The organism is Streptomyces sp. NPDC007929, from assembly GCF_042959065.1.
Lineage (GTDB): Bacteria > Actinomycetota > Actinomycetes > Streptomycetales > Streptomycetaceae > Streptomyces.
In genome coordinates, this window is the sequence record NZ_JBIBKD010000006.1 from 276303 (window position 1) to 332099 (window position 55797).

A 55797-nucleotide genomic window follows, 5' to 3' on the forward strand; every position below is an offset into this window, starting at 1 on the left:
TGCCGGCCAAGTACCGCGAGCGCGGCCCCAGGGCGCTGACCGCCGGGATCGGAGAACTCGCCTACACCGGCGGCAAGTACCGCATCACCATGGACCCCGACGGCCAGCCCACCGACTGGTGGATCTACGAGGACCTGAAGTTCCCGTACAAGCGCAACATCGCCGCCGTCGGCTTCGACCGCGACCAGATGACCCTTGAGGGCATCACCCGCGAGGAGATGCGGCCCGGCTGCTGGGACCCCAAGGAACGCCTGAAGGACATGGACCTCAACCACGTCGAGGCCTCCCTGTGCTTCCCGTCCTTCCCCCGCTTCTGCGGCCAGACCTTCGCCGAGGCGCACGACAAGGAGGTCGCCCTCGCCTGCGTACGCGCCTACAACGACTGGATGGTCGAGGAGTGGTGCGGCGACAGCGGGGGGCGGCTCATCCCGCTGTGCCTGATCCCGCTCTGGGACGTCGGCCTGGCCGTCGAGGAGATCCGCCGCAACGCCGCGCGCGGGGTGAAGGCCGTGACCTTCTCCGAGATCCCCACCCACCTCGGGCTGCCGTCCATCCACTCCGGCTACTGGGACCCGTTCTTCGCGGTCTGCCAGGAGACCGGCACCGTCGTCAACATGCACATCGGCAGCAGCTCCCAGATGCCCGCCGCCTCCCCGGACGCCCCGCCCGCCGTGCAGGCCTCCCTCAGCTTCAACAACGCCATGGCCTCGATGATGGACTTCCTCTTCAGCGGCGTCCTGGTGCGCTTCCCGCGTCTCAAACTCGCCTACTCCGAGGGCCAGATGGGCTGGGTCCCGTACGCCCTGGAGCGCGCCGACGACGTGTGGGAGGAGCACCGCGCCTGGGGCGGGGTGCGCGGGACGATCCCCGAGCCGCCGTCGACGTACTACTACCGGCAGATGTACTGCTGCTTCTTCCGCGACAAGCACGGCGTGGCGTCGCTGGACGTGGTCGGCCGGGACAACGCCACCTTCGAGACCGACTACCCGCACGTCGACTCGACCTTCCCGCACACCAAGGAGGTCGCCCTCGACCACGTCCGGGGCCTCGACGACGAGACGGTGTACAAGCTGATGCGGGGCAACGCCATCCGGATGCTCGACCTCGACCTGGACCGCTGAGGCGCGCCGATGGACCTGTCGTACACGCCCGAGGAGGAGGACTTCCGGGCCCGTCTGCGCGACTGGCTCTCCTCGGTCCTCCCCGCCCTCCCGCCCAAGCCGTCCCCCGACGACTGGCCGGGACGGCGGGCCTACGACCTCGGCTGGCAGCGCCGGTTGCACGACGCCGGATACGCCGACGTCCACTGGGACGCCTCCCCGACCCTGCGGCTGATCTTCCTGGAAGAGACCGAGCGGGCGGGCGCGCCCTACGTGGGGGCCAACTTCGTGGGCCTGCTGCACGCTGGGCCGACCATCGCCGCCGAGGGCACGGCGGAGCAGCGGGCGCGCTGGCTGCCGCCGATCCTGCGCGGGGAGGAGGTCTGGTGCCAGGGCTTCAGCGAACCCGGCGCCGGATCCGACCTCGCGGCGCTGCGCACGCGCGCGTGGCGCGACGGCGACACCTACGTGGTGACCGGCTCCAAGATCTGGACCTCCCACGCGGAAGTCGCCGACTGGTGCGAACTGCTGGTCCGCACCGACCCCGGGGCGCCCAAACACCAGGGCATCACCTGGCTCGCCCTGCCCATGGACGCGCCCGGCATCACCGTACGGCCGCTGCGCACGCTCGCCGGGTCGGCCGAGTTCGCCGAGGTCTTCCTCGACGAGGTGCGGGTGCCGGTGGCGAACCGGGTCGGGGACGAGAACGACGGCTGGCGCGTCACCATGGTGACGCTGTCCTTCGAGCGCGGTACGGCCTTCGCCGGTGAGGTCGTCGCCTGCCGACGGGTGCTGGGCGAACTGGCCGTCGAGGCCCGTGAGAACGGCCGGTGGGACGACCCGGCCCTCCGGCGCCGGCTGGGCAGACTCGACGCCGAGTTCCGGGCGCTGTGGCGGCTCACGCAGTGGAACGTCAGCGCGGCGGAGGCGTCGGGCGGGGTACCGGGCACCGGCGGTTCGGTCTTCAAGCTCCGCTACTCACACGCCCGCCAGGAGCTCTACGACGCCGCCGCGCAGGTCCTGGGCCCCGACTGCCTCGACCTGGACCGGCCCTGGGCCCTCGAACGCCTGAGCTCCCTGTCGTACACCATCGCGGCCGGCACCTCGCAGATCCAGCACAGCATCATCGCCGAGCGCGCCCTCGGGCTGCCGAAGGGACGGTGAGCCACCATGCGGTTCCGCCTGACGGACGACCAACGCGCGCTGCGGGACGGGCTGCGCGAGGCCCTGACCCGCCGCTTCGACACGGCCGCCCTGCGTACGGTGCTGGAGGGCGCGGTCACGGAGCGTGTGGGCGGGGGCTCCGCCGCGGGGGACGAGGGTGCAGCGGGGGGCCGTTGCGCGGTCCGGGCGCCTCGGCTCGACCGGGAGTTGTGGCGGTTCCTCGGAGACCTCGGGTTCTTCTCGCTGCGGGTGCCGGAGGCGGACGGCGGGGTCGGACTCGGGTTGCCGGAGGCGGTGTTGCTGTTCGAGGAGGCGGGGCGGGCGCTGCTGCCCGGGCCGCTGGTCGCCACCCACCTCGCGGCCGGTGCCGTGCCGGGCGCGGCCACCGGGGAGACCGTGGTGGCGGCCGTGGACGGCGGGCTCGTGGAGTGGCTGGACGAGGCGGACGTCGTACGCGGCGACACCACCGGGGCCGTGCCGCTGCGTTCGGCCGACCCGCTGACGCCCCTGCACCGGGTGCCCGCCGGGCAGGCCGCCCCCGATCCTGCCCCCGACCCCGTCGCCGTCCTGCTCACCGCCGCCGAGCAACTCGGCACGGCCGGGCGCGTCTGCGCGCTCGCGGCGCAACACGCCCGGGCACGCGAACAGTTCGGACGCCCCGTCGGGGCCTTCCAGGCGGTGGCGCACCTGTGCGCGGGGATCCTGGTCCGGGCGGAGACGGCCCGCGCGGCGGTCTACGCGGCCGCCGTCACCGCCGACCCGGCCGACATCGCGGCGGCCCGGACCCTCGCCGACGAGGCCGCCGTGCGTGGCGCCCGCGACTGTCTCCAGGTGCACGGCGGCATGGGCTTCACCTGGGAGTCCGAGGTCCATCTGCATCTGAAACGCGCATGGGTTCGAACCCAGCGTGCGGGTGGAGTCACGGAGAGTGAGGAGACTCTCGCGGCGGCACTCGCGCCCGAAACGGCCTGACCGGCCGTCTGGCTGCGCTATCGCCGTACGTGCTCCGGGAGATGTCGCGGATCGTGGCATACCGGAATCACGGAGCGTTGATATCGGCTTGTGTCCTCAGTGTGACTCGTTACGGCCTGGAGTCGATTGCCCGCTCCGGTACCTTGTGTCGAATGCGAGTGGCTCCGAGCGCAGTGCGACCCCGTGGCGCCGCCTGTTCGACTGCCCGCGGCGAGCGTCGCACAGTATGCCGCACGGGTACTCCTTCGCGCTGGAATATGCCCGAAGCGCTTGTTGACGTGACTGTACGTCAACCATGCTGTCCCACAAGGGATTCACGTTCCGTGATCCTTGTCCCGGCCGTTGTTCTGGCCATGCAGAAAATGGCTACGATCGTGGCCCTCGTGAGGCGCGAGCCTAAGTGTCCGCCGGTTCGGATGGTGTGAGCGGTGCAGGTGCTTCAAGTGCAGCTGGAGATCCGGCCCGACCCCGCAGAAGTGGGGCGTGCCCGGCGGTGGGCCCGCTCCCGCCTGGCCGGGTCCGGCATACAGGCCGACGAGCCCCTCGCCGAGACGCTGGTCCTGCTCGTCTCCGAGCTGGTCACCAACGCCGTGGTCCACACCGGCCGTCCCGCAATCCTGCGGCTGTCGCTGCCGCACGTGGTGACGGAGGAGGCCACGGTCCGTCTCGAGGTCGCGGACCGCAGCGGCCGGGCCCCCGTGCCCCGGTGCGCCGGTGACGAGGCGACCGGCGGCCGGGGGCTGGCACTCGTCGACGGGCTCGCCGACCGCTGGGGCTGGAGCGTCGAGGCCACCGGCAAGCGCATCTGGTGCGAGCTGGACCGGTGCGCGAAGTCCCGCGACCTCACGGCGTCGTGCGGGGGCACCGCGGCGGCCTATGGCGGCGGGGCGGCCTACGAGGGGCTGGCGTACGAGGCGGTGTAGCGCCGCCGCACGGATGCACGGCGGGTCGGCGGCTTCCCTCGGGGGATGCGGCGATGCGCCGGGACGTGCTTCCGTGCGCGCCTACGGCAAAAGCCGCATGAGGGGCATATCGCCGATCGGCAGTTGACCCGTCGTGACCGGTTGCTCACGCTTGGGGTCAGCGATTCGCCGTGAGGGGACGGCGAGGGCTTCGGTGGACGGCAGCCCTCGGCGAGTGTGAGTCGTGATTCGGCGTCGGCTCCCTGCATGGGCCAGGGAGTCGGGGCGGGAGCGCCGAAGTCGGGTGGCGGCGCGCGCCGGTGTGCTCGGGGCGAGCGGCGCGGCGCCGCCATCCAGCTTCAGCGGGTGGCCGCCCGGCCCGGTCTACAGGACGGCGACGGGCGCCACCGGAGAGCCGGTCGCCCCGGTGAACGGCTCGGGGGTCGCGGTCAGCAGGAACGCGTACCGGCCGGATTCTCCACAGGCTGTGGACAACTTCTCGAGATTCCAGTTCTGCCCCTGTGGCATGCCCATCTCCACGAGGTGGAGGGCGTGCACGGGCAGCCAGAGGTCCTCCACTTCCGGCGGGAACACCTCGAAGGTCAGGGTGTCGTTGGCGACCGCCGCCACATCGCGGGCGTGGAACCACTCCGGCGTGCGGATGGACAGGCCCGGCGACGGATAGGCGTAGCCGTGCCGGTCCCCGGCCAGACAGGCCTGGATCTGCCCGGTCCGTACGAGCACGATGTCACCGGCCCGCACCCGGGTGCCGGCCAGTTCCTCGGCGGCGTCCAGGTCCTCGGGCGTGACGGCGTACTCACCGTCGAGCCGGTCCGTGCCGCGGGCCCGGGGGACGTCCAGCAGCACTCCGCGCGAGACGAGGTGACGGACCGTGTCGATACCGCTGAACGCGGCGCCGCCGTGTGCGGTCACGGTGTGTGAGGGGCGGCCGTTGTAGAGCCGGCCCGAGTGCGAGACATGGGGCAGGGCGTCCCAGTGGGTGGCCGCCTGGAGTCCCATGGTCACGATGTCGTCGCTGCACGCGATCGTGCCCGGGCCGAAGAGTTCCTGGTTGATCTGCACCATGGCGTGCAGGGGGTTCACGCGGCCGGGGATCAAGCCGGTCTGCACGCCGTCCTGCTGGAGCGGCAGGGCCAGGGGGACGCGGCGGCCGGTGCGGACGGTGGCCGCGGCCTGCCGGACGACCTCGTCGGTGATCAGGTTCAGGGTGCCGATCTCGTCGTCCGGCCCCCAACGCCCCCAGTTGTTCACGCGCTTGGCGATGTCGTGGAACGCGTCCGGCAGCGACATGAGTCCTCCCCGGGGCTTGTCTTCCCGTATCTGACGGGCCGTAGAATTCGGGAATCGAGAATCTAACGGTCCGTCAGAAACCGTGGGACGGGAAGGGGCCGGGCGTGGGGAACTTCTTGGCAGGCAAGGTCGTCGCGATCACGGGGGCCGGGCGGGGCATCGGCCGGGCGGTCGCGCTCGCGGCGGCGGCCGAGGGGGCGAGGGTCGTGGTCAACGACTACGGCGTCGCCGTCGACGGCGCCTCACCGACGAGCGAGATCGCCGAGGGTGTGGTCAAGGAGATCGTGGCGGCGGGCGGGGAGGCGGTGGCCGTCGCCGACGACATCTCCACGATGGCGGGCGGGCAGCGGGTCGTGGACGTGGCGCTGGACGCCTACGGGCGGCTGGACGGGGTCGTCTGCGTGGCCGGGATCCTGCGTGAGCGGATGCTGTTCAACATGACCGAGGAGGAGTGGGACGCGGTCGTCGCGACCCATCTGAAGGGCACGTTCACGGTGTTCCGGGCGGCCTCGGTGGTGATGCGCGAGCAGCGGGCGGGGACGCTGATCGGCTTCACCAGCGGGAATCACCAGGGATCGGTGTCGCAGGCCAACTACAGCGCGGCGAAGGGCGGGATCATCTCGCTGGTGCGGAGCGCGGCGCTCGGGCTGCACAAGTACGGGGTGAGCGCGAACGCGGTGGCGCCGGTGGCGCGGACCCGGATGTCGGCGGGGGTGCCGGTGGCACTCGCGGAGATCGGGGAGCCCGAGGACGTCGCCCCCCTGGTGGTGTACCTGCTGTCCGACGCGGCGTCCCGGGAGGGGATCACGGGGCAGGTCTACACGGTCGCCGGGGCGAAGATCGCGGTGTGGGCGCAGCCCAGGGAGGCCCGTGCGGTGTATGCCTCCGGCGGCGGATGGACGGTGGAGGGCATCGCGGAGTCACTGCCGGGGTCCGTGGGGGTGGATCCGATGCCGCTGCTGGAGCGGGTGCGGGAGATGGAGCGGGCGGCGGGGCGGGGGGAGCGTCCCAACGCCCAGTAGCTCGGGGGCCTTGGGCCCTGTTGGCGGGTACGGGTGCGGGTGCGTTGTGGCTTGTCGCGCAGTTCCCCGCGCCCCTGGGGAATCTGCCCCTGCGGCATCGAGAGGAGCACCCTGATGGACTTCGACTTCGGGCCGGAGGACGACGCGTTCCGCAGCGAAGCTCGTGCCTGGCTGGCCTCGCACGTCAGCGGCGTTGAGGACCGCCGCACTTGGGAGCGCGCCCTCGGCGCCGCCGGGTGGATCGGGATCGGGTGGGGCGCCTCCGGGTACGGCAATCGCTCCGCCACCCTCACGCAACAGGTCGCCTGGGCCGAGGAGTACGCACGGTCGGCCGCCCCGCCACGCTCCGGGCACATCGGGGAGAACCTGCTCGCCCCCACGCTCCTCACCCACGGCACCGACGAGCAGAAGTCACGGTTCCTGCCCCCGATCGCCGCCGGCGAGGAACTCTGGTGCCAGGGCTACAGCGAACCCGGCGCCGGATCGGACCTGGCGGGCATCCGCACCGCGGCCGTGCGCGAACCGGACGGCCGTACGTACCGCGTGAGCGGGCAGAAGATCTGGACGTCGCTCGCCCACCAGGCGGACTGGTGTTTCGTGCTGGCCAGGACCGAGCCCGGCTCGGTGCGCCACCACGGGCTGACCTTCCTGCTCGTCCCCATGGACCAGCCCGGCCGCATCGAGGTCCGCCCCATCCGCCAGCTGACCGGCACCAGCGACTTCAACGAGGTCTTCTTCGACGGCGCGCGCGCCGGGCACGTCGTCGGCGGCGAGGGCGACGGCTGGCGCGTCGCCATGAGCCTGCTCGGCTTCGAACGGGGCGTGTCCACGCTGGCCCAGCAGATCGGCTTCGCCGAGGAACTGGCCGCGGTGGTGCGGGCGGCCGTGGAGTCGGGCGCGGCCCGGGACCCCGTCGTACGGGAGCGGCTCGTGCGGCAGTGGGCCGAGCTGCGGACGATGCGCTGGAACGCCCTGCGCACGCTGGGGGCCTCCGGTGACGCGGGTGCCCCGAGCGTGGCCAAGCTGCTGTGGGCCGGCTGGCACCAGCGGCTCGGGGAGCTGGCGGTGCTGGTGCGGGGCGCGGCGGCGACCGTGGGACCGGCCGACTGGTCGGCCGCGGCGCCGTACGAACTGGACGCCGCCCAGCACCTGTTCCTCTTCTCCCGGGCCGACACCATCTACGGCGGCTCGGATCAGATCCAGCGCACGATCATCGCCGAGCGCGTGCTCGGACTGCCCAGGGAGCCCAAGGGGGCCGTGTGATGCGAGGCGTGATCTTCGACGGGAAGCGGGTCAGGGTCGTGACGGACCTGGAGGTGCGCGAGCCCGGCCCGGGCGAGGTGCGGGTGGCCATCTCGGCGGCCGGGCTGTGTCACAGCGATCTGTCGGTGGTGGACGGGACCATCCCCTTCCCCGTTCCCGTGGTGCTGGGCCACGAGGGGGCCGGGGTCGTGGAGGCGGTGGGTGGGGGCGTCACCCATGTCGCGCCCGGTGACCATGTGGCCCTGTCCACCCTGGCGAACTGCGGCACGTGCGCGGAGTGCGACCGGGGCCGGCCGACCATGTGCCGGCAGGCCATCGGACGCCCGGGCCGGCCGTTCGGCCACGAGGGCTCTCCGGTGCACCAGTTCGCGTCCAACTCGGCGTTCGCGGAGCGCACGGTCGTCAAGGCCGTCCAGGCGGTCCGCATCCCCGACGGCATCCCGATGACCTCGGCGGCGCTCATCGGATGCGGGGTGCTGACCGGGGTGGGCGCCGTACTGAACCGGGCGCGGGTGGACCGCGGCGACAGCGTCCTGGTCATCGGGGCGGGCGGCATCGGCCTGAACGTGCTCCAGGGGGCGCGGCTCGCGGGCGCCGGGCGGATCGTGGCCGTCGACGCCAACCCGGCGAAGGAGGACGCGGCGAGGCGGTTCGGCGCGACCGACTTCCTGACGTCCACCGAGGGCGTGCGCGAGCTGCTGCCCACGGGCGTGGACCACGCCTTCGAGTGCGTCGGCCGCGTGGAGCTGATCCGGCAGGCCGTCGACGCCCTGGACCGGCACGGGCAGGCGATCCTGCTCGGGGTGCCGCCCGCCGCGGCCGAGGCGTCCTTCCGTGTCTCCTCGATGTACCTGGACAAGTCCATCCTGGGCTGCCGCTACGGCTCCTCCCGCCCCCAGCGGGACATCGCCCTGTACGCCGCCCTGTACGGCCAGGGCCGCCTCCTCCTCGACGAACTGGTGACCCGGACCTACCCGGTCGAGGCGTTCGAGGAGGCGGCGGCGGACGCGGAGGCGGGCCGGGTGGCGCGGGCGGTGCTCACGTTCTGACGCCGTCGGCGGTGTCGTTCTCCCGGTTCTCCGCCCGGAAGGTGCGCCGGTAGGCGGTGGGGGTGACCCCGAGGGCCGACTGGAGGTGCTGACGCATCGACTGGGCCGTGCCGAAGCCCGCGTCCCGGGCCACCCGGTCGACGGAGCGGTCGGTGGACTCCAGGAGGTGACGGGCCCGCTCCACGCGCTGCTGGGTGAGCCACTGGCCGGGGCTGACGCCGGTCTCCTCGCGGAAGCGGCGGGTGAAGGTGCGCACCGACATGGACTCCTGGGCGGCCAGGTCGCGCAGCTGGATCGGCTCGTGCAGGCGGCCCAGGGCCCAGGCGCGGGCCGAGGTCGTCGTCGCCTGCTGCGGGTCGGGCACCGGCCGGTGGATGTACTGCGCCTGACCGCCGTCGCGGTGCGGCGGCACGACCGTGCGGCGGGCCACGTCGTTGGCGATCGCCGTGCCGTGGTCGCGGCGCACCATGTGCAGGCACAGGTCGATGCCGGCCGCGACCCCGGCGGAGGTCAGGATGTCGCCGTCGTCGATGAACAGGACGTCCGGGTCGACCTCGATCCGGGGGAACAGCCGCTGGAGGCGGTCGGCGTCGGCCCAGTGCGTGGTGGCGGGACGGCCGTCGAGGAGACCGGCGGCGGCGAGGACGTAGACGCCGGTGCAGATGGAGGCGAGCCGGGTGCCCGGGCGGATGTGGGCCAGGGCGGCGGCCAGTTCGGCGGTGAGCACGCCCTGTTCGAAGACCGGGCCGAGTTCGTACGACGCCGGGACGATCACCGTGTCGGCGGTGGCCAGGGTCTCGGGGCCGTGCTCGACCTGGACGGCGAAGTCGGCGTCGGTCCGCACCGGACCCGGCGGGCGGATCGAGCAGGTGACGACGTCGTACAGCAGGCGCCCCTCGGCGTCCCGGGGGCGGCCGAAGATGCGGTGCGGGATGCCCAGCTCGAAGGGGAGCAACCCGTCGAGGGCGAGGACGACGACCCGGTGCGGGCGGAACTCCGGCTCACGGCTCATGCCCCGATCCTATGGCCCGATCCTAACGAATGCTGTCCCTCGGGCCACTCGATGGTGAGCGCCGCGGATCGGAAGCTCTATGTCGTGACCCAGACAACCGAAGCAGCGGCCGTCCGGCGGCCGCCGAAGCCGACCCGTGTGCGGGTGCACCGTGCCTGGTTCGTCGCCGCCGTGACCTTCGTGACGATCATCGGCGCCGCCGCCTTCCGGTCCGTGCCGGGCCTGCTCATCGATCCCCTGCACGCCGAGTTCGACTGGTCGCGCGGCACGATCGGTGCCGCGGTCTCGGTGAACCTGGCGCTGTACGGGCTGACGGCCCCGTTCGCGGCGGCCCTGATGGACCGCTTCGGCATCCGCCGGGTCGTCGCGGTCGCCCTGACCGTGATCGCGGCCGGCTCCTGGCTCACCGTGTGGATGACCGCGGCCTGGCAGCTGATGCTGTGCTGGGGCCTGCTGGTCGGGCTCGGCTCCGGCTCCATGGCGCTGGCCTTCGCCGCGACCGTCACCAACCGCTGGTTCACCGCACGGCGCGGCCTGGTCAGCGGCATCCTCACCGCCGCGTCGGCCTCCGGCCAGCTGATCTTCCTGCCCCTGCTGTCCTGGATCATCGACCGGTACGACTGGCGCCCGGCGGCCGTGACGGTCGCGCTCGCCGCGCTCGCGGTCGTCCCGTTCGTGTGGCTCCTGCTGCACGACCACCCGGCCGACGTGGGCCAGAAGCCGTACGGGGCCGCCGAGTTCGTGCCGAAGCCGCCGCCCGTCCCCGGCGCCGCCCGCCGGGCCGTGAGCGTGCTGCTGTCCGCCGTGCGCACCGGCCCGTTCTGGCTGCTCGCCGGCACCTTCGCGATCTGCGGCGCCTCCACGAACGGTCTGATCCAGACCCACTTCATCCCCGCGGCCCACGACCACCACATGCCCGTCCAGGCCGCCGCGTCGCTCCTCGCCGTCATCGGCGTCTTCGACGTCGTCGGCACGATCGCCTCCGGCTGGTTCACCGACCGCTTCGAGCCGCGTCGCCTGCTGGCCGTGTACTACGCGCTGCGCGGCGTCTCCCTGATGTTCCTGCCGCTCCTGCTCGGCCCCGCGGTCCACCCCCCGATGATCTTCTTCATCGTCTTCTACGGCCTCGACTGGGTCGCCACCGTCCCACCCACCCTCGCCCTGTGCCGCGAGCAGTACGGCGAGGACAGCGCGATCGTCTTCGGCTGGGTCCTCGCCTCCCACCAGGTCGGCGCGGCCCTCGTCGCCTTCCTCGGCGGCGCCGCCCGCGACACCTTCGGCTCCTACGACGTCGTCTGGTACGCCTCCGGCGCCCTGTGCGCGGCGGCGGCCCTGATGGCGCTGGTGATCCGGCGGAGGGCGGGGGGCGAGGTGGCGACGGTTTGAGAGGAACCCGCTGTCATTCTTCCGGGCGGGCCACCGTGCCCCAAGGGCGGCGACGGCTCGGACCCGAAGACGGATCGACTTCGCCCGGTCGCTCAAGGAGGCCGAGTAGTGCGCGCGCGTTCACTCCGGCGTTGTACAGCCGTGTCCCGAGCTCAGCCGTCGTCGCACCGGTGTCGTCGAGGACTTCGCGCGAGTGCCTCAGCACGATGCGCGCCGTGTCTTGCATGCCCTCGCGCATACGCGGCACCAGATGCTCCAACTTCGGAGCGAGCATCCCGACGTACGTCTCCAACTCCTCGACCAGGAGTGACAACTCGTCCCCCTGCGGGGTCGGATCCCACAGCACGTCCTCGCACCGCTGTCGGATCCGCGCCGTGTCACTCACTCTTCCCACTCCGTGGGCAGGCAGTGACGGCCGGCGGCGATCAGCCGGGCGACTTTCAATGGCCTGCACAGGGTCGCGGCCGACTCGATCGGCACTGACCAGTAAGTGGCCCGAGCGGGGGTGCATTCCACGGCGTCGGCCCTGGGAACTCCGAGGTAGCTGCCGTGGCCGAGGCATTCCACGTCCAGGGGCTTCCAGTCGTCGACGGCCTGATGCCAGGTTCTCGGCATGCTCGCGGGTACCAGGGCGTAATACCGCAAGTAGCGTGGATCGCAGATGACGGGGCCGCCGTCGAGGGCGTGGCGCATGAACTCGTCGAGTTCTGAAGTCTCGGTGCTTTCCGCCAGGGCGAACACAAGGCGGCCGGGGATCCGTACGGCGGAGAAGATGGTGCCGAGCGGGAGCATGGCCACGTCGTGCTGCCGCCATTCGAGTCGGGCCCGGGCACGGTGGGGGGCAGACAGTGCTGCCAATAGCCAGTGCTCCGCTGCTGATCGCCGGTCTGCTGTGCCCTGTACGAGCATGCCGTGCGGGGCGACGTCGGGCCGTAAGGCAGAGTGGCTGTGGTCACTGGGCATGCTCGGGCCTCCCCGGTCACGTGCGTTCCGTTTCACCACGTGACCGTAGGAGCGCCGGTACAGCGGCAGGGGCACAGTTTGTGCCCCCTTGGCTACGCTGCGAGAAGGCCGAGCTTTACAGCGAGCCCCGAGGCACGGCGCCTGCGCGCCGGAGACTTGGCTTCGGTCTCTTCCAGGATGATGCGCTTGGCATAGCCGTTGTACTTGATCGTTTCCGGTGCCGCTTCGTAGGCCTGGTCGAGCGTGGCGAGTGCCACGTCAGGCTGTCCGTCGAGCTGGTAGCCGCGAGCGCTTTCGATGCGATGGCGCGCGCGTCGAGGTCGTGACGGGATGGTTGCTGCGTCGGCAGCCGCGGCCTGCCGTACGGATTCCCCGCCGGCGTGCAACTCGACGGCGATGGTCACTGCATGCGCGCCCATGATGCCGGGTGAGAACGACGTCACCGAGTGGTAGTAGGCGGCGGGCAGACGGGCCGCCATGTCCCGGGCCTGGTCCCAGTATCGCCAGGCTGTCCCCGCCTCGCCCCGGCGGGCTGCCGTGTAACCGGCTTCAAACGTGAGGGCGCCCGTGATCGCGAGGACATCGTCGCCGGCGTTCGGCAGCAGCGGTTCGAGGTAGGCCAGCGCGCCCAGGTTCACGGCGTCGGCAGCGTCGAAGTGGGCGGGCCCACTGTCACGATGTGCCTGAGCGGCGAGCCACGCGGCAACGCCGATCGCGTGCGGGTCCTCGGACTCCTGAGCCGCGATCAGGGCGCGGTCGGCGACCCGCCACAGCAACGCCGGGTCGGGCTGGTAGGCGCAGAAGAACTGCGCGAGGGAGTACACCTCCGCGAGGACCGCCTGTGCCGCACGCCGTTCCGGTCCGGAGTCGGCCTGGCGCGCCGCCGCTTGCGCGTCGCGGATCAGGTCCGGCAGCAATCCGCCGATGACCTCACGATGGTTCGGGGCCGAGTGTCGGGCGGCCCAAGCACGTGCGAGGCGAGCGCGGAGGTGCTCGGCGGGGGGTGCCTGGTGCTCGGTCGTGAGTGGAAAGGCATCGACAGCCGACTTCACTTCGGGGAGGCGTGGGTGTCCGGGTCCGGTGAAGAGGCCGACGCGCACGGACTGGTCTCCTGTGAGGTCGGAGAGGTCCCGTAGGCGGAGGATCTCGGCGATGCGGAGGATCACTTCGAGTCTGGGTGTCTTGAGACGGCCCGTTTCGATGCCCTTGACCCAGGAGCCGGAGCGGCCAACGAGGCCTCCGAGTTGCTCACGGGTGAGGCCCTTGCGGGTGCGCAGGATCTGGAGCCGTGGCCCGAAGACAAGCGGGTCGGCGTAGGGGTCCGGGGTAGCGTCAGATGGCACGGTCTCGCCCCTTCTCTGTTCGGCGTCCACTGTCAGGGTATGGGCAGGGCGAGTTGAGTGTGCGCGCTCGGCGACGCTCAGCAAGCCCGGTGCGTGCGGATGCGGTGCGCGGTGTCGCGGGCCCGGGCGACGTGGCCATGGTGCACCCTGCGGTGGCGGGGCCGTCCCCGCGAGATCTGGCACTCTTGATCCGGCAGCTTCCACTCCTCGAAAGGCCCGTTGATGACACTCGGCATGGTCCTCGGTGACGTGGTCGTCGTGACCTCGCGCGTTCGCCCACGTTCGACCTTCCGAGGAGTCTGCCGTGTCCACGATCCGCTGGGTCGAGGCTCGACCCCGTTCCGCCCGCTGGCACTCTGAGTCCGGGCTGCCCCTGCCCCGCCGGGTCGTCGCCGCCGACGACCTGATGCCGGCCGCAGTCGCCCACCGACTCGCTTGTGAGGGCACCGCGTTACTGTGGCGCGGGGATTTCCACAACGCTCGTCAGCTGCTGCGCGCCATGGACCGCCGTGTCGGCCGTAGCGCGCCCGAACAGCAGGGACGCCCGGCCGAGGCGTTTCACGCACACCGTCGGCACCGCGCCCACCGTGCGCGCGTGCTCGGCAAGTTGCTCGTCCTGCTGGAGGCCGACCACACCCTGGCGCTGCGCCGCGCACCGGATGTACGCCGGGCGTGCGACGAGGCCTACGGGCCCCGTCCGGCGGTCCCGTCGCCGTCGCTCTCACGGAGCTGCTGGGGGTGATCGGCGCCCGGGAGTGGCGGGAGAAAGGCGTTGCCGTACCGGCGCTCGGCGCCCGGATCCACCCGCACTACGGGGTGTTCGCGCCGACCAGGAGCGAGTACGTCGACCTCGTCGCACGGGCGCCACTGCCGTGCGGCGGGACCGTGCGTACGGCGTTCGACCTGGGCACGGGCACCGGAGTGCTCGCCGCCGTGCTGGCCCGGCGCGGGGTGGGGCAGGTGGTCGCCACCGACGTCGGCGCCCGGGCACGGGAGTGCGCCCGGGCGAACGTACGCCGGCTGGGGCTCGCGGGCACCGTCTGCGTCACCGGGCCCGGCCTGTACCCCGTCGGCCGTGCCGGCCTCGTCGTCTGCAACCCGCCCTGGCTTCCCGCCCGGCCCGCCTCCGACCTCGACCTCGGCGTCTACGACGCGGGTGGTGCGATGCTCCAGGAGTTTCTGAGCGGGCTCGCCGACCGGCTGGAACCCGGCGGCGAGGGCTGGCTCGTCCTGTCCGACCTCGCCGAACGGCTCGGGCTGCGCGAGGTGGGCGCGTTGCCGGCAGCCATCGCGGCGGCGGGCCTGCGCGTCGCCGACCGGCTCGACACGCGCCCACGCCTCTCCCGCGTACGGGACACCGCCGATCCGCTCCATGCCGCCCGGGCCACCGAGGTCACGTCACTGTGGCGGCTGACGGCGGTGTGAGCCCTACGGCGGCGCCAGCCGGGCGAAGCGCCCCCGGTGGAACAGGAGCGGGTCGTCGGTGGCCTGTGTGCCGAGGGCCTCCACCCGGCCCACCACGATGAGGTGGTCGCCGCCCGTGTGCACGGCGTGGATCGCGCAGTCGATCCACGCCACGGCGCCCGTCAGACGCGGTGCGCCCGAGACCGGCGTCGCGTCGTAGGCCACGCCCGCGAACTTGTCCGCGCCGCTCACCGCGAAGGCGCGGCACAACTCCTCCTGACCGGCGCCCAGGACGTTCACGCAGAACACCCCGGCGCGGGCGATCCGCGGCCAGGTCGACGAGGTGCGGCCGACCATGAAGGCGACCAGGGGCGGGTCGAGGGAGAGGGAGGTGAAGGACTGGCAGGCGAAACCGGCGGGGGGGCCGCCGGGGGTGTCCGGGGGCGCGGTGATCACGGTCACGCCCGTGGCGAAGTTCCCGAGGACCCGGCGGAACTCCCGGGGGTCGAGGGGGGCCCGTTCGTCGGCGCCGACGCACCTCAACTCGGGTCGCGGCAGCGCGTCGACGGGCTCCGGGGCGGTGGCGCGGACCGACCTGAGGTAGCGGACGGCGGCTTCCGCCATCCCTGCTTGTCCCATCACATCCGCATTGAAACTGACGCAGCGTCAGATGGGAAGGGTCAGTGGCCCCGGTACTCCGGGCTCCGGCGCTCCACGAAGCTCCGCAGGCCGTCCCGCGCGTCCGCCGTCGCCATGTTGATCTCCTGGGCGGCGGCTTCGGCCGCGAAGGCGGTGGCGCGGTCGGTGTCGAGGGAGGCGTTGACGAGCTGCTTGGTCAGGGCCAGGGCGCGGGTCGGGCCGGAGGCGAGGCGCTCGGCCCAGGCGCGTGCCGTCTTCTCCAGCTCCTCGTCCCGCACGACCCGGTTCACCAGCCCCAGCCGCTCGGCGTCCGCCGCGGTGAGCGCGTCGCCGAAGAACATCAGCTCCTTCGCGCGCTGCGGTCCGACGAGCCGCGGCAGGAGGTAGGCGCCGCCGCCGTCGGGGACCAGGCCGCGGCGGACGAACACCTCGATGAACCGGGCGGATTCGGCGGCCAGGACCAGGTCGCAGGCGAACGCCAGATGCGCGCCGAGCCCGGCCGCCGTGCCGTTCACCGCCGCGATCACCGGCTTCTCGCAGTCGAGCACGGCCGCGATCAGCCGCTGGGCGCCGGTGCGCAGGGTGCGCGCGACATCGCCCGGGAGGCGTTCGCCGGGAGCGCCGGCGGCCCGGAGGTCCGCCCCCGCGCAGAAGCCGCGGCCGGTCCCCGTGAGCACCACCGCCCGCACCTCCGCCGACGCCGACGCCTCCGACAGCAGCCCGATGACCTCCTCGCGCTGCCCGGCCGTGAGGGCGTTGAGGCTCTCGGGCCGGTTGAGCGTGACGGACAGGACGTGGCCGCCCCGCGTGTGCACCACCTCGGGCCCGGGCATCAGCGGCACACCGCCAGCGCGTCCAGCGCCACCGCGCCCTGCCCCCGCGGCAGCACCATGAGCGGGTTGACGTCCAGCTCCGCGAGCTGGTCCCCGAGTTCCAGGGCCATGCGCTGCACCCGCAGGACGACCTCCACCAGCGCGTCCAGATCCGCCGCCGGCCGCCCCCGGACCCCGTCGAGCAGGGCCCGCCCGCGCAGCCCGGCGAGCATGTCCCGCGCCTGCTCCTCACCGAAGGGCGGCACCCCCACGGCCGTGTCGCGCAGCACCTCGACGAGCACACCGCCCAGTCCGACGGTCACGGTCGGGCCGAACAGGTCGTCGTGGGCGAGCCCGACGACCATCTCCACGCCCTGCTCCACCATCTGGCAGACCAGGACGCCGTCCAGGGCGACATCCTCGTAGCGGGCGATGTCGGTCAGCTCCCGGTAGGCGTCGCGGACCTGGCTCGCCGAGGTCAGCCCGATCTTCACCAGGCCCAGCTCGGTCTTGTGGGCGATCCGGGCCCCGGAGGCCTTCATCACCACCGGGTAGCCCACCAGACCGGCCGCGCGGACGGCGGCCGCCGCACTGGTCACCAGCTGCTCGCGCGGTACGCGGATGCCGTACGCCCGCAGCAGTTGCTTCGCCGCGTGCTCGCTCAGCTGCCGGCCGGGCTGCATCAGGGCCTGGGCCTTGCGGTAGGACGGGGACAGGGTGCGGGGGGCCTCGTCGAAGGGGGAGCGGTAGGCGGCCGCGAAGCGGTGGTGGGCGAGGTGGGCGCGGACGGCGGAGAGGCAGTTGCCGACCGTGCGGAAGGTCGCCACGCGTGAGGAGCCGAGCAGGACCTCCCGGTAGGCGGGCTCGGTGCCCACCGGCGAACCCCACACCACGCAGACGAGTTTGTCGGTCTGCTCGGCGGCGTCCACCAGGTCCCGGACCAGCCGGTCGCTGAGCGGGGGGAACGGGCCCGTGACCGGGCAGATCAGCACGCCCACCTCAGGGTCGTCGAGGATCGCGTCGATGATCTTCCGGCCGCGTTCGTCCCCGACCGGATGCCCGCCGTTGTCGACCGGGTTGGCGACGCTCAGGTACTCGGGTATCCACTGGTGCAGCTCGGCCTGCTTGGCCTCGGACAGCTCCGGCAGGCTCAGGCCCATCCCGGTCGCCAGGTCGGCGACGTGTGCGCCGGTGCCGCCGGAGATGGAGTAGACGACGACGCCGTCGGCGCGCGGCGGGCGGGCCCGGGCCAGCAGGGCGGCGGTGTCCTGGAGTTCGTCGAGCCCGTCGACCCGGATCACGCCGTACTGGCGCAGCGCCGCGTCCACCACGGCGTCCGCGCCGGTCAGTTTGCCGGTGTGGGAGGCGGCCGTGCGGGCGCCGGTCTCGGTACGGCCCACCTTGACGGCGACGACCGGCACCCCGCGCCGGGCCGCCCGGTCCGCCGCGAGCAGGAAGGACCGGCCGTCCTTCAGCCCTTCGAGGTAGCAGGCGATCGCACCGACCTCGGGCCGCTCGGCAAAGTAGGAGAGGAAGTCGGCGCTCTCCAGGTCGGCCTCGTTGCCGGTGGGGGCCCAGTGGGAGAGGCGGATGCCGAGTTCCTGGAGGGCGAAGACGGGGCGGCCCTGGTGACCGGACTGGGTGATCAGCGCGATCGCCGGGCCCGCCAGGTCCTCGCGGAACCGCTCGAAGGCGTTGAGGTTGGTGTTGGGCCCGAGCAGCCGCAGTTCGGACTGTTCCACCGCGGCGGCCAGCCGTTGCTGGGCTGCCTCGCCCTCCGGCCCGGTCTCCGCGAACCCGGAGGCGAAGACGACCGCGAACCGCGCCTTGGCCTCCGCGAGTTCCTCGATGACCGGGACGGGGTCGCCGACCAGCACCACGGCCAGGTCCACCTGCTCGGGCAGGGCGGCGACGGACGGGGAGCAGGGGATGCCGAAGACGGACGGCCGGCTGGGATGCACCGGGTACAGCGTGGCGCCGACGCGCTCGGCCCAGTCGGCCAGTTGCCGCGTGATCCCGGTGTTCGGGCGGCCCTCGGCGTCCGAGGCGCCGATCACGGCGACGGACCGGGGTCGGAAGAAGCGGTCCAGATCGGGGACGCCGGAGTGCAGTGGCCGTCCGCTGACGTCCAGGTCGCCCGCCTGGGCGGGCCTGCCGTGCACGGCAGGCCCGGACCGCTCGCCACAGGCGATGGCCCGGGTCCGGCGGGAGTCGGTGGTGAGGGTGCCGTGAGTCGATCCAAGCATCGTTTCCGCCCGCTCCTGTGAGACAGCCGCTAACTGACGCTCTGTCAGATTACTGAACTGATGCGACGTCAGGAACGGTGTGGGCGGGTGGAGTTGTCGAATGGACCGACTCAGGCGTGGCGGTGTCGGCGGCAGGCGCTCAGCCCGGCAGGCGGGAGACGCTCCCCTGGCCGCTCCGGGCGACGGCCTTCGCGATCTTCACCGCGTCGAGTGCCATCTCGCGGAGATTGCCGCTGATCGGGTTGGTGAAGCCGGTGAAGTACAGGCCGGGAGCGGACTTCGGGGAGCGGGGGCCGTGCGTGACGGGCCTGCCGCGGTCGTCGAGGACGCCGAGGTGCCCGACCAGGCCCTCCAGGGCGCGGACGTACCCCGTCGCGGCGATCACCACGTCCGGGGAGATCCGGGTGCCGTCGGCGAGTGCGATCTTGCCGCCGTCCTCGAAGCCCTCCACGGCCGCCACGATCTGCACCCCGCCCTTGCGCACGGCGTCGATCAGGCCGACGTCCTGCACCGGGATGGCCCCCTGCTTCACCCGCGTGTACAGCCCGGTGTCCGGGCGCGGCAGCCCGTGGGCCGACAGATCGGGCACGGCGATCCGGGCCTGTGCCCGGGAGATCCGGTCGACCAGCCCGACCGGCAGCCGGCGGACCAGGACACCGCTGTACTGGGCGGCCCAGCCGGCGGTCGAACGGCGCACGATGTGGGGGACGGTGCGCACCGCCAGCCGGACCCGCGAGGCGCCGCTCTCCATCAGGTCGACGGCGATCTCGGCGCCGGTGTTGCCGACGCCGACCACGAGGACGTCCCGGCCGGCGTAGGGCTTGCCGCTCCGGTACTCGCCCGCGTGCAGGAACTCGCCGGTGAACCCGGCGCGGCCGGGCCAGTCCGGCAGGCGCGGGGTGTGGTTGTAGCCGGTGGCGACGACCACCGCCGCTCCGGTCAGCTCCCGGCCGCCGGTGGCGTGCAGCAGCCAGCCCGTGCCGTCGGGGGTGCGCTCGACGCGGGACACCTCGACGCCGGTGACGATCTCCAGGCGGTGGTGCTCGGCGTACTTCTCCAGGTAGCGCACCACGTCGTCCCGGGACACCCAGCGCCCGAACCGGCGCGGCATCGGCAGCCCGGGCAGGGCCGACAGGCGCCGGGTGGTGTGCAGGTGCAGCCGGTCGTAGTGACGGCGCCAGGACGCCCCGACCCGGTCGGACTTCTCCAGGACGACGGCCCGTATGCCCCGGGCGCGCAGCGCGTACGCCGCGGAGAGCCCGCCGGGTCCGCCGCCGATGACGTAGACGGGGCGGTCGGGTGGGGGCTGTGCGGAGGCGTGTGTGGGGGGTGTGGAGTCGGCCATGAGCGCGAGCGTAATCACGGGACCGGTTGATGGGTCTCGGTCAAGACCGGAATTGGTTTCGGATTGATCACGCCTGTAGGAGGGGTGGGTGGGGCTCGTGGCGTAGTGGGCCTGGTTGTGGGGGGACGGTGATCGTTCCTGGTCGAAGATGTCGAAGGCGTCGAGGCGTCGAAGGTAGCGAGGCGTCGAAGGCATCGAGTGTCGAAAGCGTCGAGGCGTCGAAAGCGTCGGACGCGCCCAGGGCCGGGGGTGACGCGGGCGCGTGGAGGTGGACGTTCACCGCCCCTTGCGCATCCGCTGATCTGACGTACCGTCAGATCGCATGGACACGATCTGGCTCACCGGGGCGGAATGGCTGGCCGTGCTGCGCGTCGGGCTCGGGTTGTGGTGGCTGGAGAGCTGGCGGCACAAGGACCGCAAGGCCTGGTTCGCGCGGGGCACCGGCATCACCTGGGCGGCCTCCATAGCCGCCGAGCACCGCTGGAGCGCCGTCCGGTCGGGCTTCCAGACGGTCGTCGCGCCACACCCGCGCGTGATGGCGTACGTCGTCGTCTACGCGGAACTGGCGCTCGGACTGGGCCTGATCACCGGCTTCCTCACCCCGATCGCGCTGGCCGGAGGGTTCCTCCTCAACGCCCTGTACTTCACGCTCATGGTGCACGACGTCGCCGAGCAGGGGCAGAACTCGATGATGGCGCTGATGTCGGTGGTCGGGCTGTTCGGGATGTCCTGGCAGACGTGGTCGCTGGACAGCGCGTTCGGGCTGTTCCCGTGACCGGGCACCGCTTCGACCTGCCAGAACCCGACGCCTTCACACGGACGTACTGGGACGCCGCAGCGGAGGGCCGGTTGCTGATCCGCCGCTGCGGGGGCTGCGGCCGGGCCCACCACTACCCGCGGGAGTTCTGCCCCCACTGCTGGAGCGAGGACGTCACCTGGGAGCCGGCGAGCGGCCGTGCCACGCTCTACACCTGGTCCGTCGTCCACCGCAACGACCTGCCGCCCTTCCCGGACCGCGTCCCCTACGTCGCCGCCGTGGTCGAACTCGCCGAGGGGCCGCGGATGATGACGGAGATCGTGGGCGACGCCGTCCTGTCGGCCGGGGCGGAGCTGGTGGTGGCGTTCCGGGAGGGAGTGCCGGTGTTCCGAAGGGTGTGAGGCCGATTTCCCGTACCACGGGATTCAATGGGACCCATGGCCCCCATACGTGACCAGTCCATGACCGGCCCGCACCCGGATCTCCACGGCCACGGCCTCCGTCTGCGCCCCTGGGACGCCGGATCCGGTGCCGACGTCGACACCTGGCTTCGCGGGCTGCGCGATCCGGAGTTCCGGCGCTGGAACACCCCGCTGCGCCCGGTCACGGACCGGGCGAGTGCGCGGGAGTCGCTGCTCGCACGGGCCCAGAGCGCCCTGGAGGGGACGTCGGTGTCGTTCCGGGTCGCGGACGCCCGCACCGACGCGCCGCTCGGGCACATCGGCGTCAACGAGATCAAGTACCACCTGAAGATCGCCCGGATCGGCTACTGGGTGCTGCCCGAGGCCCGCGGCCGGGGCGTGGCCACCCGGGCCCTGCTGCTCACCGCCCGCTGGGCGCTGACGGAACTGGGGATGCACCGGCTGGAGCTGGACCACGCGGTCGGTCACGACGCCTCGTGCCGGATCGCCGAGAGGTGCGGTTTCCCGTACGAGGGCACCCTGCGCGGGGCGATCTTCCAGGAGGGGCGGCACGACGCGTTCCGGGACGCCCATCTGCACGCCCGCCTGGCCACGGACCCGGAGCCGCCGGGCCCGGGAGAAGGGCTGAACGGGTCGGTGTGATGCGCCTCACGCCGACCGGGCGATCAGTGCGAGGGTCCGTGCCGGTCTGATCCGGTGACCTCAGCATTTCCGCACAGCAGAGAAGGGACCGTCCGAGATGACCGCACCCGTGAAGGGCCCCGCCGCCTACTTCCCCTCCATCGAGAAGAAGTACGGCCGCCCGATCGCCGACTGGCAGGAGCTCATCCGATCCTCGCCGCTGACCCGGCACATGGAGCTCGTCGACTGGCTCAAGACCGAACACGGCCTGGGCCACGGACACGGCAACGCGCTGGTGGCGTACACGCTCGCCGAGGACAGCGGCAGGTGAACCGACGGCACCCCCGTAAATTCAGGGGTGCCCGGACTGCGGCCGGGGCACCATGAACCATGGACACCGGAACCGGAGACGCCCCCGAGACCGCATCCCGCTCCGCCGCGGGCGGGGGCTGGCACCTCACCCATGACCTCGACGCGTTCCTGACCCGCGCGGGCGCCTTCCTGCGCTCCCGCCCGGCGTTGCACACCGTGCCGCTGACGGTCACGGAGACCCTGCGCACCCACGGCCGGGGCGTGTACGGCGACGGGGCACCGGAGTTCGGCGTGCTGGAGCGGGTTGGAGAGGTCCGGGCGGCCTTCTTCCGCACCCCGCCGCACTGGCTGAACCTCACCGCCGTCACCCCCGAGGACGCCGACTCCCTCGCCGCCCGCCTGGCCGCCCTCGGCCGGCGGCTGCCCGGGGTGAACGCGGAGCGCGACACCGCGGCCGCCTTCGCCGAGGCCTGGCGGCGGCACACGGGCGCCCAGATCGTCCCGCGCCAGCGCCAGCGGCTCTACCGGCTCGGCACCCTGACCGAGCCGGGCCCCCTTCCGCCCGGTCGCCCCCGGATCGCCGTCGGGACCGACCGGGAGCTTCTGCGGCGCTGGCACGACGAGTTCAGCGCGGCCGTCGACCTGGGCACCGTCCGTGACTCCGCCGAGTGGGCGGACGCCCGTATCGACAGCGGCGGCATCACCTTGTGGGAGACCCCCGAGGGCACACCGGTCGCCATGGCCGGCACCGGGCCCCGGGTCGCGGGTCAGGTCCGCGTCGCCTCGGTCTACACCCCGCCCCGCTTCCGCCGCAGCGGCTACGCGGGTGCCGTGACGGCCGAGGTCAGCCGAGCCGCCCTGGCCTCCGGCGTGGACGAGGTCCTCCTCTTCACCGACCTGGACAACCCGACCAGCAACGGCCTTTACCAGCGCATCGGCTACCGGCCGGTGGCGGACTTCGACGTGCACGACTTCACATAGAGGCAGGCCTCGCCCTAGGGGGTGTCTGACACATGCCCGCGGCGTCGCGACGCCCGGCACGCACGCTCGCCGCGTTGCCGAACCGTCCACGTGGCTCCGCCACGAGGACGCTCCGGCGCCTTGCGATCGCACGCACCGGACGCCGCTCCTTCTCCCGCGCTCATTTGTCAGGCACCCCCTAGCCCGGCCCCTCACGGCCACAGCAGTTCCCGCGACCACTCCTCGCCGCCCTGCTCCCCGTCCCGCCGGTAGCGCAGTCGTACGTGCCGGCGTCGCTCGTCGCCCTGGAAGAACTCGACCTCGTCGGCCCGCAGCCGGTACAGCGTCCAGGACGGCACCGGTGCGTCCGGCTCCCGCGACGCCCGTTCCCACGCCGACTGCGAGGCCCGGGCCAGGTCGTCCAGGGACGGCAGGATCTCGCTCTGCCTCCCGGTCAGTGCTGCCGCCAGCGCGCCCGTCGAGCGGGCGTGCAGATCGCCCTGGGCGTCCTCGGACGGCGCCGCCGTCACCGGGCCGCGCACCCGGACCTGGCGGCCCAGCACCGGCCAGTAGAAGCCGAGCGCGGCGTACGGACGCCCGGTGAGGTGCCGCCCCTTGCGGCTGCCGGCGTGGGAGGCGAAGGACCAGCCGTCGGCGTCCGCGCCGTGCAGCATCACGATCCGCACGTCGGGCAGGCCCGACTCGTCGGAGGTCGCCAGCGACATGGTGTGCGGCTCGGTCTGGCCGGCCGCCACCGCCGCCGCGAACCACTCGGCGAACAGCGGCAGGGGAGCGGCCGGGGCGGTGTCCGGGTCGAAGGGGGGCAGGTCCGTGACCTTCGGGTCCCAGACCCGCAGTGACCTCAGCAGCTCGTGAAGATCGGTTGCCATGCCTCGATTGTGTCCGCTCCCGCCGGGTGACAGGGAGCGCGGCCATTCCCGGCCCGCCGCCATCTGCGTCCTCGCGAGGCATCCCCTGCCCCCCCGGTAGCGCTCGCCCCTTCACCCCGCCCCCAGCACCACCGTCCCCGACGAGCAGAACCAGCCCCCCGTCCCCGACGCCACCGCCAGTCGCGGGGGTGAGCCGTCGCCCCGCCGTACCTGCCGCTCCCCGCACTCCCCGCGTAGCTGCCGCACCGCCTCCACCAGCAGGAACAGCCCCCGCATCCCGGGATGCTGGGCCGACAGCCCGCCCCCGTCGGTGTTCACCGGCAGCGCGCCGCCCTCGACCCGCAGTCGCCCCTTCTCCACGAACGCCCCGCCCTCGCCCTTGCCGCAGAAGCCGAGGTCCTCCAGCGTCACCAGGGTCATGTAGGTGAAGGCGTCGTAGATCTCGGCGACCTCGATCTCCGCCGGCCGCACCCCCGCCCGCTCGAACGCCAGCCGCCCGCTGACCGCCGCGGGCGATACCGTGAAGTCCGGCCACTCCGACATCGCCGCGTGCGACACGCACTCCCCGCTGCCCAGCACCCACACCGGCGCGGTACGGCAGTCCCGCAGGTACTCCTCGGCCACCAGCAGCACCGCCGCCCCGCCGTCGGAACGGACGCAGCAGTGCAGCTTGGTGAAGGGGTCCGCGATCATGGGCCCGGACAGCACCTCGTCGACCGTGACCGGGGTGCGGAACATCGCCTCCGGGTTGAGGGCCGCGTTGGCCCGGGCCTGCACCGCGACCTCCGCCAGCTGCTCGATCGTCGTGCCGTACTCGATCATGTGGCGGCGGGCCGCCATGGCGTATTTGGCGATCAGGGTGTGGCCGTAGGGGACCTCGAACTGCATCGGGCCCCGGGTGCCGAAGGACAGCGTTCCGGTGCGGCGGCCGGCGCGGACGTCCGCCCGGGCCGTCGAGCCGTAGACGAGCAGCACCGCGCGGGCGTGCCCGGCCGCGATCGCGTCCGCCGCGTGGGCCGCCATCACCTCCCAGGTGGAACCGCCCACGGAGGTGGAGTCGACCCAGGTGGGCCGCAGGCCCAGGTACTCGGCGACCTCGACGGGCGCCAGGGTGCCGAGGCCCGCCGAGGCGAAGCCGTCGACCAGCGACCGGTCCAGGCCCGCGTCCGCCAGGGCGCGTCGGGCCGCCTGGGCGTGCAGTGCGTACGGGGTCGCGTCGTCCACCCGGCCGCAGTCCGAGAGGGCCACGCCGACGACGGCCACTTTCCTCCGCGCCACCATGAATCTGACGGTACATCAGATCGCGGCGGGTGCGGCAGTGCAGGGCTCTGGGCTTCCCCGTTGCGCCGCCCTAATATGACGCACCGTCAGATGCGGAGAGAGGTGCCCCATGGACGCCCGCTTCACCGACGAACAGGACGAGATCCGCCGCACCCTGCGCGAACTGCTGGGCAAGCGGTGCGGTCCACAGGAGCTGCGGGCCGCCGTCGACACCCCGGCCGGACACGACCCCGCCCTGTGGACCACCCTCGCCGAGCAACTCGGCCTGCCCGGCCTCGCCCTCCCCGAGGCCTACGGCGGTGTCGGCTGCACCGCGACCGAACTGGCCCTGGCCTGCGAGGAGACGGGTCGCGCCCTCGCCCCCACCCCGCTGCTCGCCACCGCCGTCCTCGCCGCCCCCCTGCTGCTGGCCCTCGGCACCGACGCCCAGCGCGCCGAGCTCCTGCCCCGCGTCGCCTCCGGTGAACTCACCGCCGCCCTCGCCGTACCGGGGCCCGCCCTCGCCACCGCCCTCGCGCTCACCGGACACGACCGGCGCGGGACGTGGGCCGGCGGGGGACGGGCCGGGGGCGTCCAGGCCCGCCGGGTGGCGGGCGACTGGCGGCTGTACGGGCAGGTCGACCAGGTCCTCGACGGGCACAGCGCCCGGCTGCTCCTGGTCGCGGCGCACACCGGGGGCTTCGTCCGCTCCCGCGTGCTGCTCTTCCTGGTGCGTGGTGACGCCCCCGGCCTCACCCGCGTACGCCGGACCGCGCTGGACGCCACCCGCCCGCAGGGACGGATCCAACTGCGCGACACATCAGCCGAGTTGCTGGGCAACGAGATCGCCGACCCGCTCCCCGTCCTCGCCCGGCTCGGGGACACCGCCGCCGCCTGCCTCGCCGCCGAGGCCGTGGGGGCGGCCGGCCGGGTGCTGGAGCGGACCGTCGAGTACGTCGGGCAGCGCGAGCAGTTCGGGCGGCCGGTCGGCTCCTTCCAGGCGGTCAAGCACCGGCTGGCCGACGCCTACGTCCAGGTCCAGGCGGCTCGCTCGGCGGCGTACTACGCGGCCTGGTCGGCCGCCGCGGAAGCCACCGCCGCCACGGGCGTCACCGCGAGCGGAACCACCCCCGCCGCCGAGGAGACGCCCGGCGCGCTCGCCCTCGCCCAGGCGCTCGAAGCGCTGCGCCGGGCCGCCGCCGAGGGCATCCAGCTGCACGGCGGCATCGGCTTCACCTGGGAGCACGAGGCCCATCTGTACTTCAAGCGTGCCGCGGGCGACGAGCTGCTGTTCGGGCCGGTGCACCGGCTGCGGGCACACGCGGCCGACGCGGCACACGTCTTCGAGGAGGCCGGCCCATGAGGGGTGCGCGTGTGGTGCAGAAGGTGTCGTCGACCAGGGGCTTCGCTCGTGTGGCACCGCACGTGGTGCCCGCCCTCGACCGAGCTGTCCACCGGCTCACCAGGGGAAAGGTGCTGCTCAGCGCGCAACTGCTGCCCGGGGTGGTGCTGACCTCGACCGGGGCGCGCAGCGGCCTGCCCCGCCGTACCCCGCTGGCCTGCATGCCCGAGGACGGCGGGCGCTCCTGGATCGTCGTCGGGTCCAACTTCGGGCGGCCCGGGCACCCCGCCTGGAGTCACAACCTGCTCGCGCATCCCGACGCGGAGATCAGCTGGCGGGGCCGGGACGTCCCGGTGACGGCCCTGCCGCTGGCGGGGGAGGAGCGGGCGGCGGCCTGGCGGGCGCTGCTGCGGTTCTGGCCGCCGTACGCGGCGTACCAGGCGCGGGTGGAACGGGAGATCCGGGTGTTCCGGCTCGTGCGGCGATAGCGGCGGAGGCGGCGCAAGCGGCGGCGGGGGCGGCGGGAGCCGAAGAGCACGACAGGCGGTGGTCCACCCGGGTGGACCACCGCCTGCCAGACAGGACGGGTGGGGGAAGAGGCGGGCGCGCCGCGCTATCGCGTCGGCTTCCGGCCGGTGACGCCCAGGTGCACCAACAGGGCGAGGTTCGGTTTCAGTTCGGCCTGCTTCACGCCCCAGGAGGAGAAGCCCTTCTGGTGGGAGGCGACGGCCGCGAGCATCGCGACCAGCGAACCGGCGACGGCCGCCGGGTTCACGTCCTTGTCGACCCTGCCCTTGGCCTGGAGCTCGGCGACGGCGTCCGCGAGGGAGTTGTTCACCGAGTTGAGGATCTTCATCCGGAGTTTGTAGAAGCGCTTGTCGCCCTCGGCGGCACCGAGGTCGACGACCCGGAGGATGGCGTCGTTCTTGCGCCAGAACTCCAGAAAGCCGTCGACGAGTTCCTGCGCCGTCTGCCAGCCGGCCTTGCCTGCCCAGGAACGGCCCTCCAGGAGCTCCGTCAACGCGGCGCCCTCGGTGGCCATTTGCTCGGCGATCTCCAGGACGGCGCCCTCGACGTCCGGGAAGTACTGATAGAAGGTCGCGGGCGAAGTGCCCGCTTTCCGGGCGACATCGATGACTTTGACGTCGCGGTACGGGGAGGAGCTGAGCATCTCGCTGAGGCAGTCGAGCAGCTTCTGCCGGGTCGCCTGCCCACGCCGGCCGGCCACGCGGCCGTCGACGGTACGCACTTGTCCTGTCATGCCGTCAGCTTACCGAGGCGTGATCGGGGCGCGATTCGGCCGACTGCAAATGGGGTGCGAGGGAGTAGCGGGACTGGTGTGCCTGGTCTGCGGGGTGCGGCAGTCGCGGTTACGTTGTCGGCATGGCCGAAAACAGGGCATCGGTGTACGGAGAGGGCGTCCCCTGCTGGGTGGACGCGCAGCTTCGCGACGTCGAGGCGGGCAAGCGGTTCTACGGTGAACTTTTCGGGTGGACCTTCGAGGACGCGTGGTTCGGCTCGTTCACCGAGGCACTGAAGGATGGGGAGCCGGTGGCGGCCCTGGTCCGCAAGGTGGACGGGCGGCTGCCCACCGTCTGGACGGTGTACTTCGCGACCCCGGACGCCCCGGCCCTGGCCCGGCGCATCCGGGACGCGGGCGGGCAGATCGTCTCGGCGCCGGTGCCGGCCGGGGACCTGGGCGTCACCGCGCTCGTCACCGACCCCGAGGGCGCCGTCTTCGCCCTGTGGCAGCCGGAGGAGCACCCCGGCTTCGGCAAGCGGCACGAGCCGGGCACCTTCGCCTGGGCCGAGCTGTACGCCCGGGACACCGAGGCGGCCAACGCCTTCTACGGCGACCTCTTCCAGGAGGCCCTGTTCGGGCCGGACGCCGAGCCCGACTTCGGCCGCGCCCCGGTCGCCGACGTCTACCCGGCCGAGATGCCGCCCCACTTTCTCGTGCACTTCGCCGTCGAGGACGTGGCGGCCGCGGTGGAGGACGTGACGCGGCTCGGCGGCCGGGTCCAGGTACCACCTTTCGGGACGTCGTACGGCGAGGTCGCCGTCGTCACCGACAATCAGGGGGCGTCCTTCGCGCTGCTGCACCGCTGACCAGGCAGGATTTGGTCAGCGTTTGATCCCTTCTGTGTCGAGACATCCCAATTGTCACCGGGTTCGCAACCGGGGCTCGGGCCAGGAAGAATCAGGGTGCGTGCCGCCAGGGCGGTGCGGTGGTGAGACGCTGCACGGGGTCGCGTGGAACATGTGGCTTGGCGCGGCTCGTACGGGGAGGTGGCAGGCAGAGTGGTGGATCAGCTGACGCAGCACGATCCGCGGCGGATCGGGCCGTTCGAGGTGCTGGGACGGCTGGGTGCCGGCGGCATGGGGCTGGTCTATCTCGCGCGTTCGGCGTCCGGCCGACGCGTGGCGATCAAGACCGTCCGGACGGAGCTGGCCGAGGACCAGCTGTTCCGGGTCCGCTTCACGCGTGAGGTGGAGGCGGCCCGTGCCGTCTCGGGCTTCTACACGGCCGCGGTCGTGGACGCCGACCCGCGCGCCGCCGTGCCGTGGCTGGCCACCGCGTACGTCCCCGCGCCCTCCCTCGAGGAGATAGTGAACGACTGCGGCCCGATGCCGGCCCAGGCGGTGCGCTGGCTGGCGGCGGGCGTGGCCGAGGCGCTCCAGTCCATCCACGGCGCGGGCCTGGTGCACCGCGACCTCAAGCCGTCGAACGTGCTGGTCGTCGAGGACGGCCCCCGGGTGATCGACTTCGGTATCGCGTCGGGCGTTTCGAACACGCGTTTGACGATGACCAATGTCGCCGTCGGCACCCCCGCCTACATGTCGCCCGAGCAGGCCAAGGACTCCCGCAGCGTCACCGGCGCCAGCGACGTGTTCTCCCTGGGCTCGATGCTGGTCTTCGCCGCCACCGGGCACCCGCCCTTCCACGGCGCCAACCCGGTCGAGACGGTCTTCATGCTGCTGCGCGAGGGCCCGGACCTGGAGGGCCTCCCGGACGAGCTGCGTCCGCTCATCGAGTCCTGTATGCAGATGGACCCCACGGCCCGCCCCAACCCGGCCGACCTCCAGTCGCAGCTGGCCCCGCACCTCTTCGGCTCCGGCTCCGACGACAGCGGCACGGCCTCCGCCTGGCTTCCCGAGCGGGCCGTGAGCCTGATCGAGTCCCGCCGCAACGGCCGCCCGGCCGGCAAGCCCGCCCCCGGCGCGGCCCGCGGCGGCGGACGCCCCGCACCCGGCCCCGCGCCCATCCCGCCCCCGCCCCCGCACGACCCCGTCGTCCCGGTGCCCGCGCCCTCCGGTGGCCCCGACACCGGCCCGGTCCGCCTCGCCGGTGCCCCGGTGCCCATCGGCCCGGGCCCGCGCGTCGCCGACGTACGCGCCGCCGCCGTCGCGGCGCCCCGGCCGGAGGCCGCCCTCGCCGCCTCCTGGTCCAAGCCCCGCCCCGGCGTCAACGGCACCGACCCCGCCGTGGGCCCCGCCGTCACCGCCCCGCCGGCCCCGGCCGCGCCGCCGGAGCAGGCCGGGGGCTGGCGGCCCTGGCGCTTCCGCATGTCCAACGACGTCTGGGGCACGCCCTCGGTCGCCGGCGACCTGGTCTACGTCACCTCCTTCGAGGTGCACGCCCTGGACGTCGCCACCGGCCGCCGCCGCTTCAAGACCCGGGACGTCGCCTGGTCCATGGCGGTCGCGGACGGCCGTATCCACGCCTCCGACGGGCCCACGCTGTTCGCCCTGGACGCCCGGGAGGGCGCCGACCTGTGGCGGCTCCAGACGGACGCCTGGGTCTACTCGCTCCAGGCCGGCCGCGGCACCGTCGTCACCGGCACCCGGGGCGGCGGCGTCCAGGGCTGGGAGGCCTCCGGCGGCCAGAAGCTCTGGGAGATCACCGGCTGCCAGACCGACTTCGAGTCCCCCGAGGCCGGACCCGCCCTGCACGACGGCACGGTCTACGTGTGGCAGGACGCCCGGCTGCGCGCCCTGGACGCCCGCACCGGCGAGGAGCGCTGGTCGTACCCGATCGGCGACGCGGCCTCCTGCGGCGGCGTGCCGATCCGGCTCACCCAGGCCACCGACGGCTACGTCTACGTCTGCGCCGGTACCCGCGTCCTCGCCCTGGACGTGGCCGCCGGGCACGTGAAGTGGCACTTCGAGGCCCCGGCCGTGTTCCTCTGCCCGCCCACCTTCGTGCCCGGCCCGGCCGTCACCGGCGGCGGCATCTACCTCGCCGACTACCTCGGCACGGTCTACGCCCTCGACGCCACCGACGGCCGCGACCGCTGGCGCATCGCCACCGAGTCCCGGGCCTCCGTCGACCCCGTCCTGGTCGCCGCCGGCCATGTCCACGTGGGCAGCGGCAAGGGCCTCTACACCCTCGACGCGGTCACCGGCACGCCCAAGTGGCGCTTCCAGGCGGGCGGCGACATCGTCGGCGCCCCCTCGGTGGCCGAGGGCCGGATCCACTTCGGCTCCACCGACCACCTGCTCTACACCCTGAAGGCCGACGACGGCCGGCTGCGCTGGAAACTCGCCACCGGCGGCGAGATCACCGGCTCCCCGGTCGTCCGGGACGGGGTGGTGTACGCGTGCAGCAAGGACCGCTGTGTGTACGCACTGGACGCGGAGAAGGGCACGGGCACGGCGCGCACCGCCTGACCCGCCCGGGACGGCCGTCGTACCGGCGTACGGAAGGGGATCCGGACGGCGGCCGCCGCTTGTCGGGGAGCGGCCCGTGCGCCGCTTCCACCACCCCCGACGCTACGCCGGGCACGAACCGGTCGCCATGCGGTGACATGAGCGTGACAGAAGATCGCTAGGCTCTCCGCCATGCGGATTCGGGGGCGCAGGCTCAGATTCACAGCGGTACTGGTCCTGGTGATGCTGGCACTGACCGGGTTCTCCTCCGGCCGGGGTCGCGGCAGCAGCCACGGCAGCGGCTCGGGCGGCGGGGGGTGCAGCAGTTCCAGCCAGGACCACGACAGTTCGCGGTCGTCCTCGTCGAGCGGCGGCTCGTACGGCTCCAGCGGCTCCAGCCGCGGGTCCTACGGCTCCGGCGGCGGGTCCTACGGCTCCGACGACGATGACTACGCGAGCAGCGGCGGCAGCGGTGGCGGCAGCTCCTCCGCCCGCAGGCCGGGCTACGGTTCCACGCCCACGTCGTCCTCCGGCTCCGGCAGCGGCAAGGCCCTGAAGGACGGCACGGCACGGCTGGTCACCTGCGCCACCCCCACCGCCCCCTACGCGACCGTCGAGGTCCGTAACCCCAACGGCCGCAAGGCGGACTTCTCCGTCTCGGTCACCTTCGAGGACGACCGGGGCATCACCGTCGTCAGCCGGTACGGGGACGTCACGGTCCCCGCGAACGGCACGGCCACCGTCGACGTCCGGGTGGGCGGCTCGGGTCTGGTGGACTCGGTCGACCACTGCGAGGTCGACCGTCAGGCCCTCGTCGACGACTGACGGCGGCGGGTTAGGGGTCCTTTCACTATGCCCGTCCGGGTCGCGCGGCCTGGCACCGCACCTCGCCGCGTTGCCGAAAGGCCCTAGTAGCTCCGCTACGAGGACCTTCCGGCGCCTTGCGATGCACGGCACCAGGCCACGCGACCTGATCGGACGCTCATAGTGAAAGGACCCCTTAGTCCCGCAGCTCCGTCAGGAAGCCGATCAGCGCCTCGTTCACCTCGGCGGGCCGCTCCTGCTGCGTCCAGTGGCCGCAGCCCGGCAGCACGAGCGGCTCACGGCGCAGGTTCGGCATCAACTCCGGCAGCCGCTCGATCAGTTCGGGCGTGCCGGGGAAGGCCGGGACCAGGTCCCGGTCGCCGTACACGTACAGCGCGGGCGGGGAGACGACCGCGTCCTGCCAGGGGGCGGTCAGCTCCCAGTTGCGGTCCAGGTTGCGGTACCAGTTGAGGGCGCCGGTGAAGCCGGGCTCGAAGCTCTCGGTGAGCACGTCGAGGTCGTCCTCGGTGAGCCACCCGGGCAGCACCTCGGGGTTCGGCGCGTCCGTGAGCCAGCCGCGCTCCAGGTCGACCAGGGCCTGCTCGGGGCGCCCGGCGTCCGGGGCGTCACCGGAGGCGGAGTACAGCAGCTTGCGCAGGGTCGTGCGGGTGTCGGCGGCGAACTCGGCGTCCGCGACACCGGGACGGCTGAAGTAGTTCCAGTAGAAGCGCCCCCCGAACCGCTCCTGCATGGTCTGGAGCGGGGGCCGGCTGCCGCGGAACGGCGGCGGCACGCTCAGCCCGGCCACCCCGCGCACCACGTCCGGCCGCAGCAGCGCGGTGTGCCAGGCCACCGGCGCGCCCCAGTCGTGCCCGACGACGAACGCCCGCTCCTCGCCCAGCGCGTGGATCAGCCCGACCACGTCCCCCACCAGGTGCAGGATGCTGTAGGCGGACACCTCCTCGGGGCGGTCGCTGCCGCCGTACCCGCGCTGGTCGGGCGCGACCACCCGGAATCCGGCCTCGGCCAGCGGGGCGAACTGGTGCCGCCAGGAGTGCCAGGACTCCGGGAACCCGTGCAGCAGCACCACGAGCGGGCCCTCGCCCTGCTCGGCGATGTGCAGCTGTATGCCATTGACGTCGATCATCCGATGCTCAACCACCCCCCGAGCATACGCATGTATGAGAATCGGCCTTCACTCGCGCAACCGGTACTCCCGTGACCGCTCGCCGAACAACCGGGCCTGCCGCTCGCCCGCCGCGTTCCCGAGTGCGATGAGGTGCGGCGCCTGCGCGACGCCCTGCGCCCGCCCCGCCTCGCTCGCGGCCCACAGCGCCCGCACGGTCCCCTGCACGGCCTCGGTCGGGTACCCGGCGAGAGCGGCGGCGCACGAGGTCGCCGCCTCCAAGGCCCCGCCCTCCGGCACGAGTTCCGACACCAGCCCGACCTCGTACGCCCGCCGGGCCGAGATCCGTTCCGCCGTGCCCATCAGCGCCATCCGCGCGACCTCCCCGTACGGCATGCGCTGCGCCATCAGCACCGACTCGTAGGCGCTGACCATGCCGTAGGTGGTGTGCGGGTCGAAGAAGGTGGCGGTGGTGTCCGCGACCAGGAACTCCGCCTCACCCAGCAGATAGAAGGCGCCCCCGCAGGCCATGCCGCGCACGGCGGCGACCACCGGTTTCCACAGGTCGTTCGCCTTCGGCCCGATGCCGAGCAGCGGATCGTCCTGCGCGTACGGCGAGTTCGGCTGCGGCACGACGGCGTCCCGGTCGATGCCGGTGCAGAACGCCCGCTCCCCGGACCCGGTGAGGACGATCGCCCGCACGGCGTCGTCGAACCGCAACTCGTGCCAGGTGGAGGCCAGTTCGTCGGCCATGGCGAGATCGACGGCGTTGAGCCGCTCGGGACGGTTCAGCGTCACCACGGCGACCCCGCTGTCCCGGTCGGCCCCTACGAGGACGCTGCTCACGGCCGCTCCGGAACCCACTGGACCAGGCCGTCGTGGAAGACGGCCCGCACCCGGGCGCCGATGCGCAACCGCTCCCGCGGCAGGGAGCCGAGCGGCTGCCCGGCCCCCGCGACCAGGTTGCCCACCAGCCGGACGCGCGGCGCCTCGTCCAGCTCGACGACGGCCACGTTGTACGGCGCGAGCGCCGCGTAGTCGGGCAGCAGCGGGGGATGGGCGACGACGTAGGACCAGACCCGGCCCCGGCCGGACACCGGACGCCACTCGCTCTCGAAGGACTGGCACTGCGGGCAGCAGGGCCGGGGCGGGAAGCGCGGCTCCCCGCACGCGGCGCAGGCCTGGACGCGCAGTTCGCCCCGGGCGGCGTACTCCCAGAAGGGGGCACCGTCGGTGTCGGGGACGGGACGCAGCATGAGCGGCTCCTCAACTCCTCAGCAGCAGGGCGGAGGTCGGGACCCCTTCCCCGGCCGTGACCAGGCAGGTGGTGGCGCCCGGCACCTGCGCGGTACTGGTCCCGCGCAACTGTCTGACCCCCTCGTCGATCAGGTTGAAGCCGTGCACATAGGCCTCGGACAGCCCGCCCCCGCCGGTGTTCACCGGCAGCAGCCCGCCTGTCTCCAGCGCCCCGCCCTCGGTGAACGGCCCGCCCTCGCCGCGCCCGCAGAAGCCGTAGCCCTCCAGGGAGAGCAGCACCAGGGGCGTGAAGGCGTCGTAGATCTGGGCGACGTCCACGTCCTCGGGGGTCAGGTCGGAGTGCTTCCACAGGTGCCGTGCGGCGCTCCAGGCGGGGCCGGTCAGGGGGTCGTCGTTCCAGTAGTTGACCATGCCGTGGTGCTGGGCGGGGAGCGACTGGGCGGCGGAATGGATGTAGACGGGTTTGTGTCGGCAGTCCCGGGCGCGCTCGGCGGAGACGACCACACAGGCCAGCGCCCCGTCCGTCTCCAGGCAGTTGTCGAACAGGCAGAGCGGCTCGCTGATCCAGCGGGAGGTCATGTACATCTCCCGGGTCAGGGGGCGGTCGTACATGATCGCGGCGGGGTTCTGGTTGGCCCGGTTGCGGCAGGCGAGGGCGACGTTGAACAGGTGGTCGCGGGTGGCGCCGTACTCGTGCAGGTAGCGGCGGGTGAGCATGGCGATCTCGTCGGCCGGGCGGAGCAGCCCGTAGGGGCGGGTCCACTGGGCCGGGGTGGGGAGCTGGACGGCGGTGTTGGTCCAGGGGCGTGGCCCGCTGCCCCGCTTGCGGGAGCGCCAGGCCACCCCCACGTTCGCCTGCCCGGCCGTGACGGCCGCGGCGAGGTGGGCGACGGTGGCGCACGAACCCCCGCCGCCGAAGCCGACCTTGCTGAAGAAGGTCAGGTCACCGAAGCCGCAGGCCTTCGCCAGCTCCACCTCGTCGGTCTCCTCCATGGTGTAGGAGGCGAGGGCGTCGACCTCGCCGGGCGCGATCCCGGCGTCGTCGAGCGCGGCCAGGACGGCGCGGCAGGCCAGGGTGCGTTCGTCCTCCGGCAGCCGCTTGGCGAAGGGTGTCCGGCCTGTGCCGACGATGGCGGTGGCGTCCTTGAGGCCTCCCGATCCTGCTGCCATGCGCTTGGCACCTCCGGGGCCGAACGGTCGCTGACAGTCCGTCAGATTACCGATAATCTGACGGGTAGTCAGCTCCTAGGCCGTGGGGAGGCGTGCGGTGCGAACGGATACGGCATGGGGAAGCGTTCCGGACCTGGTCAGGACGGCGGCCGAGCGCTACGCGGACGTCGAGGCGGTCGTCGAGGGCCGCACCCGCGTCACCTACGCGGAACTCGGCGCCCGCGTGGAGCGCTCGGCGGCGGCCTGCCTGGCCACCGGCATCGAACCCGGCGACCGCGTGGCCATCTGGGCCCCCAACTCCCTCGACTGGATCGTCGCGGCCCTGGGCGCGGTGTCGGCGGGCGCCGTGCTCGTGCCGCTGAACACCCGCTTCAAGGGCGCCGAAGCCGCCGACGTACTGCGCCGCAGCGGCGCCCGGCTGCTGTTCGTGACGGGCACGTTCCTCGGCACGTCGTACGTGGCGTCCCTGCGCCGGGCCGCCACGGACGGCCCGGGCCCCGGCCCGCTGCCCGGCCTGCCCGCCCTGAAGCACGCGGTCGTCCTCTCGGAGGACGCCCCGGCCTCCTTCCTGACCTGGAAGGACTTCCTGGCCGGCGGGGAGGGGGTCGGAACGGCGGACGTGGGCGACAGGTCCGCGGCCGTACAGGGGAATTGGCCTTCGGACATCGTCTTCACCTCGGGCACGACGGGCCGCCCCAAGGGCGCGGTCATCACCCACGACCAGACGCTGCGCGCCTACGACATCTGGGCCGGTCTCGCGGGCCTCACCCGGGGCGACCGCTATCTGATCGTCAACCCCTTCTTCCACACCTTCGGCTACAAGGCCGGCGTGATCGCCTGCCTGATGCGGGGCGCCACGATGATCCCCCAGCCGGTGTTCAACGTGTCCACGGTCCTGGCCAACATCGCCGCCGAGCGGATCTCCGTGCTCCCCGGCCCCCCGACCCTCCTGCAGTCCCTCCTGGACCACCCCGCACGCGACGCCCACGACCTGTCGGCGCTGCGCCTGGTCGTGACGGGAGCGGCGGTCGTGCCGCTGCGCCTGGTCGAGCGCCTGCGCACCGAACTCGGCGTCGGCACCGTCCTCACCGCCTACGGCCTCTCCGAGGCGAGCGGCCTCGTCACCATGTGCCGACGCGGCGACGACCCGACGGTCATCGCGTCCACCTCGGGCCGCGCCGTCCCCGGCACCCGGATCCGGGTCGTGGACGCGGAGAACCGGCCCCTGCCCCCCGGCCTGCCCGGCGAGGTCCTGGTACGCGGCTTCAACGTCATGTCCGGCTACTACGAGGACGAGCGGGCCACCGCCGAGGTGCTCACCCCCGACGGCTGGCTGCGCACCGGCGACATCGGCGTCCTGGACCGGGCGGGCAACCTGCGCATCACCGACCGCCTCAAGGACATGTTCATCGTCGGCGGCTTCAACGCCTACCCCGCCGAGATAGAGCAGCTCCTGGGCCTGCACCCGGACGTGGCCGACGTGGCGGTGATCGGCGTACCGGACGCCCGGCTCGGCGAGGTCGGCCGGGCCTACGTCGTACGCCGCCCCGGCGCCCTGCTGACCGCCGACGACCTCATCGCCTGGTCCCGCAGGGAGATGGCCAACTACAAGGTCCCGCGCACCGTGGAGTTCGTCGCCGAACTGCCGCGCAACGCGAGCGGGAAGGTCGTCAAGGGCGCCCTGCGGGAGCCGGTCACCGGCCGAGCGGCAGGGCCGGAGTGCCGGTGACCGACATCATCAGGGAGTACAGGGTGGTGTCGGCGGCGATGAACAGCCGGTTGCGCCGGGCACCGCCGAAGCGGACGTTGGCGACGGTGCCGGGGACCAGGACGCGGCCGAGCAGGGTGCCGTCGGGGTCGTAGCAGTGCACGCCCCCGTCCATCGCCGCGGCCCACAGCCGCCCCTGGTCGTCGAAGCGGATGTTGTCGAAGGTGCCCCGAGCGCACCCGGTGAACACCTCGCCGCCAGAGAGCGAGGCGCCGTCTTCGTGGACGTCGAAGACGCGGATGTGGTTGGCGAGGCTGTCGGACACGAACAGCCGCCGCTCGTCCGGGGAGAAGACCAGCCCGTTGGGCCCCTGGAACCCGTCGGCGACCAGCCGCACCTCGCCGCTCGCCGGGTCGACGCGGTAGACGTTGCGGGCGTCGATCTCGCTCTCGGCGCGCTGCCCCTCGTAGTCCGTGGCGATCCCGAACTCGGGGTCGGAGAACCACACCGACCCGTCCGACCTCACCACGGCGTCGTTCGGGCTGTTGAGCCGCTTCCCCCGGTACCGCTCGGCGATCACCGTGACCGAGCCGTCGTGCTCGGTCCTGGTCACCCGCCGGTTGCCCTGCTCACAGGTGACGAGCCGCCCCTGGCCGTCCAGGGTGCTGCCGTTCGGATACCCGGCGGGGGAGCGGAACACCCCGACGGCCCCGGTCGTCTCGTCCCACCGCAGCAGCCGGTCGTTGGGGATGTCGCTCCACACGAGATACCGCCCGGCGGGCACGTACACCGGCCCCTCGGCCCACCGGCACCCGTCGTGGAGGACCTCCAGCCGCGAGTCCCCGGCCTGACACCGCCCGGTCCGGAACCGTTCGTCGAGGGTCTCGTAGAGATGGGGCTGCTCACCGGGCATGGGGGCCGCCTTCGGGAGTGGGCCGACGGGTGATCCGCGCGAACCCACTATCGCGCGCCCCGGCCGGTGGCGCACCACGCCGGGCCGACGGCGACCCGCGGCGGTATGGTAAGTGGTATGGCAACGAAGAAGTACACCGTGACGCTGCCGGAGGAGCTCGCCGAGGAGATCCGGCAGGAGGTCGGGTCCGGCGGCTTCAGCGCGTATGTGACGCGGGCCATAGAGCGCCAGCGGGAGCAGGACCGGCTGGGAGAACTGGTGACCTGGCTGGAGCACGAGCACGGGCCCGTCACCGAGGCCGAGCTCGCGTCGGCCGAGGCCGAGCGCAGGGAGTTCGAGCGTCACTTCACCGAGCAGGGCGCGGGGAGCGGCGAGCGGGACCGGAGGGCGAGCTAGTGGTGCCGTCCTGCTACGTGCTGGACTGCGAGGCGCTGTCCCGGGCCGTTCTGGGCGACCGCGTGATGCTCGCGCGGCTCAAGGACGCGCACCGTTCCGGAATCCGCGTCGTGACCAGCTCGATGACCCTGATCGAGGCCTACCACGGCCGGGTGAGGCGTGCGGCCTGGGCCTGGGCGATGTCGCGTGTCGTGGTGGAGCCCGTGACCCGCGAGGTCGCCGACGCCGCTGTCACCCTGCTCCAGGACACGGGTCTGCACGGCCACAAGTACGCGATCGACGCGGCGCTGGCCGTGATCGCGGGCCGGCAGCCCGGGGGCGTGGTGCTCTTCACGTCCGACGAGGGCGACATGGGAAAGCTGTGCGGGCCGGGCGTGCGGGTCGTTGCGCTGTGACCTGACGGCACGCACCCGCCCGCGGACACACCTCGGCCGCGACGGCTCCCCCTCCGCGCCGCCGCGGCCGAACCCCGTGTGGCGGTGGCTTACTTCGTCGGCTTGAACGGCTCCGACGTGGCGTGCAGGTCCTTCGTCTCCAGCGGCTCGTCCGTGGCGTGCAGGTCCTGCTTCTTCACGGTGTTCTTGTCCGTGGCGTGCAGGTCCTCGGTCCCCAGCGGCTCGGTCGTGGCGTGCAGGTCCTGCGGCTTGAGCTCGTCGCCCATGATCGTCAACTCCCCTTGGCATGGATCAAGCAGTGAGGTCGGCGGGCCCGCCCGGTCACTCCCCCGTGGGTGGTCGGGCGGACCCGCCCGGGCCCCTCACCCCGAACGACCGGAGCGAGGCCCGCGTGCGACCCGTCTGCCCCCCGACGCGACGGATCGACTGCGTCCATCATGGCGCGGCGGGATAAACGAATGATGAACGCCCCCGACCCGCCCCCTCGGACCGCCCGGCCCGCCGCCTCGGACCGCCCGGTCCGCCGTCTCACATCGCCCGTCCGGGTGCCTCAGGCCGCCCGCCCGGGTGCCTGGGTCGCCGGCCCGGCGCCTCGCACCCCCCGCTCCCTCGCCTCACGCCGCCCGTCCGGGTGCCTCAGGCCGCCCGCCCGGGTGCCTGGGCCGTCGGCCCGGCGCCTCGCACCCCCCGCTCCCTCGCCTCACGCCGCCCGCCCGGGTGCCTCAGGCCGCCCGCCCGAGTGCCTGGGCCGCCGGCCCGGCGCCTCACACCCCCCCGCTCCCTCGCCTCACACCGCCCGCCCGGGTGCCTCACGCCGCCCGCCCGAGTGCCTGGGTCGTCGGCCCGGCGCCTCACACCCCCCGCTTCCTCGCCTCAGGCCGCCCGCACCGGCGTCAGCAGCGCACGGACCTCGGTGGCCTCCGGGGAGCCCAGTTCCTCGTAGATGCCGGCCGCTTCCTGCCAGCAGACCTGGGCGCGGCCGGTCTGGCCGATGCCGCTCAGGGCGCGGCCGAGGACCGTGAGGACGTTGCCCCGCCGCCACTCCCCGCCGATGCCGCGCAGGACCGTGAGCGCCATCTCGGCGTTGGCGGCGGCCCGCGCCGCGCGCCGGGCGGCGAGGTCCACCTCGGCCAGCCGGAACAGGCTCATGCCCTCCCAGAGGCGCTGCCTGCTGTCCCGGAACACCTCCAGCGCCTCCTGGAGCCGGTCGGCGGCGCCACACAGCTCCCCGCTCTGGGTGAGGGCGAGCCCGAGGGCGTACCGGGCGTTGGCGCCGCGCAGGGCGTTGCCCATGGCGTCGTAGATGTCGATGCCCTCCTGGGCCAGGGCGACCGCGCTCTGGATCCGCCCGGTCGCGAGATGGATCCGGGACAGGTTGCACAGCGCGGAGGCCACACCGGGCCGGTCGCCCAGGGCCCGGAAGTGCTCGATGGCCCGGGAGAGGTGCTCCTCGCCGTCGTCGTGGCGGTTCTGGTAGAGCGCGATGATGCCGCGCGCGTTGCGGGCCCAGCAGACGGGCAGCAGGTCGTCGGACTCCTGCGCGAGGACGATGGCCCGTTCCGCCTCCTCCTCGGCCCGCTCGAAACGGCCGCCCACGTGGTGGACGTTGACCAGCGTCATCAGCGCCCGGGCCTCCGCCCGCCCGAGCCCCTGCGCGCGGGCCGCGCCGACGAGCGCCTGGGCGGTCGCCTCGTACTCCTTGGAGTTGGCCCCCGACTCGGAGAGGTCGTGCGCCGCCCACAGCATGTCGATCGCCCGCGGGAGGGTCTCCGGCCGCCCCGCGGCCTGCCGTACGCAGGCGAGGAGGCACATGGCCTCCGCGTACAGCCAGTCCTGCGCCGCGTGCCGGTTGCCGAACCGCAGCCCGGGGTACGACGTGGGCTCCAGGTGATCCACCAGCCGGTCCCCCGGCCGTTCGATCGCGTACACCCCGGCCGCGGAGGCCAGGTAGAAGTCCAGCAGGCGGGAGAGGGCCGCGCTCCGTTCCGTCGGGGGGAGTTCGTCCCGTTCCGCGCAGGCACGCGCGTAGAGCCGGACCAGGTCGTGGAAGCGGTAGCGGCCGGGGGCCGCCGATTCGAGGAGGGAGGTGTCGACGAGGGACTCCAGCAGGTCCTCCGTGTCGTCCACCGGCAGGTCCAGGACCGCCGCCGCGGCGGCCAGGGAGATGTCGGGGCCGTCCGCGAGGCCGAGCAGGCGGAACGCCCGGGCCTGGACGGGTTCCAGCTGGCCGTAGCCGAGCTCGAAGGTCGCCTTGACGGCCAGGTCGCCGGCCTGGAGCTCGTCCAGGCGGCGGCGCTCGTCGGCGAGCTTCGCGGCGAGGACCGACACGGTCCAGGTGCGGCGGGCCGCCAGGCGGGACGCCGCGATGCGGATCGCCAGCGGCAGGAACCCGCAGGCCGCGACCACGTCGAGCGCGGCCGTCCGCTCCGACGCCACCCGCTCCTCGCCGACGATCTTCGTGAACAGCGCCAGCGCCTCGTCCGGGGACATCACGTCGAGGTCGATCAGATGGGCACCCGCCAGGTCCAGCATCCGCACCCGGGAGGTGACCAGCGCGGCGCAGCCGTCCGTGCCGGGCAGCAGGGGCCGCACCTGGGCGGCGTCGCGGGCGTTGTCCAGCAGGACCAGCACCCGGCGTCCGGCCATGACCGAGCGGTAGAGGGCCGCGCGCTCCTCCAGGGAGTCGGGGATCGCCGAGTCGGCCGTGCCGAGGGCGCGCAGGAAGGAGCCGAGGACCGTCTCCGGCTCCGCCGCCCGGGCGCCCGCCCCCTGGAGGTCGACGTACAGCTGCCCGTCCGGGAAGGCCGCGCGGGCCTGGTGCGCCACGTGCACCGCGAGGGTCGTCTTGCCCACGCCGCCGATGCCCGCGAGGGCCGAGACCGCCATGACGCGGCCCTCTGCGGAGGCCAGGATGTCGCCCAGTTCCCGGACGAAACCGGAGCGCCCGGTGAAGTCCGGCACGGTCGCCGGCAGTTGGGCGGGGCGCACCGGCGCGGCGGCCGGTTCGGGCGCCGAGGAGGGCTCCGCGAGGGCGGGATCCGCCCGCAGGATCCGCTGTTGCAGCTCGCTCAGGCCGGGGCGCGGGTCCACGCCGAGTTCGTCGGCGAGCAGACGGCGGGTGTCGGCGTAGACGGCCAGGGCCTCGGCCTGGCGGCCGCTGCGGTAGAGCGCCAGCATCAGCAGCTCCCGCAGCCGCTCCCGGAGCGGATGGGCCGCGGTGAGGGCCGTGAGTTCCGAGACGGCCTCGGCGTGGCAGCCCTGCTCCAGGTCCATGTCCAGGCGCGATTCGACGAGTTGGAGCCGCCACTCCTCCAGCCGGACGCGCTGGGCCTCCGCGTAGGGGCCGGGCACTCCGGCGAGGGTCTCCCCGTCCCAGAGGGCGAGGGCGCGGCGCAGGGTCTCGCGGGCCTGGCCGAGGTCGCCGGCGGAGCGGGCCTTCTCCGCCTCGTTCGCCAGGTCCTGGGCGACGGTGAGGTCCAGGGCGTCCTCGGCCAGGTCACGGACCGCGTAGCCGCCGGACTCGCTGACCAGGGCCGCGGTGGCCGGGGTGGCACCGGACCGGCGGGCCTCGCCGTCCGGGTCCAGCACCTTGCGCAGGCGGGAGGCGTAGGTGCGGACCGCCGCGAGCGCCTGCGAGGGCGGTTCCTCGCCCCAGAGGGCGTCGATGAGTTCGGCCGCGGTGGCGGTGCGGCCCTCGCGCAGCAGCAGGGCGGCGAGCAGGGCGCGTTGCTGGGGGGAGCCGGTGGTGACCGGCTCGTCACCGCGCCAGGCGCGCACGGGCCCGAGCACACTGAAGCGCAGAGCCACGGGCGCCCCCGGGCGCTCGGACACCCCCGGGCGCTCGGGCGTCGCCGACGGGTCCGACGGCGACGGCGGGCCGGGACGCCGCTGCTGCGGTACGCGCGGCACACCGTCCGGTACACCGTCCATGCAGTCCCCCTAGACATCCTGAGCAACCACGCCAGTTTGCCTTGTTGGGGGCGGATACGTCAGCCGTGGGAGACACCGATCACAGGGCGGCACGCCAGAGTCCACCAGGTCTGCACACTCTCTCCGCACCCGTCCGTCCGGAGCGGGTGGTTCCCCGGCCCTCACGGCCGGAACCGACCCCGGCCCGCATAGCTGACGCCCCGTCAGATCGGCGCTACCGTGGGCGGCATGGACAGCCACGAGAGCACCTTTCCGCTGATCATCTCCGTGGACGACCACACCGTGGAGCCCGCGAGCGTCTGGCAGGACCGGCTTCCGGGGAAGTACCGGGAGGCCGGGCCGCGTGTCGTCCGGGCGCCCGTGAAGGAGATGACGTTCCTCGGGGGCCGGTTCAGGCCGGTGATGGGGCAGGCCGGGGACGACGGACCGGTCGGGGACTGGTGGGTCTACGAGGAGCTGCGGCGGCCCCTCACCCGGCTCGACACCGCCGTCGGGTACGACAGGGACGAGATCAGGCTGGAGGTCATCACCTACGAGCAGATGCGGCCCGGCTCCTACGACGTCACCGCGCGCCTCGCCGACATGGACGTCAACCACGTCCAGTCCGCCCTGTGCTTCCCGACCTTCCCCCGCTTCTGCGGCCAGACCTTCACCGAGGCCAAGGACCACGAACTGGGTTTGCTCTGCGTGCGGGCCTACAACGACTGGATGGTGGAGGAGTGGTGCGGCCCCGACGCGCACGGGCGGCTCATACCCCTGCCCCTCATCCCCCTCTGGGACGCCGAGCTGGCGGCGGCCGAGGTCCGGCGCAACGCCGCCCGAGGCGTCCGGGCCGTCGCCTTCTCCGAGATACCGCCGTTCCTCGGACTGCCGTCCATCCACACCGACGACTGGGACCCGTTCCTCCAGGCCTGCGACGAGACCGGCACCGTCGTCGCCATGCACATCGGCTCCTCCAGCCGCATGCCCTCCACCTCCGCCGACGCCCCGCCCGCCGTGGGCTCGACCATCACCTACGCCAACTGCTGCTTCTCCATGGTCGACTGGCTGATGAGCGGCAAGTTCGAGCGGTTCCCGAACCTCAAGGTGATGTACGCCGAGGGCCAGATCGGCTGGATCCCCTACATCCTGGAGCGGGCCGACGTGGTGTGGGAGGAGAACCGCGGCTGGGGCGGCGTCGCCGACAAGGTGCACCGGCCGCCGTCGGAGCTCTTCGCCGAGCACGTGTACGGCTGCTTCTTCGACGACGCCTTCGGGCTGCGCAACCTCGACTCCATCGGCGTCGGCAACGTCCTCTACGAGACCGACTACCCCCACTCCGACTCCACCTGGCCCAAGTCCCGCGAGGTCGGCGAGGCCCAGATGGGCCACCTGGAGCCCGACGTGGTCGAGCGGATAGTGCGGGGCAACGCCATCGAGCTGCTCGGGCTGACGGACCAGGGCCTGTGGCCGGGCGGCGCCGGGGGCGCGCGGTGAGCCTGCGGTACGGGATGCAGCTTCCCGTCCAGTCGCAGAGCACCCTTTACGCCGAGGGGTGGGAGGCGGAGGCCGGGCCGCAGGACCTGCTGGAGATCGCCCGCGCCGCCGACCGGGCCGGGTTCGACTACCTGGCCGGTTGCGACCACGTAGCCGTCCCGCGCCGTCTGGCCGCCGCGATGAGCACCGTCTGGTACGACCCCGTCGCCACCCTCGCCTTCCTCGCCGCCGCCACCCGACGCGTCCGGCTGCTCAGCCATGTCGCGGTCGTCGGGCTGCGGCACCCCCTGCTCACCGCCAAGCAGTACGCCACCCTCGACCACCTCAGCGGAGGCCGGCTGATCCTCGGGGTCGGTGCCGGGCACGTCCGGGAGGAGTTCGAGGCCCTCGGTGTGGACTTCCGGCAGCGTGGGACCGTGCTCGACGAGTGTCTCGACGCCCTGCGCGCCGCCCTCGGGCCCGAGGAGTTCCCCGAGCACCACGGCAAGCTCTACGACTTCGAGGGACTCGGCCAGCGGCCCCGGCCGGCGCAGGACCGGATCCCCGTCTGGGTCGGCGGCTCCTCGCCCCCCGCCGTACGGCGAGCCGCGCTCAGGGGCGACGGCTGGCTGCCGCAGGGCGATCCGAGGGACCGGCTGCCCGGACAGATCGCCCGGATCCGGGAGCTGCGCGAACAGGCCGGGGTGCGCGGCCCGTTCACCGTGGGCGCCATCACCGAGCCGCTGTACGTCGGCACGCCCCGGTGGGAGGTGGGCCGCCGGACCCTCACCGGAGGGCCGCAGGAGCTCGCCGAGTCGCTGCGGGCGTACCGGGCGATGGGCGTGCACCAGGTCCAGGTGCGCTTCCGGAGCCGAAGCCGCGGCGAACTCACCGACCAGATACGGCAGTTCGGGCAGGAGGTCGCTCCGCTGCTGACGTAAGCGCATTCATTGAAAACTTGAACAAGTCCACGCCGGTCTCCGTATGCACGGACGTACGGACACGTACGGACACGTACGGCTTCGGCGGAAGGACACAACGACGTGCGCGCTTCCCGGAAACTCTCCGTCGCCCTCGCCTGTCCGGAGGGCCCCTGGCCGCATCCCGACTGGCCGGCGTCGGACGACCCGTACGTGGGGCGGGTGGTGCGTCTGCGTCCCCCCTCGCCCTTCCATGTCCCGGACGGTGTGGACGTCGTCGTCCTGCACAGCGCCGACCCCGTCGACCGGCTGCGGGAACTGCGGGCCGACGGCGTCCCGGTGATCGTGGTCGGGCCGCTCCGGGACGACGAGACCGTCATGGAGGTGCTCCGCGGGGGCGCCGGGTACCTCGTCGAGGGCGACTACTGCACCCGCATGCTCTCCGCGGCCGTCGTCGGGGCCACCGTCGGTCACACCCACCTCTCCCCGGCGGCCTGCACGACCCTGCGCGAGGGGACCCTGCGGGCGTCCGCCGAGGACGCGGCGACGGAGCGGCTGCGCGGTCTGCTCTCGCGCCGCGAGCGGGAGATCATGGAACTGCTGTCGACCGGTCTCGGCGCCCAGGAGATCGGGCTGCGCTTACGGCTGAGCGAGAAGACCGTCCGCAACAACCTCAGCAACATCTACGCCAAGCTGGACGCACGCGGCAGCACGGACGCGGTCCTGCGGTGGCTGGGAGCCGCGCCCGTGCTTCGCATCTGAGAACCCGGTTACGGAGCCTGGACCTCCGACAGCGGTATCTCGACGTCGGTGACGTTCTCCCCGCCCTCGCCGAATCCGGGCTCCGACCTCAGGGCGCGGGTGGAATTCACCAGCCCCGAGGCCTCGGGAGTTCCGCATTTCACATTGCGCAGCCAGAGGCGTCCGTCGGGAGTGCCGTTCTTCAGGATCTGCGGATAGAAGACATGCACGCTCGTGGCGCCCTCACTGGGCGAGAAGAAGACCTTCTGGCCGTCCTGCGGCTCTTTGTACGTGGCCCGCAGGAATCCGCTCACATCGGTGCGCTTGGCGGACCACATGAAGAATCCGATGCTGTCCGGCTGTACGGTGTCCGTCCTGCTGAACGCCAGGGTGGTCGTCTTGTCGTCACGCGTGATGTTGATCTCCGACGTGTTGAACTTCACGCCGATCTCGAAGAAGGAATTGCCGAGTTTCGTGCCTGCGTCCGCGACGAACCCGTCCTCCAGCTGGACGATCCTGGTCACGGACGCGCTCACGTTGAAGGTCTTCAAGGCGGTGTCCGTGGAGCCGCAGTTTTTGCTTGTCGCGGAGACCCGCTGGTTGGGCCCGAGGTTGTCCCGCTTGAACTGGACGTCGACGAACTCGCAGTTCTCCAGCTTGTCGGAGTCCGCCGCACAGTCGGCGCTCACTTCGGACGGGGTGGCGGCGCCCGCCGTGTTCATCAGCGGTACGGCCACCGCGACGGCCACCAGCGGGGACAGGGCCAGGGTGATGCGCTTCTTCTTGCTCCGGTGGCTTCTCGCGCGGCCGGTGCGTGTCATGAGAGTTCTCCCAGGGGGGTGTGGGGGGCAGGGTGACGGTGTCCGGGGCTCAGCAGTCGGTCAGTACGGCCTTGGAGGTGCCGTCCACGACACCGGGAGCGCCCGCAGCGCCCGGCAGGATGACCGGGCCCTCGACGACCTCCGGCGCGGCGAAGTTCTGCTCGGGGGAGGGGTTCCTGGCGAAGCCGCCCGGGTCGGCGTCGATCCGCACCCGCCACTCACCGGTCATGCGCTGCATCTTCGGCGTGAACTCCATGTGGAGGACCTTGCCGACCGGCACCTTGCGCTCTTCCGTCTCACCGGCGGTGGCCGAGTTGATGGTCATGTCGAGGGTGCCCTTGTGCTTGAGCCAGGATCCGCTCAGGGCCCCGAAGATCCCTCCGCCGCCGCCCTGCTGGGTGACGGTGTACTTGCCCTGGCCCTGGGCGGCCGTCGCCGACCAGGTGACCGACACCGTCGCCGGCTCGGTCGCGTTCGGCTCGCAGTTCGGGAAGTCGATGGAGGCCTTTTCGGTCGGACCGTCGAATGTCTCGAACTTGGTCTCGACGAAATCGCAGTTGTCGGACCCGAAACTCGGCCCGGCGATCGGGTGCCCGCCGAAATCGAAGATGTCCTGCTCTTTGCCGTTGAGCACCTCGGCTCGATTGCACAAATCCATGATCTGATCGGGCGTCTTCTCCTCCGCGGCGCTCGCCGACGGCAGGAGTACGGCGGCCAGGACCCCGCCGGTCACGAGGGCCGCTCCGACCGCCACGATCCTGGTCTTCCTGTTCTTCAGTCTTCTCTTGGCCATGGCCAGGATTTTGGGATCCCTTGAGGTGCGGCGACAGGGTCAAACATCCCTACTCGCCAGTCGTGTGACATTCGCCTCAGCAATGGGGGGAACGGGGCGAGACCCCGCCTGACACTCCATCTGACGTCCCATCAGATATGCGAGTACGCTGAGCCGTCCATCCAGTCGCCGTGTCAAGGGGGCCGCAATGGGCAAGCTCGACGGACGGGTCGTCATCGTCACCGGCGCCGCACGCGGCCAGGGCGAGCAGGAGGCCCGGCTGTTCGCGGCGGAGGGGGCCCGGGTGGTCGTCGCGGACGTCCTCGACGACCGGGGCGAGGCTCTCGCGAAGGAGATCGGCGCGCGGTACGTCCATCTCGACGTCGGGCGGGAGGACGACTGGCGGGCGGCCGTCTCGGCGGCCAAGGACGCGTACGGCCAGGTCGACGGGCTCGTCAACAACGCCGGCATCCTGCGCTTCAACTCCCTCCTGGACACCCCCCTCGACGAGTTCATGCAGGTCGTCCAGGTCAACCAGGTGGGCTGCTTCCTCGGCGTCAAGACAGTCGCCCCGGAGTTGTCCGACGGCGGCACGATCGTCAACACCGCCTCCTGCACGGGCCTGACCGGGATGGCCGCGGTGGGTGCCTACGCGGCGACCAAGCACGCCGTGCTCGGGCTGACCCGGGTCGCCGCCCTGGAGCTGGCCGGGCGCGGGATACGCGTCAACGCCGTCTGCCCCGGGGCGATCGACACGGCGATGTCCAACCCGGCCCGGCTGGATCCGGACGCCGACCCGGAGGAGACGGCGCGGGGCCTCGACCGGCTGTACCGCAAGCTGGTGCCGCTGGGCAGGGTCGGGCGACCGGAGGAGGTGGCCCGGCTCGCCCTGTTCCTGACCTCGGCGGACTCGTCGTACATCACGGGGCAGCCGTTCGTGATCGACGGCGGGTGGCTGGCCGGCGTCAGCGTCATCTGACGGGTCATCAGCTATTGACGCTCCCGGCAGGCCGGTGGAACAGTCGGACCATAAATCTGACGGTCAGTCAGAAACAGTGAACCGATCGTGGGGCGGTGAACCTCCTTGGAGTTCGGCATCTTCGTTCAGGGATACGTCGGCAAACGGGGCGAGACCGACCCGCTCGCCGAGCACAAGGCGCTGATGGAGGAGACCGAGTACGTCATCCAGGCCGACAGGTCCGGGTTCAAGTACGCCTGGGCCTCCGAGCACCACTTCCTGGACGAGTACTCGCACCTGTCCGCCAACGACGTCTTCCTCGGCTACCTGGCCCACGCGACCGACCGGATCCACCTCGGCTCCGGCATCTTCAACCCGCTGGCCCCGGTCAACCACCCGGTGAAGGTCGCCGAGAAGGTCGCCATGCTCGACCACCTCAGCGAGGGCCGCTTCGAGTTCGGCAGCGGCCGGGGCGCCGGATCGCACGAGATCCTCGGGTTCATGCCGGGGGTGACCGATATGAACCACACCAAGGAACTCTGGGAGGAGACCATCGCCGAGTTCCCCAGGATGTGGCTCCAGGACGAGTACCAGGGCTTCCAGGGCAAGCACTGGTCGCTGCCGCCGCGCAAGGTCCTGCCCAAGCCGTACGGTCCGGCACACCCGGCCATGTGGTACGCGGCCGGGTCGCCGCCGTCGTACGCCATGGCCGCGAAGAAGGGGCTCGGCGTGCTCGGCTTCAGCGTGCAGAAGGTCTCCGACATGGAGTGGGTGCTGGAGCAGTACAAGACGGCGATCGTGGACGCCGAGCCGGTCGGGGCGTTCGTCAACGACAACGTGATGGTGACGACGACGGCGATCTGCGCGCCGACCCGTGCGGAGGCCGTGCGGATCGCGGCGAGCGGGGGGCTGCACTATCTGCCCTCGCTGGTGTTCCGGTACCACGACACGTTCCCTCGGCCCGAGGGGTTCCCGGTGTGGCCGGAGACCTTGCCGGAGTACACCGAGGAGTTCGTGGAGGTACTCATCGAGGAGGAGCTGCTGATCTGCGGGGATCCGGACGACGTGCTGCGGCAGTGCGAGCGGTGGGAGCGGGCCGGGGCGGATCAGTTGAGCTTCGGGTTGCCGGTGGGGGTGCCGAAGGAGGAGACACTCCAGACGATCCGGCTGGTCGGGGAGCATGTGATTCCCAAGATCGATACGGATCCGGTGCATCGGACTTCGCGGTTCCGGAGTGCCGCTTGATCGCCGTTGGCGGGTGCGGGTGCGCTGTGGCTGGTCGCGCCCACGCGGCGGAGCCGCACATCGACACAGCCCCGCGCCCCTGAAGGGACACGCAGCTCAAGGAGTTGAGTGGTCATGCTCGATCACGTCATCAAAGGGGCGACCGTCGTCGACGGGTCCGGGACGCCCGGCTTCACCGCCGACGTCGGCATCCGAGACGGCCGTATCGCCGTCGTGGGGACGGTCACCGAGGAGGCACGGTCGGTCGAGGACGCCACCGGTCTCGTCCTCACCCCCGGCTTCGTCGATCCCCACACCCACTACGACGCCCAGCTCTTCTGGGACCCGTACGCCACGCCCTCGCTCAACCACGGGGTCACCACCGTCGCGGGCGGGAACTGCGGATTCACGCTCGCGCCGCTGAACCCCGCCCGTCCCGAGGACGCCGACTACACGCGGCGCATGATGTCCCGGGTCGAGGGGATGGCGCTGGTGGCGCTGGAGGAGGGGGCGCCGTGGAACTGGCATTCCTTCGGGGAGTACCTGGACGCCCTGGAGGGGCGGATCGCGGTCAACGCCGGTTTCATGGTGGGGCACTGTGCGCTGCGGCGGTATGTGATGGGGCCGCAGGCGGTGGGCGGGCAGCCGAGCCCGGAGCAGCTCGACGCGATGGTGGGGCTGCTGCGGGAGGCCATGGACGCCGGGGCGTGGGGCCTGTCCACGACCCAGTCGAGCAGCCACTCCGACGGCGACGGACAGCCCGTCGCCTCACGGCACGCCCGGCCGGCCGAGCTGCTGGCGCTGTCGCGCGCGGTGGGGGAGTGCGAGGGCACGCAGATCGAGGCGATCGTCGCGGGCTGTCTGGACCAGTTCAGCGACGCGGAGATCGATCTCTTCGTGGAGATGAGCGCGGCGGCGGGGCGGCCGCTCAACTGGAACGTGCTGACGATCGACGCGGCCGTTCCCGAGCGCGTGCCCCGGCAGTTGCTCGCGAGCGAGCAGGCGCGGAAGGCGGGCGGCAGGGTCGTGGCGCTGACCATGCCGATCCTCACGCCCATGAACATGTCGCTGGGGACGTTCTGCGCGCTGAACCTCATCCCCGGGTGGGGGCCGGTGCTCGGGCTGCCCGTGCCCGAGCGCATCGAGAGACTGCGCGACCCGGACGTGCGGGCCGAGCTGCTGCGGCGGGCCCGGTCCAAGGAGGCGGGCGTCTTCCGGCGGCTGTCGAACTTCGGGCGGTACGTCATCGGCGACACCTACAGCGAGGCGAACGCCGGGCTCACCGGGCGCGTGGTGAACGACATCGCCGCCGAACGCGGCCAGGAACCCTTCGCGTGCCTGGTGGAGATCTGCGCCAACGACGAGCTGCGTACGGTGCTGTGGCCGATGCCGACCGACAACGACCCGGCGTCCTGGGCGCTGCGGGCCCGGACCTGGAGCCACGAGGACGTGCTGCTGGGCGGGTCCGACGCGGGCGCCCATCTGGACCGGATGTGCGGGGCGCCGTACACCACCCGGTTCCTCGGGGACTGTCTGCGGGGGCGCAAGCTGGTCGGTCTGGAGCAGGCCGTGCGGATGCTGACCGACGCCCCGGCCCGGCTCTTCGGGCTGCGCGAGCGGGGGCGGATCCGGGAGGGCTGGCACGCCGACCTGGTCCTGCTCGACCCGGAGCAAATCGACGCGGGCCCGGCCACCCTGGTGCACGACCTGCCGGGCGACAGCCCCCGGCTGGACTCCCGGGCGCTGGGCGTCCGGGCGGTGTGGGTCAACGGGGTCGAGGCGATCCGGGACGACGTGGTGACCGGGGCCGTACCGGGCCGGGTGCTGCGCTCCGGGCGGGACACGGAGACGGTGAGCACACGGTGACGGCACGGCAGCAACTGTTCGTCGGTGGCTCCTGGATGGAGCCGGACGGCGGGCACTACGAGGTGATCGACCCGGCGACCGAAAGGGCCGTCGGGTGGGCGCCGGAGGCCTCGCGGGATCAGGTGCTCGCGGCCTGTGCCGCGGCCCGCGAGGCCTTCGGGCCGTGGTCGCGTACGGCGCCGGAGGAGCGGGCGGCGGTCCTCGGCCGGGCGGCGGGCGTCATCGCCGGCCGGCTGGCGGAGTACGCGGAACTGGCCCGGGCCGAGACCGGCGCGACCACCGCCATCGCACGCGGCATGCAGGTCGGTGTCGCCGCCGCCCGCTTCCGGCGCTACGCGCGCGTGGAGCCCGCCGAGTGGGCGATCCCGCCGCAGATCAACGAGGCCGGGCCGATGGGGAAGGCCGCTGTGATGGGCGCCCTGGCCGTCCGCCAGCCCGTCGGGGTCGTCACCTGCGTCACCTCGTACAACAACCCCTGGGCCAACCCCGCCGGAAAGATCGCGCCCGCCCTGGCGATGGGCAACACCGTGGTGGTGAAGCCCGCCCCGCAGGACCCGCTGTCGGTGTACCGGATGGCGGAGGCCCTGGAGGAGGCGGGCGTGCCGCCGGGTGTCGTGAACGTGGTCAGCGGCTCCCGTACGGAGGTCGGCGAGGCGGCCGTGGCGTCGCCGGACGTCGACATGGTGAGCTTCACCGGCTCCACGGCGGTCGGGCGGCGCATCGGTGAGGTGTGCGGGCGGGACATGAAACGGCAGTTGATGGAGCTGGGCGGGAAGGGCGCGGCGGTCGTCCTCGACGACGCCGACCTGGACTCGGCCGTCGCCGGGATCGGCACGACCTTCTCCTTCTACAGCGGCCAGATCTGCACGGCCCCGACGAGGGTGCTCGCCCAGCGCGGGATCTACGACCGGCTGGTGGAGCAACTGGCGGCCTACGCACGCCGTTTGAAAGTCGGGGACCCGGCCGAGCGGGACACCGTGGTCGGGCCGGTGATCTCGTCGGCGCACCGGGACCGGGTGGAGTCGTACGTCGAACTGGGCCGCAAGGAGGGCGCGGTGGTGGTGACCGGCGGCGAACGCCCGGACCTGCCAAGCGGCTTCTACGTCGCCCCGACGCTCCTCGCCGACTGCACGAACGACATGCGCGTGGCCCGCGAGGAGATCTTCGGGCCGGTGGTGGCCGTCATCCCCTTCGACGACGAGGAGGAGGGCATCGCCCTCGCCGACGACACCGACTACGGCCTCATCGACTACGTCTGGTCGGCCGACGTCGCCCGGGCCTTCCGGGTGGCACGGCGGCTGCGGGCCGGGGGCGTCGGGATCAACACCGTCGGCCGCAACATGGAGGCCCCTTTCGGCGGCTTCAAGAAGAGCGGCGTCGGCCGGGACGTCGGCAGCTACGCGCTGCACGCCTACAGCGAGGTGCAGGCGATCGTCTGGCCGGGCTGAAAGCGAGCGGCGGCCCTCAGCGGAGGCGCGCCCGTCCGCCCGGCGCCCGGCCCGGGTGTTCCTCCCAGCGCCGGGCCATGGCGCGGCCCGCGTGCAGCCCGGCGAGGACGCAGCCCGCGCAGAGCGGCAGCAGGAGCAGGGAGAGCAGGGTGGCCCAGCCGGAGGTCGCGTAGCCGTTGCGGCCCACGTGGTCCAGGAAGCGACCCAGGCCGACGGTGCGCAGGAGGTCGGAGTCGGCCGCGATGTCGCCCGACCGCAGGGACGTGTCGCCGCCGATCAGGCCGTAGCCGAGCAGCAGCGCGCCGGTGGTGAACGAGGCCCGGCCGGGCGGCAGCCAGGACCAGGGCTCGCGCAGCCTCGGCCGGAAGGCGCCGCCGAGCCGGTAGGCGCACGGGGCCAGCCGGAACAGGGCCGAGCAGCTCACCACGGCCGCCATCAGGGTCAGGACGCGGGCGCCGTCGAACTCGTAGCTCCCGTACCACCAGGTGAGCCAGACGGCGAGGGCCGGGACGAGGAACCAGACCCCGGTGAGCAAGCACGCGCGGAACACGCCGAGCGCGACCGCGCCGGGGCCCCGGGCCTCCCGTACGGTCCGCCGTTCTCTCTCCCGAAGCCGCTGCCGCTCCGCCTCCTGCCGCTCCGTGAGCTGACGATCGCGTTGCTCCCGCGCGGCCCGCTGCCGTTGCTCCTCGCGCTCGCGTGCGGCCACGCGGCGTTGTTCCGCGGTCGCGTCCGCCACCCGCCGCCTGGCCTCACGTTCCCGGGCCTCCATCTCCCCGTCGCGCTGGGCCCGTTCGGACCACTGGGCCTCGAAGAGCCGGCCGAGCGGGGTCTGTCCGCCGCCGGTGGCCGGGAGCAGACGGGTGTACCAGTTGGCCGCCGGATCCGGTGGCCGGGCCGCGGCCGGGAGCCGGTGCCGGACCCTGGCCAGGTGCTTCGGCGGGAGCAGGGCGACCAGCAGCGCCCCCGGGCCGGCGCTGACCGCCCAGACGTACACCTCGGTGGGCACGTGTGCCGCCCCGGCCTGCCCCTTCCACTCCTTGACGGCCGCGATCCACTTCTTCCGCACCCCGCGCAGCCCGCGGAGCGCGCCGAACCGGGCCAGGATGTCCAGCAGCGGCCCCTCGTACAGCTCCTCGAAGAAGCGCTTGTCGCCGCCGCTGCCGAGGCACTGGTCCAAGCAGATGTGGACGAGGGACTCGTAGGTGACCGGGCTGCCCCGGTACACCACCGGGCCGTCGGGATCCAGCCAGCGCAGCAGGTGCAGGAGCTTGTGGTCAGCGGGGAGGTTCCGCTGGGTCAGGTGGCGGTCGACGAGGACGATCCGGCCCTCGACGTCGTCGCAGCGAGTGTTGTCGAACTGCCTTAACCAGGAACGCAGTTCACTCCACCCCTCGGAGGGGTGCGCCTCGGGTCCCATGTTCCGGAAGAACCGGTCGGCGGCCGTCCTCCAGTGGGTGCGGATCGTGGCCGCGAGTTCCTTCTTCGTCGCGTGCCGGGCACCCGCGAAGACGAGCGGGCGGGCCACGTAGGCCTCTTCGGCGGTGATCCGGGGCGGGGGCGGTGCCGGTTTCGCCCGCCGGGCCGCCGTGGCGCCGGGCGCGGCGGCGTTGCGGGCGAGTGCCAGGTCGCGGGTGCTGTTGTCGAACCGGTGCCCCGGTGTCTGGAGCCCGCGCAGCCGGGGGCTGCGGCGCAGGTGCTCGGCGAGGGTGCCCAGCGACAGCAGGTCGCCGGCCTGCGGCACGCCGTCGCGCAGCAGGTGCAGCAGTTCGCGCGTGTAGAGCGTGTGCGTCGCTCCGGGCGGTGCCAGTGCCTCGGCGTTGTCGGTGGTGGACACCAGGACACAGGCGCCGTCGATCTCGGTTCGCTGCTCCAGCGCGGTGGCCGTCGCGCTCATCCCGCGGATCGCCCGGCCGCTGAAGCAGCAGTCCAGGATGACGATCTTGTTGGCCGCGCCGGACTCGTCGACGATCTCGCGCAGGGTTTCGTAGTCGAAGGCGCTGAACCGTGAACTGTCGTACTGGGTGTCCGTCACGGCGAGTTGGAGGTCGCCGTTCACCTTCCGGAAGCCGTGGCCCGCGAAGTAGACCAGCAGGGTGTCCGTGGCCTGGCCCGCGTGGTGGGCGAGGCTCTCGTACACCTTCAGCGGCGCCTGCGGATCGAGGAGCACCGTGCTGTGCCGGGCGGCGAACCCGCCCAGCGGGGGAGTCAGCGCGGTCCGCAGGTCCCTGAGGTTGTTGGCGACGGCCGGGAGGTCGGGGAAGTAGTCGTACCGGTAGGTCGCGGCGCCGAACAGGAACGCACGGGAGCGTTCCGGATCAGGCAGCCGGGTCATCGTCCCCCCGGAGCCCTTCGGCGATGGCCATGGCCGTCTGCGCCAGCTGGGCCGGGTCCGAGCCGTTGATGGCGTACGGGGTGCCGTCGGGTCCGGTGACGGTGACGGTGACGGCCTGGCGGGTCGCGCGGGGTCGCCTCTCACGGAGCGTCAGCCAAGCGGTGACCGCTGCGATCAGGGTGTTCACACCGGCGAGACCGAGGTCGGACAGCTGGATGACGAGTTCCGTGCCGGACCCCATCGTGCCGGGCCGGGGCGGTGCGCTGCGCAGCTGGAGTCGGCCGCGCAGGTCACGCTCGTTGCCCAGCCACTCCCGCAGGTCCGGTAGCGCGGTGTCGTCTCCCGCTACGTCGATCCGTATGGACACGTGCTCCCCTCCCTGCCCGGCCGGCCTCGGCCGCGACGGGGCGT

Annotated in this window: 51 protein-coding genes and 1 pseudogene (1 of these 52 cut by a window edge); 29 read left to right on the forward strand and 23 right to left on the reverse strand. The window is 72.7% G+C overall.

Annotation, left to right across the window (positions count from 1 at the left end):
* The 4 genes from ACFZDE_RS22035 to ACFZDE_RS22050 all read left to right on the forward strand — a co-directional run.
* Window positions 1–1121: the 3' portion of an amidohydrolase family protein gene (locus ACFZDE_RS22035; RefSeq protein ID WP_391201948.1), read on the forward strand. Its footprint begins 76 nt before the window's first position; 1121 of the gene's 1197 nt are visible here — the last part of the coding sequence; its start codon lies off the left edge, out of view; it ends in the stop codon at window positions 1119–1121.
* A gap of 9 nt (window positions 1122–1130) precedes the next feature.
* Window positions 1131–2264 carry an acyl-CoA dehydrogenase family protein gene (locus ACFZDE_RS22040; protein WP_391201951.1) on the forward strand — a complete coding sequence of 378 codons (1134 nt, stop codon included), beginning with the start codon at window positions 1131–1133 and terminating at the stop codon, window positions 2262–2264.
* Window positions 2265–2270: 6 nt separating this feature from the next.
* Window positions 2271–3236 carry an acyl-CoA dehydrogenase family protein gene (locus tag ACFZDE_RS22045; RefSeq protein WP_391201953.1) on the forward strand — a complete coding sequence of 322 codons (966 nt, stop codon included), beginning with the start codon at window positions 2271–2273 and terminating at the stop codon, window positions 3234–3236.
* A gap of 443 nt (window positions 3237–3679) precedes the next feature.
* A complete protein-coding gene (locus tag ACFZDE_RS22050; protein WP_391202583.1) occupies window positions 3680–4159 on the forward strand; it encodes an ATP-binding protein in 480 nt (159 codons plus the stop codon).
* Window positions 4160–4522: 363 nt separating this feature from the next.
* Here the strand turns inward: ACFZDE_RS22050 and ACFZDE_RS22055 are convergent, their stop codons facing one another.
* On the reverse strand, window positions 4523–5449 hold the full coding sequence (locus ACFZDE_RS22055) for a cyclase family protein (RefSeq protein WP_391201956.1): 927 nt from the start codon (window positions 5447–5449) through the stop codon (window positions 4523–4525).
* 104 nt (window positions 5450–5553) lie between these two features.
* Between ACFZDE_RS22055 and ACFZDE_RS22060 the strand changes: the two genes are divergently transcribed.
* From ACFZDE_RS22060 to ACFZDE_RS22070, 3 genes are all read left to right on the forward strand, one after another.
* On the forward strand, window positions 5554–6471 hold the full coding sequence (locus ACFZDE_RS22060) for an SDR family oxidoreductase (RefSeq protein WP_391201959.1): 918 nt from the start codon (window positions 5554–5556) through the stop codon (window positions 6469–6471).
* A 114-nt stretch (window positions 6472–6585) separates the two neighbouring features.
* Window positions 6586–7734: an acyl-CoA dehydrogenase family protein gene (locus tag ACFZDE_RS22065; RefSeq protein WP_391201962.1), complete on the forward strand. Its 1149-nt coding sequence runs from the start codon at window positions 6586–6588 to the stop codon at window positions 7732–7734.
* Window positions 7734–8783, forward strand: a complete 1050-nt coding sequence (locus tag ACFZDE_RS22070; protein ID WP_391201965.1) for an alcohol dehydrogenase catalytic domain-containing protein — start codon at window positions 7734–7736, stop codon at window positions 8781–8783. Before ACFZDE_RS22065 ends, ACFZDE_RS22070 begins: the two co-directional genes overlap by 1 nt.
* Here the strand turns inward: ACFZDE_RS22070 and ACFZDE_RS22075 are convergent.
* Window positions 8773–9795: a helix-turn-helix domain-containing protein gene (locus tag ACFZDE_RS22075; RefSeq protein WP_391201968.1), complete on the reverse strand. Its 1023-nt coding sequence runs from the start codon at window positions 9793–9795 to the stop codon at window positions 8773–8775. The two genes, ACFZDE_RS22070 and ACFZDE_RS22075, sit on opposite strands and share 11 nt — an antisense overlap.
* An 84-nt stretch (window positions 9796–9879) precedes the next feature.
* Between ACFZDE_RS22075 and ACFZDE_RS22080 the strand changes: the two genes are divergently transcribed.
* Window positions 9880–11181 (forward strand): MFS transporter, encoded by a 1302-nt coding sequence (locus tag ACFZDE_RS22080; RefSeq protein ID WP_391201971.1) that lies wholly within the window; start codon window positions 9880–9882, stop codon window positions 11179–11181.
* Between the two features lie 13 nt (window positions 11182–11194).
* Here ACFZDE_RS22080 and ACFZDE_RS22085 read toward each other — a convergent pair whose 3' ends face one another.
* The 3 genes from ACFZDE_RS22085 to ACFZDE_RS22095 form a co-directional block, all read right to left on the reverse strand.
* Entirely contained in the window at window positions 11195–11566 is a 372-nt protein-coding gene (locus tag ACFZDE_RS22085) for a hypothetical protein (protein ID WP_391201973.1), read from the reverse strand.
* Entirely contained in the window at window positions 11563–11979 is a 417-nt protein-coding gene (locus ACFZDE_RS22090; RefSeq protein ID WP_391201976.1) for a hypothetical protein, read from the reverse strand. The genes ACFZDE_RS22085 and ACFZDE_RS22090 overlap by 4 nt, the downstream gene beginning before the upstream one ends.
* 257 nt (window positions 11980–12236) lie before the next feature.
* Window positions 12237–13487, reverse strand: a complete 1251-nt coding sequence (locus ACFZDE_RS22095; protein WP_391201979.1) for a helix-turn-helix domain-containing protein — start codon at window positions 13485–13487, stop codon at window positions 12237–12239.
* A gap of 304 nt (window positions 13488–13791) precedes the next feature.
* On the opposite strand from ACFZDE_RS22095, the pseudogene ACFZDE_RS22100 reads away from it, so the two are divergent.
* A pseudogene (locus tag ACFZDE_RS22100) lies at window positions 13792–14912 on the forward strand (methyltransferase).
* Between the two features lie 3 nt (window positions 14913–14915).
* Here the strand turns inward: ACFZDE_RS22100 and ACFZDE_RS22105 are convergent.
* From ACFZDE_RS22105 to ACFZDE_RS22120, 4 genes are all read right to left on the reverse strand, one after another.
* Window positions 14916–15530 (reverse strand): flavin reductase, encoded by a 615-nt coding sequence (locus ACFZDE_RS22105; RefSeq protein ID WP_391201981.1) that lies wholly within the window; start codon window positions 15528–15530, stop codon window positions 14916–14918.
* A 41-nt stretch (window positions 15531–15571) separates the two neighbouring features.
* Window positions 15572–16363: an enoyl-CoA hydratase-related protein gene (locus ACFZDE_RS22110; protein WP_391201984.1), complete on the reverse strand. Its 792-nt coding sequence runs from the start codon at window positions 16361–16363 to the stop codon at window positions 15572–15574.
* Window positions 16363–18588 carry an acetate--CoA ligase family protein gene (locus tag ACFZDE_RS22115; RefSeq protein WP_391201987.1) on the reverse strand — a complete coding sequence of 742 codons (2226 nt, stop codon included), beginning with the start codon at window positions 18586–18588 and terminating at the stop codon, window positions 16363–16365. Before ACFZDE_RS22115 ends, ACFZDE_RS22110 begins: the two co-directional genes overlap by 1 nt.
* A 139-nt stretch (window positions 18589–18727) precedes the next feature.
* On the reverse strand, window positions 18728–19933 hold the full coding sequence (locus tag ACFZDE_RS22120; protein WP_391201990.1) for an NAD(P)-binding domain-containing protein: 1206 nt from the start codon (window positions 19931–19933) through the stop codon (window positions 18728–18730).
* Between the two features lie 322 nt (window positions 19934–20255).
* Between ACFZDE_RS22120 and ACFZDE_RS22125 the strand changes: the two genes are divergently transcribed.
* The 5 genes from ACFZDE_RS22125 to ACFZDE_RS22145 all read left to right on the forward strand — a co-directional run bounded on the left by ACFZDE_RS22125 (window position 20256) and on the right by ACFZDE_RS22145 (window position 23026).
* Window positions 20256–20708 (forward strand): DoxX family protein, encoded by a 453-nt coding sequence (locus ACFZDE_RS22125; RefSeq protein ID WP_391000953.1) that lies wholly within the window; start codon window positions 20256–20258, stop codon window positions 20706–20708.
* Entirely contained in the window at window positions 20705–21091 is a 387-nt protein-coding gene (locus ACFZDE_RS22130) for an OB-fold domain-containing protein (protein WP_391000956.1), read from the forward strand. Before ACFZDE_RS22125 ends, ACFZDE_RS22130 begins: the two co-directional genes overlap by 4 nt.
* A gap of 36 nt (window positions 21092–21127) precedes the next feature.
* Entirely contained in the window at window positions 21128–21754 is a 627-nt protein-coding gene (locus ACFZDE_RS22135; protein ID WP_391201993.1) for a GNAT family N-acetyltransferase, read from the forward strand.
* A 97-nt stretch (window positions 21755–21851) separates the two neighbouring features.
* A complete protein-coding gene (locus ACFZDE_RS22140) occupies window positions 21852–22064 on the forward strand; it encodes a DUF4287 domain-containing protein (protein WP_391201996.1) in 213 nt (70 codons plus the stop codon).
* A 59-nt stretch (window positions 22065–22123) separates the two neighbouring features.
* Window positions 22124–23026: a GNAT family N-acetyltransferase gene (locus ACFZDE_RS22145; protein WP_391201999.1), complete on the forward strand. Its 903-nt coding sequence runs from the start codon at window positions 22124–22126 to the stop codon at window positions 23024–23026.
* Window positions 23027–23217: 191 nt separating this feature from the next.
* On the opposite strand, the gene ACFZDE_RS22150 is transcribed toward ACFZDE_RS22145, so the two are convergent.
* Together ACFZDE_RS22150 and ACFZDE_RS22155 are read right to left on the reverse strand one after the other, a co-directional pair.
* Window positions 23218–23895, reverse strand: coding sequence for a pyridoxal 5'-phosphate synthase (locus ACFZDE_RS22150; protein WP_391202001.1), 678 nt, complete (start codon window positions 23893–23895; stop codon window positions 23218–23220).
* A 111-nt stretch (window positions 23896–24006) separates the two neighbouring features.
* Complete coding sequence (locus ACFZDE_RS22155) at window positions 24007–25176, reverse strand: acetyl-CoA acetyltransferase (protein ID WP_391202004.1); 1170 nt, start codon at window positions 25174–25176, stop codon at window positions 24007–24009.
* Window positions 25177–25285: 109 nt separating this feature from the next.
* Here ACFZDE_RS22155 and ACFZDE_RS22160 point away from each other — a divergent pair, with 109 nt between their 5' ends.
* Window positions 25286–26518, forward strand: a complete 1233-nt coding sequence (locus tag ACFZDE_RS22160; RefSeq protein WP_391202007.1) for an acyl-CoA dehydrogenase family protein — start codon at window positions 25286–25288, stop codon at window positions 26516–26518.
* Complete coding sequence (locus tag ACFZDE_RS22165) at window positions 26515–26985, forward strand: nitroreductase/quinone reductase family protein (RefSeq protein WP_391000973.1); 471 nt, start codon at window positions 26515–26517, stop codon at window positions 26983–26985. Before ACFZDE_RS22160 ends, ACFZDE_RS22165 begins: the two co-directional genes overlap by 4 nt.
* A gap of 125 nt (window positions 26986–27110) precedes the next feature.
* Here ACFZDE_RS22165 and ACFZDE_RS22170 read toward each other — a convergent pair whose 3' ends face one another.
* A complete protein-coding gene (locus ACFZDE_RS22170; protein ID WP_391000976.1) occupies window positions 27111–27758 on the reverse strand; it encodes a TetR family transcriptional regulator in 648 nt (215 codons plus the stop codon).
* A gap of 122 nt (window positions 27759–27880) precedes the next feature.
* Here ACFZDE_RS22170 and ACFZDE_RS22175 point away from each other — a divergent pair, with 122 nt between their 5' ends.
* From ACFZDE_RS22175 to ACFZDE_RS22185, 3 genes are all read left to right on the forward strand, one after another.
* Window positions 27881–28606, forward strand: coding sequence for a VOC family protein (locus ACFZDE_RS22175; protein WP_391202010.1), 726 nt, complete (start codon window positions 27881–27883; stop codon window positions 28604–28606).
* 192 nt (window positions 28607–28798) lie between these two features.
* Window positions 28799–31168, forward strand: coding sequence for a PQQ-binding-like beta-propeller repeat protein (locus ACFZDE_RS22180; protein ID WP_391202013.1), 2370 nt, complete (start codon window positions 28799–28801; stop codon window positions 31166–31168).
* A gap of 171 nt (window positions 31169–31339) precedes the next feature.
* On the forward strand, window positions 31340–31972 hold the full coding sequence (locus ACFZDE_RS22185) for a hypothetical protein (RefSeq protein ID WP_391202015.1): 633 nt from the start codon (window positions 31340–31342) through the stop codon (window positions 31970–31972).
* A 175-nt stretch (window positions 31973–32147) separates the two neighbouring features.
* On the opposite strand, the gene ACFZDE_RS22190 is transcribed toward ACFZDE_RS22185, so the two are convergent.
* Genes ACFZDE_RS22190 through ACFZDE_RS22205 form a run of 4 tightly spaced genes read right to left on the reverse strand, consistent with a single transcriptional unit; the run spans window position 32148 to window position 35504 of the window.
* Complete coding sequence (locus ACFZDE_RS22190; protein ID WP_391202586.1) at window positions 32148–33098, reverse strand: alpha/beta fold hydrolase; 951 nt, start codon at window positions 33096–33098, stop codon at window positions 32148–32150.
* A 48-nt stretch (window positions 33099–33146) separates the two neighbouring features.
* Window positions 33147–33923 carry an enoyl-CoA hydratase-related protein gene (locus ACFZDE_RS22195; RefSeq protein ID WP_391202018.1) on the reverse strand — a complete coding sequence of 259 codons (777 nt, stop codon included), beginning with the start codon at window positions 33921–33923 and terminating at the stop codon, window positions 33147–33149.
* On the reverse strand, window positions 33920–34333 hold the full coding sequence (locus ACFZDE_RS22200) for an OB-fold domain-containing protein (protein WP_391202021.1): 414 nt from the start codon (window positions 34331–34333) through the stop codon (window positions 33920–33922). The genes ACFZDE_RS22195 and ACFZDE_RS22200 overlap by 4 nt, the downstream gene beginning before the upstream one ends.
* Window positions 34334–34343: 10 nt before the next feature.
* On the reverse strand, window positions 34344–35504 hold the full coding sequence (locus ACFZDE_RS22205; protein ID WP_391000991.1) for a lipid-transfer protein: 1161 nt from the start codon (window positions 35502–35504) through the stop codon (window positions 34344–34346).
* 97 nt (window positions 35505–35601) lie between these two features.
* Here ACFZDE_RS22205 and ACFZDE_RS22210 point away from each other — a divergent pair, with 97 nt between their 5' ends.
* Window positions 35602–37233 carry a FadD3 family acyl-CoA ligase gene (locus ACFZDE_RS22210; protein WP_391202024.1) on the forward strand — a complete coding sequence of 544 codons (1632 nt, stop codon included), beginning with the start codon at window positions 35602–35604 and terminating at the stop codon, window positions 37231–37233.
* Here the strand turns inward: ACFZDE_RS22210 and ACFZDE_RS22215 are convergent.
* The gene (locus ACFZDE_RS22215; RefSeq protein ID WP_391202027.1) at window positions 37199–38125 is read right to left on the reverse strand and encodes an SMP-30/gluconolactonase/LRE family protein; all 927 of its coding nucleotides are present in this window, start codon (window positions 38123–38125) and stop codon (window positions 37199–37201) included. The two genes, ACFZDE_RS22210 and ACFZDE_RS22215, sit on opposite strands and share 35 nt — an antisense overlap.
* 117 nt (window positions 38126–38242) lie before the next feature.
* Between ACFZDE_RS22215 and ACFZDE_RS22220 the strand changes: the two genes are divergently transcribed.
* Window positions 38243–38521 (forward strand): hypothetical protein, encoded by a 279-nt coding sequence (locus ACFZDE_RS22220; protein ID WP_391202029.1) that lies wholly within the window; start codon window positions 38243–38245, stop codon window positions 38519–38521.
* Window positions 38522–38586: 65 nt separating this feature from the next.
* Window positions 38587–38916 carry a hypothetical protein gene (locus ACFZDE_RS22225; protein ID WP_391202589.1) on the forward strand — a complete coding sequence of 110 codons (330 nt, stop codon included), beginning with the start codon at window positions 38587–38589 and terminating at the stop codon, window positions 38914–38916.
* Between the two features lie 89 nt (window positions 38917–39005).
* Here ACFZDE_RS22225 and ACFZDE_RS22230 read toward each other — a convergent pair whose 3' ends face one another.
* Together ACFZDE_RS22230 and ACFZDE_RS22235 are read right to left on the reverse strand one after the other, a co-directional pair.
* Window positions 39006–39182: a hypothetical protein gene (locus tag ACFZDE_RS22230; RefSeq protein ID WP_391001002.1), complete on the reverse strand. Its 177-nt coding sequence runs from the start codon at window positions 39180–39182 to the stop codon at window positions 39006–39008.
* Between the two features lie 607 nt (window positions 39183–39789).
* On the reverse strand, window positions 39790–42846 hold the full coding sequence (locus ACFZDE_RS22235; protein ID WP_391202032.1) for a BTAD domain-containing putative transcriptional regulator: 3057 nt from the start codon (window positions 42844–42846) through the stop codon (window positions 39790–39792).
* A gap of 228 nt (window positions 42847–43074) precedes the next feature.
* On the opposite strand from ACFZDE_RS22235, the gene ACFZDE_RS22240 reads away from it, so the two are divergent.
* The 3 genes from ACFZDE_RS22240 to ACFZDE_RS22250 all read left to right on the forward strand — a co-directional run bounded on the left by ACFZDE_RS22240 (window position 43075) and on the right by ACFZDE_RS22250 (window position 45983).
* Entirely contained in the window at window positions 43075–44322 is a 1248-nt protein-coding gene (locus tag ACFZDE_RS22240; protein ID WP_391202035.1) for an amidohydrolase family protein, read from the forward strand.
* 14 nt (window positions 44323–44336) lie between these two features.
* The gene (locus ACFZDE_RS22245; RefSeq protein ID WP_391202038.1) at window positions 44337–45242 is read left to right on the forward strand and encodes a TIGR03619 family F420-dependent LLM class oxidoreductase; all 906 of its coding nucleotides are present in this window, start codon (window positions 44337–44339) and stop codon (window positions 45240–45242) included.
* Between the two features lie 102 nt (window positions 45243–45344).
* Window positions 45345–45983 carry a LuxR C-terminal-related transcriptional regulator gene (locus ACFZDE_RS22250; protein ID WP_391001014.1) on the forward strand — a complete coding sequence of 213 codons (639 nt, stop codon included), beginning with the start codon at window positions 45345–45347 and terminating at the stop codon, window positions 45981–45983.
* A gap of 8 nt (window positions 45984–45991) precedes the next feature.
* Here the strand turns inward: ACFZDE_RS22250 and ACFZDE_RS22255 are convergent, their stop codons facing one another.
* A complete protein-coding gene (locus tag ACFZDE_RS22255; protein ID WP_391202041.1) occupies window positions 45992–46783 on the reverse strand; it encodes a hypothetical protein in 792 nt (263 codons plus the stop codon).
* A 49-nt stretch (window positions 46784–46832) separates the two neighbouring features.
* Window positions 46833–47576, reverse strand: coding sequence for a hypothetical protein (locus ACFZDE_RS22260; protein WP_391202044.1), 744 nt, complete (start codon window positions 47574–47576; stop codon window positions 46833–46835).
* Window positions 47577–47763: 187 nt separating this feature from the next.
* Between ACFZDE_RS22260 and ACFZDE_RS22265 the strand changes: the two genes are divergently transcribed.
* The 4 genes from ACFZDE_RS22265 (at window position 47764) to ACFZDE_RS22280 (ending at window position 53051) form a co-directional block, all read left to right on the forward strand.
* The gene (locus ACFZDE_RS22265) at window positions 47764–48534 is read left to right on the forward strand and encodes a glucose 1-dehydrogenase (RefSeq protein WP_391202047.1); all 771 of its coding nucleotides are present in this window, start codon (window positions 47764–47766) and stop codon (window positions 48532–48534) included.
* Between the two features lie 105 nt (window positions 48535–48639).
* A complete protein-coding gene (locus ACFZDE_RS22270) occupies window positions 48640–49758 on the forward strand; it encodes an LLM class flavin-dependent oxidoreductase (protein ID WP_391202050.1) in 1119 nt (372 codons plus the stop codon).
* Window positions 49759–49872: 114 nt separating this feature from the next.
* Complete coding sequence (locus tag ACFZDE_RS22275) at window positions 49873–51603, forward strand: amidohydrolase family protein (RefSeq protein ID WP_391202053.1); 1731 nt, start codon at window positions 49873–49875, stop codon at window positions 51601–51603.
* 35 nt (window positions 51604–51638) lie between these two features.
* Complete coding sequence (locus ACFZDE_RS22280; protein ID WP_391202591.1) at window positions 51639–53051, forward strand: aldehyde dehydrogenase family protein; 1413 nt, start codon at window positions 51639–51641, stop codon at window positions 53049–53051.
* A 16-nt stretch (window positions 53052–53067) separates the two neighbouring features.
* Here ACFZDE_RS22280 and ACFZDE_RS22285 read toward each other — a convergent pair whose 3' ends face one another.
* Window positions 53068–55386 (reverse strand): caspase family protein, encoded by a 2319-nt coding sequence (locus ACFZDE_RS22285; protein ID WP_391202056.1) that lies wholly within the window; start codon window positions 55384–55386, stop codon window positions 53068–53070.
* Window positions 55370–55753, reverse strand: coding sequence for a hypothetical protein (locus ACFZDE_RS22290; RefSeq protein ID WP_391001038.1), 384 nt, complete (start codon window positions 55751–55753; stop codon window positions 55370–55372). The genes ACFZDE_RS22285 and ACFZDE_RS22290 overlap by 17 nt, the downstream gene beginning before the upstream one ends.
* Window positions 55754–55797: the final 44 nt, after the last annotated feature.

Bases quoted from the DNA above. Each gene is read 5' to 3' on its own strand.
- ACFZDE_RS22105 (WP_391201981.1), bottom strand. From the start codon at position 15,530: ATGGGACAAGCAGGGATGGCGGAAGCCGCCGTCCGCTACCTCAGGTCG.
- ACFZDE_RS22245 (WP_391202038.1), top strand. From the start codon at position 44,337: ATGCAGCTTCCCGTCCAGTCGCAGAGCACCCTTTACGCCGAGGGGTGG.
- ACFZDE_RS22225 (WP_391202589.1), top strand. From the start codon at position 38,587: ATGCTCGCGCGGCTCAAGGACGCGCACCGTTCCGGAATCCGCGTCGTG.
- ACFZDE_RS22055 (WP_391201956.1), bottom strand. From the start codon at position 5,449: ATGTCGCTGCCGGACGCGTTCCACGACATCGCCAAGCGCGTGAACAAC.
- ACFZDE_RS22125 (WP_391000953.1), top strand. From the start codon at position 20,256: ATGGACACGATCTGGCTCACCGGGGCGGAATGGCTGGCCGTGCTGCGC.
- ACFZDE_RS22170 (WP_391000976.1), bottom strand. From the start codon at position 27,758: ATGACAGGACAAGTGCGTACCGTCGACGGCCGCGTGGCCGGCCGGCGT.
- ACFZDE_RS22235 (WP_391202032.1), bottom strand. From the start codon at position 42,846: ATGGACGGTGTACCGGACGGTGTGCCGCGCGTACCGCAGCAGCGGCGT.
- ACFZDE_RS22255 (WP_391202041.1), bottom strand. From the start codon at position 46,783: ATGACACGCACCGGCCGCGCGAGAAGCCACCGGAGCAAGAAGAAGCGC.
- ACFZDE_RS22275 (WP_391202053.1), top strand. From the start codon at position 49,873: ATGCTCGATCACGTCATCAAAGGGGCGACCGTCGTCGACGGGTCCGGG.
- ACFZDE_RS22285 (WP_391202056.1), bottom strand. From the start codon at position 55,386: ATGACCCGGCTGCCTGATCCGGAACGCTCCCGTGCGTTCCTGTTCGGC.
- ACFZDE_RS22220 (WP_391202029.1), top strand. From the start codon at position 38,243: ATGGCAACGAAGAAGTACACCGTGACGCTGCCGGAGGAGCTCGCCGAG.
- ACFZDE_RS22150 (WP_391202001.1), bottom strand. From the start codon at position 23,895: ATGGCAACCGATCTTCACGAGCTGCTGAGGTCACTGCGGGTCTGGGAC.
- ACFZDE_RS22185 (WP_391202015.1), top strand. From the start codon at position 31,340: ATGCGGATTCGGGGGCGCAGGCTCAGATTCACAGCGGTACTGGTCCTG.
- ACFZDE_RS22120 (WP_391201990.1), bottom strand. From the start codon at position 19,933: ATGGCCGACTCCACACCCCCCACACACGCCTCCGCACAGCCCCCACCC.
- ACFZDE_RS22040 (WP_391201951.1), top strand. From the start codon at position 1,131: ATGGACCTGTCGTACACGCCCGAGGAGGAGGACTTCCGGGCCCGTCTG.
- ACFZDE_RS22260 (WP_391202044.1), bottom strand. From the start codon at position 47,576: ATGGCCAAGAGAAGACTGAAGAACAGGAAGACCAGGATCGTGGCGGTC.
- ACFZDE_RS22065 (WP_391201962.1), top strand. From the start codon at position 6,586: ATGGACTTCGACTTCGGGCCGGAGGACGACGCGTTCCGCAGCGAAGCT.
- ACFZDE_RS22230 (WP_391001002.1), bottom strand. From the start codon at position 39,182: ATGGGCGACGAGCTCAAGCCGCAGGACCTGCACGCCACGACCGAGCCG.
- ACFZDE_RS22175 (WP_391202010.1), top strand. From the start codon at position 27,881: ATGGCCGAAAACAGGGCATCGGTGTACGGAGAGGGCGTCCCCTGCTGG.
- ACFZDE_RS22140 (WP_391201996.1), top strand. From the start codon at position 21,852: ATGACCGCACCCGTGAAGGGCCCCGCCGCCTACTTCCCCTCCATCGAG.
- ACFZDE_RS22115 (WP_391201987.1), bottom strand. From the start codon at position 18,588: ATGCTTGGATCGACTCACGGCACCCTCACCACCGACTCCCGCCGGACC.
- ACFZDE_RS22215 (WP_391202027.1), bottom strand. From the start codon at position 38,125: ATGCCCGGTGAGCAGCCCCATCTCTACGAGACCCTCGACGAACGGTTC.
- ACFZDE_RS22240 (WP_391202035.1), top strand. From the start codon at position 43,075: ATGGACAGCCACGAGAGCACCTTTCCGCTGATCATCTCCGTGGACGAC.
- ACFZDE_RS22165 (WP_391000973.1), top strand. From the start codon at position 26,515: ATGAGGGGTGCGCGTGTGGTGCAGAAGGTGTCGTCGACCAGGGGCTTC.
- ACFZDE_RS22160 (WP_391202007.1), top strand. From the start codon at position 25,286: ATGGACGCCCGCTTCACCGACGAACAGGACGAGATCCGCCGCACCCTG.
- ACFZDE_RS22135 (WP_391201993.1), top strand. From the start codon at position 21,128: ATGGCCCCCATACGTGACCAGTCCATGACCGGCCCGCACCCGGATCTC.
- ACFZDE_RS22280 (WP_391202591.1), top strand. From the start codon at position 51,639: ATGGAGCCGGACGGCGGGCACTACGAGGTGATCGACCCGGCGACCGAA.
- ACFZDE_RS22145 (WP_391201999.1), top strand. From the start codon at position 22,124: ATGGACACCGGAACCGGAGACGCCCCCGAGACCGCATCCCGCTCCGCC.
- ACFZDE_RS22155 (WP_391202004.1), bottom strand. From the start codon at position 25,176: ATGGTGGCGCGGAGGAAAGTGGCCGTCGTCGGCGTGGCCCTCTCGGAC.
- ACFZDE_RS22045 (WP_391201953.1), top strand. From the start codon at position 2,271: ATGCGGTTCCGCCTGACGGACGACCAACGCGCGCTGCGGGACGGGCTG.
- ACFZDE_RS22200 (WP_391202021.1), bottom strand. From the start codon at position 34,333: ATGCTGCGTCCCGTCCCCGACACCGACGGTGCCCCCTTCTGGGAGTAC.
- ACFZDE_RS22190 (WP_391202586.1), bottom strand. From the start codon at position 33,098: ATGATCGACGTCAATGGCATACAGCTGCACATCGCCGAGCAGGGCGAG.
- ACFZDE_RS22110 (WP_391201984.1), bottom strand. From the start codon at position 16,363: ATGCCCGGGCCCGAGGTGGTGCACACGCGGGGCGGCCACGTCCTGTCC.
- ACFZDE_RS22075 (WP_391201968.1), bottom strand. From the start codon at position 9,795: ATGAGCCGTGAGCCGGAGTTCCGCCCGCACCGGGTCGTCGTCCTCGCC.
- ACFZDE_RS22070 (WP_391201965.1), top strand. From the start codon at position 7,734: ATGCGAGGCGTGATCTTCGACGGGAAGCGGGTCAGGGTCGTGACGGAC.
- ACFZDE_RS22265 (WP_391202047.1), top strand. From the start codon at position 47,764: ATGGGCAAGCTCGACGGACGGGTCGTCATCGTCACCGGCGCCGCACGC.
- ACFZDE_RS22205 (WP_391000991.1), bottom strand. From the start codon at position 35,504: ATGGCAGCAGGATCGGGAGGCCTCAAGGACGCCACCGCCATCGTCGGC.